We start from the raw sequence: 57,399 nt of genomic DNA on the forward strand, positions 1-57,399 counted from the left end.
ACAGGAGTCTGCGCGCCTTCTGTTCCAATCAACGGAGTGCATCAAAAGGGGACTGCCTTATAGTCATTTCTGTTCGAAAATGGGATAATCAAGCCGTTATCAAGCGGTGGAAGGAAACATCAGCCGGCCTTTTTATTGTGCTGATGGATGGAACGGTTGCTTTCCACTCCAGGCGCTTCGCTTTCCATGGGGCGGGCGGTGAGCCTCCTCGGCGCCAAAGCGCCTGCGGGATCTCTCCTGTCCCGCTGATCCCGCAGGAGTCTGCGCGCCTTCTGTTCCAATCAACGGAGTGCATCAAAAGGGGACTGCTTTTGAAAAACAGTCCAGCATAGCTATTTAGCCGGTATCATTCCTTTTTATATTTTTTATAGCTTGGGGAAGAGAATCATCGACCAGAAGAGGTCTATCTTTCTCTCGAATGGCTCAGAAAAACAGCAAGGGTTCGGAATGAGACCATTCCGAACCCTTTTTGCGAATGAACCAGTGATTAATTATCAGGCAAGCAGCAAAAAACGAAGAAGCGGTCATCCTTTTTGCCGGCCGATTCTTACTTGGTAAGCCAGCCAAGTTAAAAGAGCTGGAAAAAGAAAAATCACTGGGAGCATGCGTATCCAGAAAACCACCTCATGATCTGCCGTGCTGTCTGGAAAAAACACGGCCGTTGCCGCATAAAGAATGATTGTGACAGCAAAAAGAAAGACGACGGCTTTGCCGATTAGCCCCTTTGCTTGCTTATACTTTTCAACCACTGTTGACCGATCGGTATAAATTGGTCGCGTTCCAGGGGCAGCCGAGAAGATGTGCATATTTCCTTCTGAGCAGACCGGCTGCCAGCCGCCAGCCCGGAAGACATCATAGTAATCTTCGAGCTCTTCCTTTGGCACATATTGATAATCCAGACTATAAATCAGATGGCGCGGATTGCTTTTGCGAAGCGTGTAGCCCATTGGAGCAAAGGAATGCAGAATCCAGCCCTTCTCTGCCATTTTGCTCAGCTTCTTCATATCTTTTTCTTCACTAAATGCCAATCCGCCCGACGACATATAACGCCTATTCTTCTGTTTCCCCATCGTTTTCCCTCTCCTTTAACAATTGAAATGCACGTTCTCCGTGCTGGACCATCCGACTTCTTCTTTCTACCTCGCTGCGCAGAATCAGCCTGCCTTTTTCTGTAGCCTTGTATATTTTTCTGCGGTCGCCCGGTGATTCCAGCAGCACGATCAGCCCGGACTTTTCAAGTTTTTTCACAAGCGTGTAAAGGGTAGCCGGCCCGACTATGAATTCTCCGCCAGAAATAGAATCAATGTATTGCATGATGGCATACCCGTGCCTTTCTTCCAACACAGATAGAAGAATATAGTAAGCCGGGTCCGTTAGTTGTTCCATATCTTCTTTTTTCAATCGCTCACCTTCTATATCCATTACTAATATATCCAAAATTGATATATCACTTATTGATATAATAATTTCTTCCAAACATTTTGTCAATAAAAAAACTGCCGATTTTTTCCGGCAGTCTGCTGTCTTTATTCTTTCACTTGATAGGTCCATCCATCTTCCTGATACACTTTCTTTTCCTTCATCAGCTTCCCAAGCGCCCGCTTGAAAGCCCCTTTGCTCATGGAAAAGCGCTTATCAACTTCTTCAGGAAAGCTTTTATCGCTGTATGGCATTGAGCCGCCTCTTTGCAGCAAGTACGCATATACTTTTTCAGCATCGTCTTGCTGGGCTTCCTGCCTGCGGCCAAGCAGAGAAACATTTACCGATCCATCTTCCTTCACATCGATGATGCGGCCGTCTACTTTTTGTCCAAGACGCGGCTCGACTTGCCGCTGGGATTCATGAATAAATCCGCGGTAACCTTCTGCCGTGATAATAAACGTGCCAACTTTGGCAGCGCGATAAACAATTCCGGTAATATCTTTATTGAAGTCTTTTTTTGTGGCTTTGGCAAATTGCTCTGCCATTACTTCTTCCGTCGCCGGCTTGGCGAACAGGCGGCCTTTTCGATCCAGCTTAAGCGTACAGTAAAGACGGTCACCAACAATAGGGCGCACTGAATATAGAAATGGCAAATCATCTTCTGATACGAGCATATCCTTCGTAATGCCGATGGAAACGAATACGCCAAGCTTTTCTTCAGCTCCGACCACTTCTACCCATCCATATGTCCCCTGGGTAATAAGCGGCATCGTCATTGTAGCAGCAAGGCGTCCTTGGTGATCCTGAAATAAAAAGACTTCTACCGGTTCGTCCGGATCAAACCCTTCCTGTATCTCTGAATGATGCAGCAACACCGTTTCTTCTCCATCCGTCAAAAACCAGCCAAAGGGAGCTTCATTTTTCACATCCAACGTGACAATCGTGCCAGCTTGTAAATTATCCATATTGGGTAAATCCTTCTTTCACTCATATTTATTAACAATCTTCCCGTTTCGGCTTTAATTATAACAGGCTTTTCAGCGGGCGCATCATTTCTGCAAAAAAACTTCATTCCAAAGAATAAAGTTTTTTGCAGAGATGAACATCGAGGAAACAACCAGCCAAATGATTGGATTCACAAGCTGGGAGAAGTTTGTCGTTCTCTCCACTTTCTTCCCCTCAACAAAAAGGAAAAGGGCTTCGGCAGAAACCTCTTCCGAACCCCTTTTGTCGATCAACTGAATCTTCATCCCAAAGAATGAAGGTGCAGCAATTAATTTATTTTTTTAAGCTCAAACACTCGTTTTGGATTTTTACCGTTATCATCTACTTTAAGAATCAGCCCTACATTTGGCGCAAAATAGTAATAGAGTTTCTCGGAGTCTTTAATTTCGATTACATGGCGGAAGGTGCCAGCCGGTGTTTTAACTGTTTTGTTTACTGACAGAACCCGGTAATGAGTTCCATTCACGTCATCCTTCCAATAGCTTCCTTTTTTTAACGGCAGCTTAATATTTAAAAAGATCGAATCGGAATTAGCTACGCCTAGACGCATCCAATATTTTCCTTCTCGATAAGCATACCCTCTTTTTCCATTTATGTTCCAAACTTCCCAGCCATATGCAGCCCCTCTATACGTCCATTCTTGAGCACCTTTTTGGGTATCATAATATGTATAGTCATGCTTCTTGTTGAGCTTCAGCCCATAGTACACAGTGCGGTATTCCTTGTTCAGTTCATACTGAACCTCTTCTGGAACAGGCGTAAATTTAGCATAGGAATTTTTCTTAATAAACGTTTTTTTGTACAGGTGATAATAGCCTTTCGTTACCGCAAATACACTAGCTGTTTGTCCTTTTTTCAGTGTCCGGACTTTAACAATTTTCCCTTTGGACCGTTGAAACAAAGGAGTATCCTTTAGAATCGTTACTTTTCCGATCGTGCCTTCCTTCAACTCAACTCCGTCCCAAACCACAGTGGCTTCCGCTTTTGAAGGCGGAAATAAGAGTGCAGAGGAACAGATCATGACAACAGCCATAAACAGATACACTATTTTTTTCATCATTTTCCCCTTTTCTAGTAAAATATCCCTTTTATTATATCATTCAAAAGAGAAGCATGGTACTTTGTTTAATAATTTTTAAAAAGGGAAACTTATCTTTAAGATGAACGCTCTCAAAAAGGTGGTAAATAGAATGAGCAAAAAAAGAGGCTTAGCTTCACTGGTTAAATTAGCGCTTAAATACGGTCCCCTTCTTTATCCTATCGTCAAAAAAATGCTTGATAAGCGAAAAACAGCCCGAGTGATGTCTGTACAAAAATAAAATCTCCGAGCAGTTGCCCGGAGATTTTTTTGTTTAATTTTCCTTCTTGGCACAGTCTAATTTAAGGTGATGGCCACCTTTGCTGTTGCCTGCTGGTTCTCTAAGTCTGTGCCCGTCATGACTAGCTGATAAGAGCCTTCAGGCATTTTTTTCAAGTTGCCATTTGTGCCGTCCCAAAAAACATAATGGCTGCGGGCAGGCAATGCTTTTTTTGTCATCAGCGATTTAACGAGCTTTCCTTTCTCATTGTAAACGGCGGCTGTAACAAACAAGCTTTTATTGATGGTAAATTTCACATTCAACCCTTTGTCAGCAGAGGCAGAAGACGTTATATGATCCGTCTCCGCTTGAATGGCTGGCGACAAGTTGCGAACCACTTTAAACGGCGCCTTTTTCGTTAAAAACTGACGGTTATCAGCTGTTCGAAAAACAATTGAATATTGTCCCGCCGGTGCTAAGGAGCCGTTATCAAGCTTTCCATTCCAGTAAGCAACAAAGCCGCCTTTTTGCGGTGCAGCTCCTTTTACAAGCGTTCGGATATTTTTTCCGCTTGCATTTTCTACATAGACCGTACCTCTCATGTTGCCGCTAACGGCCATCCCTGCTCTTAAATTGCTGCTGCCTGTCACTTTCATCTCTTTCATATTAAGCGAAATTTCTCCCATCGGCTCAGGGGTTGCTGCCAGCGCTTTATGCACATCCACCCGGCCATTGCCGTAAAAAGCATCCCACGACCGATCTCCTAAATCAATCGATGAATTGTATAAAATTCGTGTCACCTGCTGCGGAGAAAGAAAAGGGTTCTTTGATAAAACCAGTCCTGCCGCTCCTGAAACGACCGGTGTTGCCATAGAAGTGCCATCCATATAACGATATGAATTTTTCGGCGCTGTCGAGAAAATCGATTCTCCCGGCGCTGATAGATTAATATAACGGCCAAAATTAGAAAAATCGGTAATTTCATCGGCTGAATTAGTCGCGCTCACCGCAATAACATTCGACAACGCGGCGGGGTAAAACGGCAAGCTTACGTTTTCATTTCCCGCAGCCGCAATTACAACTGACCCTTTTTTTACTGCATAATCAGCGGCATACTCAAGAATATCGCTGTACGAGTAGCTTCCAAAACTGAGATTCAGAATGTCAGCGCCTTTATCTGCCGCATAAATGATTGCTTCTGCAATAGTATAGCTGTCGGCATATTCACCTTCAAATACATTGACGGGCATGAGCTTTACCCCTGGAGCAACACCGGTTACCCCCGCCCCGTCCATGGCGGCACCGATAATGCCGGCTACGTGCGTGCCATGACTGTCAGCAGGCAAAACCGTGCTTCCGGTCACCGCATTATAAGACTGGACAATGCGATTTTTAAATTCGCTGTGACGTGTGTCCACACCGCCGTCAATCACTGCAACCGTAATTTGTGAACTGCCGCGCGTCCGATCCCATGCTTTCGGAGCATTAATTTTCGTATGAAACCATTGCTTGTTATAGTAGGAATCACTCGGCTTAAATTGGCTTGTCAGCTGGTAATTCGGCTCTGCCTGCTTTACAGCCGTTTCTTTCATTAAGTCCGCAGCTGTTTGAGCGAGCTCCTGTTTATTTTTAATGGAAACGTTGGCAAAAAGCCCATTCGCCAGTACACCTTCTTCAGACAATCCGTGCTTCGCATAAATGGCTTGGCGCTCCCTTTCAGCCAGCGGATGGCTAAAACGAATCACGAGCTCTCCTTTTTCATACTCTCCTTGAAACTTTTGTCCTATTGATAACTGCGGCTGTTCCGCAGCTTTCACTAATTCTTCTCCTGTTCCGAGCCAAGCACATGAGACTGCGAAAGCCATCGTCCCCGCTGCTGCTGCCTTTCGCAGCCTTGAACTGATCCCCATCCTTCTTCCTCCCATTGTATTTATAAAGTGCTAGAATCTCTTATTGCTAATGGAAACATTATAGTGTCTTTAGAACCAGACGTCTATCTATTTTTATAGCGATCTCGGCAAACAGACCAAAAAAGGAGAAGACAGGAAGATTTTATTGTTACTCGCTTCAACCATGGATGAAATGCCATAATTTTCATATAAGGGGGTGTTTTCGTTTAATTTCACCCAGTTTATGTTATAATAAGAAAGAGTATAGTTTCACTGGCTTCAACCCGCTTTTTTAAAGCATTTTGCCCCTTAGCTACATAACAGCAAAAGAAGGATCACGTTTCTACTTGATGATTGTCGGGTAAATAGGATCAGACGAACTTTTAAGAACGGAGATGAAGAAAGATGAACGCCAAAAAATTATTAGCTTATGGATTAGTTGCGGCCATTATGCTGCCGAAAATTAAAGAAAGACTGGAAACACAGCAGCTGCGCAAGTCTTATCAAAATGCACATCGCGTGCGCATGAACCATCATAGTATTCTGGAGAAAATATCCAGCTAATCATTAAAAATAGGCAAGTGATTGACGAGCCCGGAACATGCTTTTGCATCTTCCGGGTTTTTTTATATCCGCCAAAAAATAGCTGTTAATCTTTTTTGCTGAAAATGTTATAATCAGGAAAGAATGGGGGCGTAAATATGGCGGTGTATAATGTAATGGAGGATATTGTAAAGGGAATCATTGCTGACCAGCTTGATTATTTGCACCTTTCCTGTACATGTCCAAGATGTCAGGAAGATATTCTGGCTCTTTCGCTGAACAAAGTCCCTCCAACGTATATTGTTAATAACAGCAGACAACCATTAGTGAAGGCTAAGTACATGGTCAATACACAGGACTACGCCAACACAGTTGCAGCTGTTGCACAGGCGGCGGCTGTTGTATCAGCTAATAAACGGTGTGTAACTATAGAAAAATAAACAAAAAATCCGTCCAGGCAGACGGATTTTTTGTTTATATGACCCAATTACACGCCAAGGACGGCCGTTGTGCTAAAAAACTCTTTATATAACGCCTTTAATACATTATTTGTATCCTCTTCCTTAATACCGAAGACTAGGCTGACCTCAGATGAACCTTGGTTAATCATCTCGATATTCGCTCCGGCTTGTGAAATCGCCGTAGTCGCTCTGGCAGTCAAGCCTTTGGTGTTGTTCATTCCTTCACCGACCAGAACAATCATGGCAAAGTGATGATCAATATGAACATCATCTACCTTTAATTCTTCACGGCATTTTCTAATGATCCGTTCTTCCTTTTCCGGCGATAGCTGGTGACTGCGCACAATCACAGACAAATCATCAATACCAGATGGTGTATGCTCATAGGAGATGTCTTCTTCCTCAAGGATTTGCAGCAGGCGGCGGCCAAATCCAAGCTCGCGGTTCATTAAATATTTGCTGACATAAATCGTTGAGAAACCGCCATCTGCAGCAATGCCGATGACCGGGCTTTTAGAATATTCGCGTTCTGCTACAATCATCGTGCCTTCTGCGGAAGGATTGTTTGTATTTTTAATGCAGACCGGTACAGAATGCTGGAAGGCCGGCATAAGCGCTTCGTCATGGAAAACGGAAAATCCGGCGTAAGATAATTCACGCATTTCCCGGTAAGTCATTCGTTTAATTTCAACCGGCTGATCGACCACTTTCGGATTCGCTGCAAAAACAGAGTCTACATCAGTAAAGTTTTCATAAAGCTCAGCACCGATGGCAGCCGCTAAAATGGAGCCAGTAATATCGGACCCTCCACGGGCAAACGTCATCATAACGCCAGCTTGGGAATAGCCGAAAAATCCTGGAAAGACAACGATGCCTTTACGGTCGCGCAAATGGCGCAAATTCTCATAAGCTTCCGGCAGTGCGCGGGCTCGTCCAGGCTCATCACTGACAATTAAGCCGGCTTCTTTCGGGTTGACATATTCTGCTTCAAGGCCAATGCTTGAAAAATAGGCAGCAATCAACTTCGCGTTATTATCTTCTCCGCTCGCCTTTAACTGATCCACAAACAAGTCGCGGTTATCTTTCTGTTGCTGCACACGGTCGCGCAGGTCCTGCTCAATTACCCGGACAATTTCATCACTGAGCCCAAGCTCAGCTGCTATATCGGCATATCGCTCTACAACCGCCTGCAGTTCTTGTTCCGCATTTTCTCCTGAAAGAGCGGCTTCTGCCAGGCTGATCAGCAGATCGGTGACTTTGATATCCTCATCAAAGCGTTTACCTGGGGCGGAAACGACAACAATCTTGCGCGTAGCATCTTCTTTAATGATGGCAGCAACCTTCTTGATCTGTGCTGCACTCGCTACGGACGTCCCCCCAAATTTACATACCTTCATTCCCAGTTCACTCCTTAAGCATAGTTAGATTTTCTTGATGGAAAAAGTTTTATTTGAAAGATTATAACACTGTCTGCATAAAAAAAGAAGAAATAATCTGATATTTGTCTAGGTAAGTATCTATGTGCTGGCCCCAGATTTCGTTTATTTCATACATTTTAGGGAATATCTATGATATGTACATGATTTATTACAGTAAAAACAGCTGATTAAAGGAGCGTGCAACTAGTTATGAAAAAGAACAAATCACGAGGCAACAAAACGGCCATGGCCGCGTTAGCTCTTGGAGCAGCCTACCTGCTCAGAAATGAAAAATCCCGCGGCAAGCTGATGAATCAATTTAAGTCAATGGGCAAATAAATGATGGTTGCTATTAGTATGGCAAAAGGCAAATGGGACTATGAATAAAAAATCATATCCTTTCCCTATAGGAAAGCGCCGGGCAAACAGCTAGCTCCCGGCGCTTTCAATTTATTGATTTATTGGTGAACATCAGTAATTCGCTGCTCTGCCTGCGGGGCCACATCCGGATTTGCCTGGAGATATTCTCTAAACATTTCCCAATCCACAAAGCCTGGCTCACTGACTCTGCCTTCTTGATAAGCTTTGCCGAACATGCTGTAGCCATCTCCGCCTTTTGCTGTAAATGTATTGGTCGCGACTACATAAGATTCCTGATCGGAAAGCGGCTCATACCCAGATGGCTTTTTCACTTCCACTGTCTGTACCCGCTCGCCGGCCGGCTTGCTGCTGTCATACGTAAATGTCAGTCCTGACACCTGCAAAAAGCCGCCCGATTGCCCTGGTGCTTCTTTGACGCTATGCTCAAGCGCTGCCCGGATTTCCGCTCCTGTTATATTCATAATCGCCAATGAATTGCCAAACGGCATCACTGTCAGCACTTCATCAAGGGTAATGTCGCCTTCGTTAATGGAGGCGCGGATACCGCCGCCATTTTGCAGGGCAATAACAGCATTTTTGTTGATCGTTTTTGCCTTTTCGAGCATGCTATCTGTGATCAAATTACCAAGGTTCGTCTCTTTCGTCCGTACATCCGCCCGCTCTCCATTTAAAGCAACCGCTGACTTTCCGACTATCGTCTTTTTCTTTTCATCGACTGCCGGCTTGTACTTCTCGGCTAAAATGTTTGCCGCTTCCGGATCATCCTTTAATACGTAAGTGCCATCTGCATTTTTAGCGTCAATTTCTATTAATTTTCCAGCCTGTCCAATGACTTTTCCGTGCTTATCAAAGTTGACATCCAGCGTACCGAGAAACTTATTGTATTCATTTGCCTGTACAATGACGGTCGGTTCTTTTCCCGTCGTTTCCAGTACCGGCTCCTTCAACTGGTCATGAGAATGCCCGCCGACAATTACATCGATGCCCTCCACTTCCTTTGCGAGCGTCCTATCATTGTCGCCGCCGCCATCTTGAAAGCCGATGTGCGTTAAAGCAATAATTTTATTGACCCCCTGTTTCTCAAAGGCAGCGACGGTTTCTTTCGATTTCTCCAAATAGTCGTCAAAGGCGACCTTTCCAGGGCTTGAAATCTCCTTCGTCTCCGCCGTTGTCAAACCAAAGATACCAACTTTTTCTCCGTTGACCTCTTTAATCATGCCGCCGTACACGGTTCCATCCTTTGGAAGAGCTGAAATTCCATTTATTTGATACCCTTTAATGTTTTCATCGCTTGTAAAGTTTACATTCGAGCTAACGAATGGAAATTTAGCTTTTGCGATAAAGTCAGCAAGCGGCTTCGTCCCTAAATCAAACTCATGATTGCCAAACGTCATGGCATCATAGCCGACCAGGTTCATAAATTCTAAGTCAGCTTGTCCCAGATACTCATTAAAATACAACGTGCCCGAAAATACATCTCCCGCATCTAGCAGCAAAGCATCTGGCTTGGCTCCCCTCACCTCTTTAATAGCCGTTACTTTTCTGGCTGCGTTTTCAATATGGGCATGGGTATCATTCGTATGCATGATCGTCAAGTCAAATGATTTCCCGGACATCTTATGCAAATTGTAAAGCAGCAGCGCCCATTCACCGCGCTTTACTGGATCAGCAGAGCCGAAGTGGCTGCTTGTTTTTCCTTGAACAATGCCGTTCTCGACAAGAGTGGCGACATACTTGGCCCATTTAAGGCTCACATCAGTGAATGCTGTTTTTGTGACGGCTTCATCCACTTTCAGTTCGTAGGCAAGAGTGGCTAACCGTGCCATCTCATTGCGTGTGATCGGCTCATGCGAAGCGAAGGTGCCCGGTTTTTTGCCAGACAGAATTCCCTTCTCTGCCAATGCATTGACCGCCCATTGACCGCGTGCGGGTACGTCCGTAAAACCGGCACTTTTGTATGCGCCTTGCGGGTCGAGACCTAAAGCTGTTGCCAGCTGTATGGCCGCATCTACACGTGAAATAGAGACATCCGTGCCAAAGCGGCTGGCCGTTAATCCATTGGTAATCTGTTTACTCGTTAGATAGGATACAGCTTCCGCATAGCGCGCGGACACATCCGTAAACGAGGCCCCTTTCGCTGAAGCCCCCTCCACCGGGCTTAGTGCCGGTGCCACAATAGCAGCTCCTGCTGTTAAAACAAGCAATTTTCGAGACAATGCCTTCTTTTTCCGCAAACTCAACTCCTCCTTCTTATAGAAAGAAACCTATAGTTAAAGATTATTAGTTTTCAGAAAAAAAGCAATATAGTTACAGAAAAAATGAACAGCAATAGCTTTCATAGGATTTAATACCTAGTATTAAAGATGTTTATTTTATCCAAAAGCGAACAATAAGCTAGAAATGAAACTTTATCACTAGGTATTTAACTTTTTATTCAATTCTAAATTTGCAGACTTAGTTTTAATGGCTCATTTTACGAAAGAAGATACTCAAAAAATGGGGTCTCTGCTAAAATATGTATGGAATCAATCAGATTATAAGACAAATGGGGTGTAAGGATTGAAAAAAGCAGTGAAATTTCTAACAGCCTCTTTGTTATCACTAGCACTTCTAATGCCGGCTGCCAATATGGCATCAGCAGCAGACGCAGAAGGAAGCTCCACAGGCAAAACTTCCATTGCCAGTGAAACAAAGGCGGCAAATGCAACAAAAGCAGCAACATTCAGCGATGTACCAAAAACGTTCTGGGCAAAAGATGAAATTGATTATCTTGTACAAAACGGCATTATCTCCGGCTATAAAAATGGAAAATTTGGTGTAAATGATCCGATTAAGCGTGACCATGCGGCTATTATCTTAGCGAGAGCGCTAGGGATTGAAAACGAATCCGCTCCAAATCCAGGCTTCAGAGATATTCCAATGACTCATCCTGCTTATGATGAAATCGCGGTCTTAACAAAATACGGTGTTTTCAGCAAAGCAAAATACTTTAATCCAAGCGGCAAACTAAAGCGTTCTCACATGGCGAAGATCATTACTGAAGGCTTTGATTTCGATTATTCTTACCTTGTGACTTTTAAAGACGTAAAAAGCAGTGACCCATTCTATAAATATGTCACTACTCTTGGCAGTGCCGGAATTGCTGGCGGCAGCAACGGCTATTTCATGCCAAATAAAACGATCAACCGCACAGAGTTCTCTGTCTTTATCGCCCGCGCTCTTGAACCGCGCTACCGCACAGGTGTCCAAGTAGAAATTCAAAAAGTTCAGTATCTGTCAGATGGACGTTTAAAAATGGATTTAATGCTGTATAACAACACACGCAATAAAGTATTCAACATCCAAGGCAAGTACGATCTTTACGCAGGCAATACGCTTGTTGCAAAAACAAGCGTACCGAGAGAATTTAAAAATGTGACAGTCAATCCTAATCAGAAAAAAGCTGTTGCCTTCTATTTCTCAGCTAGCGAAATCAAAAATAAAGTAAACTTAAACAACATTTCCCTCGGCTACGAGCATAAGTGGAAATACTATCAATAATGAATAAAAAGGTGACCCGAAAGGCCGTTTTCCAACGACTTTTCGGTGTCACCTTTTTTCTTTGTCCCGCTTGCCTCCACGAGCCGTTCTATCTGGCGAAAGCTCAGCATTAATGAGCCCTCCAAGCAGAAGAACAATGGCTGTTAAGTAAAACCACAAAGTAAGAATCACAATTCCGGCAAGCTGCCCATAGATGCGTGTATAGTTGACAGCGGCTGCATATTCGCCGAAAACGACTGACATCACCTGCCAGCTGACGGCAGCAAAAATGGCACCCGCTATCACAGAGCTTGTCTTTTGCTTTCCGCTGGGAAGAATTTTATAAAACAAAATAAAGAAGCCAAACAAAAATAACGTTCCCAATCCCCATTTGACCGCTGTCCAGGTAGTCAAAAACGGCGTTGCCGCTTCAATGGAGCTGATAACCTCTGCGGAAATCAGCAAACGCAAAAGCCGCTCAGCCAGCGGAACAATTAAAGAAAGGGGAACAAGAAACATAAAAATCAGCGTGACCCCTAAGTCCCTGACCATCCCCTTAAAAAAGGAAAGCGGGCGCTTAATCCGGTAAGCTTCATTTAATGAACGGACCAGCGACTGGATCGCCATAGAAGATAACCAAAAGGTCGAGAAAAAACTGATAGAAATGAGATGCCCCTTTCCTTTTTCTAAAACGGACTCCACATTTTCATGAATAATTTCATATGTATTGGCCGGAGCATATGGCCGGATAACACTCAACACATCCTTTTCCTCTATAGGAAAGAAACTGACTAAGGAAAGCATAAAAATGAGAAAAGGAACGACAGACAAAAGTAAATAATAGGCTGTCTGGGCTGCACGGTCAAAAAACTGTTCAGCAAAAAAGCGCGCCAGCACCCGCTGGATGAATCCCACAACATGCATACATCCACCTCCTGGTTGTCTCCACATCATAAACAATCCGGACACTCTTTTTCAAGCATGGAAAATGGAGAGACGGCACAACTGAAAGAGAGCGGGGAACTGCCCCCGCTCTCTTTCAGTTGTGCCTTGATTCACTTGTTTAATTGTCATCAACAGTTCGGCTGTCCACCATCAGCACAGACATAATAGCGGCAACATAAATAGAAACTGCCGGCGCCGTAAAGACATGCCCTGCTGTTGCTCCAATCCCTGCAGCTAAGATGAAGCCTACACCGTACATGATATATGGAATATTGAAGGTTTCTTTTATTTGAGTGACAAAATAGATAATAAAACGGACAGCGTAATAAAGCATTGGCGCTATCAAGTATAAGAAGCCAATAATGCCGAGCGAGAAAAATAGATCATAGAAATCCATCTCGATCATCTTCGGCTCTTTCCCAGGTTCAGGCATATCATAGTTCCCTGCGAAGCCCATACCAAACATTTTTTGCAGAACAGGTGCGTCCGCAAAGTCCTGTTTGAAATCAGCTAAATACTTTTCGCGGCTGCTGAAAACTAAGTTTTGGAATTGTTCTTCCGTAATTTTCGGTTCTTCTTTCACTTCTTCAGGCTCTTCCTCCGAATCTTCCGGCACTTCCTTGCTCGGCTTTTCTTTGCTTAAATCAATGTTTAAAAGCCCCAAATGAGCGTACATATTATTGAAAACCGGCGTAAATGGAGTAGAAACCGCCAAAGCTGCAAGCAGAAGCAGAGCAATCAGCATATTCGCCCTTGTTTTTTTCGTCCGTTCCTTTGTTAAGTAAATAATCAAAAGGGAGATGCAAGCAGCTGCCAAAACGATAACGATTCCTCCATAACCTACCTTCGTACCAAGGAATAGCATGGAAATGGACAATAAGATGAAGGGAATCCAATAATGGCTTGTTTTAAGAGACTCTGTTTTCTCAATCGCATAAACGGCAGTAATAGGCAAAATGATCGCCATAATTGCGCCAATTTCATTCCCGGCAAAGAACCAGCCCGTAAAACCGATTTTTGTATGAGAGTAGTTGGATAAGCTTGTGCCAGTTAAAAATGATACGATAAACACGGCGCTAATAATGAGTGAAGAATATAAGAAGTATGTTGTTGTTTTCTCCATGAATGGCACGCGGTTTTTCTTCAATTGCAAATACAATAGATTGAAACCTAAAAATAGGATTGGAAAGTAAATGACTTTATTATAGAACTTTAATTCTTTAAATAAAAAGTACGGATCTTTCAAATTCATATTGACTGCAATATTAATTCCTATCACAACAGCTAGCCCAACTAAATAGAAAATGTATTTTTTTGCTAGCCGGCTAGAGAACGCCAATTTCAGCATTAACAGTAAGATGATCGCCATATACAGTACGCGAACGATAACTCCTACTGTAAGATTCAGGTTAAAAATCATAAGCGATGCCGTGGTCATTACGTCAATAACCGGCTGCAAAACCAAGAATATAAGCAGCAGCAAAAAAGTCTTCCAATTCAGCATGTTGATCTGTTCCTCTTCCCTTTCAATTTCCTCTTCTATAAGCGGTTAAAATAGCATAAAAACTGGTTGCAGCGCGCTATCCTATTTCCAATCGTTCACACCACATAATAAACCCTTGAAAACCAAGCCTATGTACAAAACGCACCTTTTCCATTATATCACAAAAACAAGCTAATCTTTTACAAATATTGACCTCATATTTAATAGGCCGCCTTTGTATTCTACCATCTTTTTCTCTCGCATACTATCTATTTCCCATAACAACTTTTACGTTTTGAAAACAGCCTTGTTAGGATCTTTTCATGAAAGAAAGACGAGGCTTTTTGACTGATCATCCAGCAGTATTTCTTTCAATTTTTCTCCATTGCTGTTTAAGTTTCCAAAAAAAGTTTACCCCCGTAGCCTGCTGTACTATACTGAAACAAATAAATGAATAGAAAGAGTGTATGCAGTGAGCAACGTACCACGATTATCAAAAGAACAAAGCATTGTCTTAACCGGCTTTATGGGGGCCGGCAAAACAACGATCGGCTCCCTTGTTGCTGAAAAACTGAACCGGGCATTCATTGATATTGATGAGGTCATCGAAAAAGAATACGGCCTGTCTATTAATGAAATATTTGCCGAGCATGGCGAAAACAAGTTTCGGGAAATTGAAAAACAAACCATCCGCTCTTTTTGCGAGCAGCCAATGACAGTTATTTCTCTGGGCGGAGGCGCCTTTACACAGCCGGAAGTACGGGAAATCTGCCTGGCGAATTGTATGGTTGTTTATGTAGATATTTCCTGGGAGCGTTGGAAGGAAAGATTAGATCTGTTAATTGATACCCGTCCGGTTCTGCGCGAAAAAGACTTAAAAGAAGTAGAAGAACTGTTCCTCCAAAGAAAATCAGCCTATCAAGAAAATCACTGGACTTTGACCGTCGATGGAAAAACGGCGGAGGAAGCAGCAGATTGCCTGATAGACTCATTAGAATCCATGTGGACTTCATACTGAACAGCGCAGTAAAGACTTGCAGGCAAGACGGGCTGTCTTTCCCGTCCTGCCTTTACTCTCCGCGAGCAGCTATAACGCTGAGCACAGCCATATAACCAAGCATCCAGAAAACCTTGCCTTTCGGAAAGACGTTGCTTTTCGTTTTCAAGGCTCTCTCCTCCTTTGCTGTTTCCTGATTCCCTGTTACGCATAGCATGCAAACAATCCTCTCTCTTTATACACTCACCGCTCGTATTCCCGTCCGCAGAGATCTTCTTATCATTTAGCTTTTAACCTATTAACCTCTGTTTTTTTTTGTAAAAATGGGCTAACATTACTATCGTTAGCCGAATATGGAAAGGAGAATTATATCATTGAAAAAAGTTTGGATCTCAGTTTGCGCCTTTGTTTTAGGCTTTAGCTTATTTATCCCTTTCGCTAAGGCAGCTCAATTTACCGATGTGACGGCGAACAATCGCTTCTATGACGAAATTCTTTTCTTAGCAGATGAAGGCATAATCAGCGGCTTTCCGGACGGGAAGTTTAAACCGGGGCAGGAAGTCACCCGGGGGGCGGCTGCCATTATTATCGGGAAAGCCCTTGATCTTGATGGCACCAAACGCAAAACAAAATTTAAAGACGTGAGCTCTACAAATACCGCCTCTGGCTACATTGCCTCGGCCGTAGACAGAGGAATTATCTCGGGCTTTCCGGACGGAACCTTCCGTCCATCTCAATTTGTCACACGCGGCGAAATGGCGATATTGTTATCAAGAGCCTTTGAATTGAAGGATGAGGAAACGATTAACTTTTCTGATGTTCATTCTAAAATGGCCGCCTATCCTTATATTAAGAAAATGGTGGCTGCCGGGATTGCCGCGGGTTACGAGGACAACACTTACAAGCCTGGTCTCGTATTAAAAAGAGAGCAGTTTGCTGCCTTCATGGCGCGGGCAGTCAATCCATTTTTCATTCCCGGCCATGAGACTCCCGATTTTTCTGTCAGCTTTTTAAATGTCGGACAAGGAGATGCTACGTTAGTTGAGTTCCCTAACGGCCAGACGATGCTCATTGATGCCGGGGCGTCTGAAGAAGCCATCCAGAGGGAACTGGCTGCGCTTGAGATTGAAAAAATCCATACTCTTGTTATCACCCATCCCGGAGACGGTCATACGGGCGGTGCGGATTATGTCATTAATCATCTACATGTCGAAAAATTATTCGACTCCGGCCTGCCGGGAACAAGCGCACAATATAAAGAATACGTTCAAGCAGCCGAAGCGAAAAAAATCACGCGCCAAGCAGTCAAAACCGGCCAGCACCTTTCCCCTGATCATCAAGTCAGCGTAGATGTGCTTCATGCTGACAGCCTTGCAGCCAATATGGACGATGGCTCAGTTGTTATTCGCATCACGTACGGAGATATCCGTTACTTGCTGACCTCTGAAATTGGAGCAGCGGCAGAGACGCAATTAATGTCCAAGCAAGATGTCCAGGCGGATATTTTAAAAACAGCTAAAAATGGAGCGGGAGAAGCGACTTCTCCTTCATTTATAAAAGCCGTTGACCCTATTATGGCTATTTTCTCAACCGATGGACGGGCAGGCTTCCCTGATGAAACGGTGAAAGCTAATCTGAAGGCACATGGAGCAGAAGTCTTCTCGACGACAGACGGAATGATTGTCACGATGAGCTCTCGAAAAAGCTTTTATATCTTTCAGGATAATGGAGCAGAAGCAAAGAGTGCACAGGCTCATCCTGTATCCGCAGCCAGCTTAAAGAAATATGTGCCGCTCACTCAATAAAAGAACAAACACTTCAGCCGAGCGATTTATCAAGACCTAATTTTAAAAAAGACAAATAACTTAAAGGACATAACATATTTGATATGACTAATATGTTATGTCCTTTCTTGTTCAACTAACGCACCTGTTAGTGGAATAATAAAAAGTTCTTCTAATTTAATTACTATTTAACTAACGTAATTTTTCGTACTAAACTTTTGAAGAGCGATAATAAATTTTTCTTTTTCTTCAATAAATGGGAAATGATTGCTATGTTCGAAGATGACAAGACGTGAGTTTGGTAAAAGGTTATGAAGCTCCTCGGAAAATTCAACAGGACATTGTACATCATATTTTCCGCATAAAATTAAAGCAGGAATAGATTTGTTCTTAATTTGTTCACTAACATCATACTGACGAAATTCAGAGCTATAGGCTCTCATCCTCGATTTATTAATTCCAATACTTTCAATTTCTTTATAATACTCTTCTATTTTTTCTTTATTGTAGAGGCATAATTGAAAAAAATTTTTATTTGCTTCCTCTTTCGTCTTTTTACTCATTAATGGAAATGACATTTTAAAGAAAATCTTAGCTGCATCTTTTCTATATTTTCTATTTTCCACATTGAATAAATTATTTTTTGAATGATTAATCTTGTTAGAAGCTGCCGTTCCGCATAAGATGATCTCAGATAATTTTTCTTCGTACATATTTAAATAAGTTAATCCTAAAAAACCACCCGTTGAATGACCAGCAAATGCCCAAGTATTATATCCTAATTTTTCTCGAATACTCTCTAAATCTTCTACTGTTTCTTCCATTGTTAATTCCTTTTTAGAGTTTGCTTTACAAGTGTGACCAGCATTTTTTAAGTTCACCAATATTACTTTATAATGTTGACCTATTAAGTTCGAGAATGGTTCATCACCTGACAAAAATTCCTGATATAAATGTGAAATACAAATTGGGATTGTTCCTTTCCCTCCAACAAATATTTCAAATTCTCCTCTATTTGTTTTAATAATCTCCTTTTTCAATGCTAAGCCCCCCCCTTTATAAATTATTAAAAACATAGACCATCTCCTTTAACAATTGTAACATTTTGTGAAAAAGTTCTTGTTCTTAATTTTGAACATCAGATTAATTTTCCAAGATCTACTAAGCGAATCCGATGTCTATTTCCATGATCAAAAACAAAATCCTCCATAAAAAGAGCGGGAGCTTATCCAATACGCAATCCCGTTTCGAATAACCATTGAATTAAGAACCCATCTCGAATATTAATTGAACATAATATCCTCTTATTAGTTTAGTCGATTTAAATTTTATGGCTGAAGTGTTTTTGGGTAAGAACGGCAGTTATTTAAAGCTGATTTCTCATCTGTTCATGCCAGGATGCAGCCGATGCTTGAGCAAGCATACTCTTTCATCCGGCCTTTGAATAAGGAGCGGCTGCCTTTATTTTAGTTATCTCTTCTTTAGACTAGAACTAAAGAAAAGCTAAAAAAAGAACATATAAATTTAGTTTATTCTATAGAAACTCGCCAAATATCAACAAGAAACGACTCGGTTATCAAATAAAAAAAATAAAATGTTTTTTAATATTTAGACTTTTGTTCCTAGTAACAAAGAACTGTTGTTGTTACAATGTAAATGTATGAAGAAAAGGGGGACATAAATAAGCATGAAATTTGTAGAAAATTATCGGATTACCACTGATACGATGGCGCTTATGGAAGAATATCACCAAGATTATAACACCATCATTTACGACAAAAACGGAATATACTGCACGAAGCAGACTGTCCGCTTGCTTCTGAATGAAGCTTGCATCGAAAGGATTTCCACCTATGAAGGCCGCATTAAAGCGATACGCCAGCGCTTTCCGTATCGTAAAAAAACACCGCTGATCATTTGCCTCCAAGAACGCCTCTGCGCTTTTCCAACCACATCACCAGATAATTATGGCTGCATATGGATTCTTCCACACCAGATTCATACATGCTTTGTAAGAAACGGACAATTGATTGTTGCTTTTAAAAATGGAATGGAGCTCCCGCTATCCTGTTCACTTTACATCTTTAACCGGCAAAGAGAACGGACCGCCAACTGTCTCAGTTACTTTGAACACAGCCTGTCCAATTAAAAAAGAGCCATCCCTTGCTGCTGCAGCAAGGGACGGCTGTTATATTTTAAACTGATTGACAGATTGCTGCAGTTGCTGACCCAAATCAGCCAGTTGCTCAGCAGACTGGGCAACGGATTGAATCGCACGCAGCTGCTCTGTTGTGGAAGCGTCGACCTCTTCGCAAGCTGCTGCTGTTTCTTCTGATGTAGCCGCCATCGTCTGAATCGTTTGGCTGACCTCCTTCTTGTAGGCAGTCGCTTCTTGCACTTCCGTATAGACGGATTCAATCGATTGCTGCAGTTCATTCATTAGCTTTGACAGCTCAGCAAACGTCACATCCGTATGATGCACGACTTCCTCCTGAGACTGGAAGGTGTCTTTCGTTTCCAGCATTTGCTTAGCTACTTGCTGAGAACCCATCTGCAGTTCTCCTACCGTTGTTTTTACTTGTTCTGTTGCCCGAGCCGACTGCTCCGCCAGCTTCCGGACCTCTTCTGCAACCACTGCAAATCCTTTGCCATGCTCCCCGGCCCTCGCTGCCTCAATACTGGCATTTAGAGCCAATAGATTGGTCTGGGCCGATACTTCGGTAATCGTCTCCATTACCTGGCCGATTGCCCCCACCTTTCCATCTAACTGTGAAATAGTTTCTGCCATTGATTGCAAGCTCTGTTTCCAGCTATCAAATGAATACTTCAGCTTCTCCATCTGTTCACGTCCGCTCGCATTCATTTGATCGGCTCGAACAGCGGTCTGGGCCATCATGCTTGATTTTTCATAAATAAGCTGCATTTGGCTCCCTAAGCGCTCTGAGTTTTCATTCACATCTTCTGCATCCTCGGCAGATTTTGCCGCACCGGCCGCAATTTCATTCACCGCTGTTGCCACCTGCTCGCTCACCGCATTCGTCTCCTCGGCCACCGCACTTAAGCTCTCGGCTGAACGACGAACGTCTGATACAGAAGAGCGCATAACGAAAAGAAGATCTGCCATGTTATTAACCATTAAATTAAAGTTATTTGACAGCTGGCCGATTTCATCCCGGGAGTCCACCTCTGAACGAACAGTCAGATCTCCTTCAGCCACCTGGTCCATCGCTTGCTTCAATGTTTGGATCGGGTCAATGATGCGCTTTAGGAGAAAGTAAAGAAGAACAAAAGCCGCTGTCATTGTCAGTAATGCTATCCATATAAACATCCGCTGAAGCTCTTGGGCCGTGCTGCCCAGCTCTTTTTCTGAATAAGCGGCTCCTATTTTCCATCCAACGCCAGGGAGGGTGCGGTACACATTCACCTTCTTCTCTCCCTTTTGTTCATAATGGATGACACCCTCGCTCTCTCCCGAATTGTACATCTCCTTCACGAAAGGCTCGTCTATCAGTTTTTTTCCTTGTTCACTCGGATGGACAAGCGCCACCCCATCAGCATCTAATATAAAAGGAAAGCCTTTATAGCCCAGCTGGCTTTGGGAAATTTTTTCTGAAATGACCGTCAGTTTAATATCCGCACCCAGCACCCCGGCTACTTTCCCGTCTTTCACAATAGCTTTAGAGACAGAAATCACCTGCTCACCAGAAATAACATCTACAAACGGCTTAGACCAGTGAACCTTTGCGGGATCTTTTGCAGCCATTTGATACCAGACTCTGGTTGTCGGATCAAACCCTTCTTCAAACTCCGCAAACGGCACCATCTTCATTTGCTTGGTCGGAAAAGCCAAGTAAATAAAAGAAGCTTCTTTGTACTGCTTCGTAAAAGAAGTGAAGGTGCCTTCTATCTCGTTTGAAAGCAGCTGGGCTTTTTTAGGATCTTTTTCAGAATAATAATTTGTATATTCCTTTACCACCTTTGAATCTGCCATCGTATACATATTTCTTTCATACTGCCCAAGAAAATAGCTGATGCTGCTTTCCATTTCCGAAATGAGCGCCCTGCTTTGCCCTGTTACACTGCTCTCTGTTTTCTTCGTAATTTGTCCGCTTGAAACAGAGATCATAGCGATAATCGCCGCAATAAAAATGACCATTACGGTACCAATGACCTTTACCCGAATGGATTGAAACAACTCCATCACCTGCTCCTTATTAATTGCTTACCTTTCTATATTTCGACATAATTCTCTTTTTATTTAGTATTTTCATATAAATTTTCTTTATTATACTAAAGCGAAACAAACCGGCAATCGCTGCGTGAAAAAATGACAGAAACAAGCTGTTTTGCTACTATTTATGTATGATAACGGAAAGGGTTGTTCGATATGATCAATGTATTGTTTGTTTGCCTCGGGAACATTTGCCGTTCTCCCATGGCGGAAGCCCTCTTTAGAAACCTTGTCCAGAAAGAGGGACTCGACAGCCAGATTAGGGTTGATTCTGCCGGGACAAGCGGCTGGCATGTCGGCTCGCCGCCCCACAAAGGAACAATGGACATATTAAAGAAATATCAAGTAAACGCCGAAGGACTTTCCGGCCGACAGCTTATGAAAGAAGACGCCGAAAACTTCGATTACATCATCGGCATGGATGCAAGCAACATTCAAAACATCCAGAAACTTTTCGGCCAGCCGAAGCATCCGCAAATTCTTCGTTTGCTCGATTTAACCAGCCAGCCAAAGGATGTGCCTGATCCCTACTATACGGGCGATTTCCAGGAAACATACGACCTGCTTCAGGAAGGCTGCCAAAGACTATTAGAGAAAATCAAAAAAGAGAAGCTGTAAACGCAACGAAATAGAACAGTCCCTCCGCTGTTTGCAAACAGCAGAGGGACTGTTCCTGTTTTTATCTTCTCGTATGAAGGTTCGCAAGTATATTGATCACAAAGAGCAAGATACCGAGTACAGTCAAGGTAGACCCGATCGTAACGCCCGTCGTATAGGAAGTGGTGTTTGTGACAACAAGCAAGAATGAGGAGATCATCATAACAGGCAGGCCGATGTTATGGAGCCAAAAGTGTGCTTTCGCTAATCCGGTTTGTGCTAGAGCTGGGAAAAGATGATATAAGATACCCGCAAGCATAAGAACAGTCCAGCCAAGAAGACTCACATGTACGTGCACATCCGCTAAGTCATCAGAACCGACGATCGACATGTAATACCCTAATAAAACGCCCGCCGCCAAGTACACAACAGAAATCTTGATTAACCGAGTAGCCATTGTTATTCCTCCCTTCTTACTCTAATTTATGTATCAGTTTTATATACATGACTGCTGTCGATAAATTTTTTTATGAGCCTGACGGGAGGAGATGAACAAAACTCTTCAATGTCCTTTTTCTTTCCATCACAGGGCTCAACATGTGCTAGACTATGTAAGTGAATAAGTGGATTTTACTGAAAGGAAGCGGAAGCAGTGAAAAAATTAACATTTGTTATTCCGATTATGATTCTCGTCGGATCTATTTCCTTATGGATGCTCAATAAAGATTATTCAGAAATCGATCTGCAAACGAGGCTTCTTATTACCGGCGGAGCAGTCCTCTTCTCAGGAGTGATTTCTTACTTTTTACTGGGCAGTGACGGTGAAAGGCTCTCCTCGGCCGCAGCCAAAGAGAAAGAAAAAAGAAAGAGATAACCAGATGGCAGGCCCAAAAGCGGATGTAGCCTTTTCCCGTCCGCTCCATTCATCTTAAAGGGGTTCGGAATAAGATCATTCCGAACCCCTTTTACAGCATTTTATGATGAAAAACGCCTTCTATAAGCCAGAATAAAAGAAAAATCAAGTGCTGCCTGCAGACTGAATGGTGCTGCGGAAAGCGCAGCGCCTGGAATGGAAATCACCCTCCCCGTCCGCCTTCTTGTGCAGCCAGCGGTATCTTCAGGCTTATATTAACGAATGAATAAGCAGCTTGGATGCAGCCTCATATATTTCGTCGAACTGTGACAGCGGCAGAGGATTTTGTCCCTCCCCCAGTTCAATGGTGAAGCCTGGCTTCCGGAACTCCTGAATAAACCAGTCTTTATAACCAGAATGACTGTCTACATAACGGACAGCTTTATAGCCGCTGACTCTGGAAAACTGTTGGGCCAGCTTTTCAGAGTCAGGCGGCTCCAACCCTTCATATCCCCAATAAAATTCTTTGCCTTGTGTGTGCAAGGCCAGCAGCCTCTCAAAACGTTCCTTCCGTACTAAATCCGCCATGGCCCTCGTTTCCGGTTCTGATAATGGCGCGTAACCCGGAAAGTCTCGCGAAGAAGGAAGGGTCGGCTTCCTGGTTGATTCAAACTCCCAATTGGCCGGAAACTGCTTATTCAAATCTACTCCGCGAATATTCGCCTTCCATCCGGAGAAATCATAGCTCCCCTTATTGATCGCCACCACTTCCTTCTCCCTCTCAGGGGGCGGACCGTTAAGAACAAGATTGACTCCATCCGGATCGACCATCGGCACAGCTGATAGCTGGGTATTCATATATAAAGGAAGAGTCTGCACGCCTCTCATGACAGGATAATTCGTCAGCGAAAGCAAATATTCATTTAAAAACTTCATAAGCACAGGTGTCGTAATCCACTCATTGGCATGAAAAGCGGCATTTATCTGTACTTTTCGCTCCCCTCTGCCAATCCGTATATCATAAAGCGGCAAGCCCAGCACACTTCGGCCAGCCTCCCGCCGCCTCATAAATGGATAAATGGCGAGTAGCTGGTGCATATCCTTTCTCATCTGCTGAAAATCATAGCGTTTTTTACCGCTCACTATACATGTTGTTACTCTGGACGGAATAAGCAGCGTCTGCCCAACCGGCAGCTGGTGGGGATCGATGTGCGGATTTAAAAGCAATAAAGTACCAGCATTGACACCCCAGGACGCAGCGAGCTGCCACACGGTGTCTCCCCTTTGCACAGTATGCCGATCCACTGTAAAGCCGGGAATATGAATGGCCTGTCCGGGCTTTAGCTGCTTCTCGTCAACGTGCGGATTTGAATCCATAATAAGAACCAGCGGAATATGAAACAGCTGGCTATATCCCCAAAGCGTGTCTCCTTTTCTTACCTGAACCTTCATACTGCTTCACAGCCTCCCGCAAAAATCGTTTTCTTCATCCTATGTGAAAAAAATAGAAGCTATGACTAAAGGGCGGACCCTCCCGCTTTTAAACGCTGGAGAGTCCGCCCTTCTTATTAATACGTACCTTCAATTTTATTAATAAAGTCATCTAATGTATGATTCGGGCTGATGCCTTGTCTTTTTAAAGTGTACAGATCGTCTCCGAACTTTACATTGCCTGTCTCTGTTGTGAACGCCATGCGGATGCCCGCTGCTTTGGCCCCTTCAATGGTGTGGGGAGCATATTGTCCCCATGGATAAGCGAGATACTGAATAGAAGACGGGTCCTTCATAGCTCGGCCAATATATTCGCGTCCCTTCACTAAATCGGCTTCAATTTCGGCTGCTGTTTTCGAGACTAGGTATGGAATTTGTGTATCCCTTTCTCTTAAATGCATGCCATGTGTATGGTGCTGGAAGTTCAACACACCCTCGGTTTCGCTGATTTCTTTATGCCCCATATACTGTAATGTCATTGGGTCCCACGGCTGGGAATAAGCTTTGACCTTGCCGCCAATAACGAAAACAACCGCCTTTTGGTTATTTCTCTTTAAAATAGGATACGCATATTTTTGTGTGGATAAATAATTATCGTCAAATGTCACAACTGCTACTTTTCCAGGCAAGTTTTGATTATGGTTTAAATAGTTTTCCAGCTCTTCTAATAGAATAGTCCGCCAGCCATTTTGTTTCAGGTAATCCATTTGCTTCTCGAACTCCTCCACTTTAATCACCATGGAATTGTTCACAAATGGCGTTTCCTCAGGCTTTTCCACCATATGATGATACATTAATACCGGAATGCCCAAGTCCTCTTTCACTTTATTCTTATGCACATAGCCCATTTGGCCGGCGAAGTTAATCATATACCAATCCCCCGATTTCCTGACGACCGGGTAACGGATATTGCCTTTAATGATAGCGATGCCTTTTTTCTTTTTATCTATTCTGTCATACACAACAGCTTCTGAATTGGTAATGACAGTTACATTCGTATTGCTTGCTGCCTTAGCCGGCGGCTGCTTTTGTACTTTGCTTGCCAGCAAAACGGCCGGGCTTTTCTTAACAAAAGCCGTTCCGTTTCCAAACGAAATATAATAATAAGAGCTGTCCTCTTTTAGCACTTCATAAAACTGCTTGGGCAGGAGCGTGCCTACCGCCAGCGGATTCCCATCTACTAAGTCATAAGCGGTCACTTGCTTCTTAGCTGTTACCCACTTGGAAGAGTAAGCCGCTTCTGCTTTTTCCATGAAAAGACTGCTCATCAACACCAAAGACAAACTAATGATTAGCATGAATTTAGTCTGCAAGATCCTCAAAAAAACCCCACTCTTTTCTCTAGTATAGTTACATTTTATTAAATTCATAACCATACTATGGTAACACATTAAAATACTAATAAAAAGAATAACATGAAAATCTTTCCTGTAAATCATTAAAATAGTCAGCTACTGCATGTAAATATTAATCAGTTCATAGCATCTTTCTCTGGTCAGATCAGCCTGCGTGCGGACATACTGGACGGTTTCAAATGACCCGCCTGCGTAGGCTTCCGATTCAGCTTTAGCCGTCCGGTCTCTATACTTGATCCATTGGCGCTGCTTCTCCCGTAATTGGCTCATTTCACCCGATGAAAGCTGCACCTTCAAGACGCCGTAAATTTCATTTAAAGCATCATCCCACTTTTTGTACATAGCAGCAGCGGCTTCCTTCATTTCCGCTGTTGTGCCATTCTCTGACGCATAGTACAAATCAGTCACTTCTGTTTCGATGGTATAAAGCTTTTGGAGATATTTATCCTTCTTACTGACAGAGGACGCCGCAAGCTCTCTCTCTTTTTCTGCCACAGTCTCTGCTGCTTTTTGCTGCTGTATCCGCTCATTGATGGACGTCTCAATCTTATTGACCTCTTCAGAAAAACGGGCCAAAACTGCCTCCATCTCTTGATCCTGCTTTAATTCGTTAATCGACTTTTGGGCATCACCGTAATCGCCAGCCCCAATTGTCTGCTGTATTTCCTCCAGCTTTTTCGCTACAGCATCCGACTGCTTCTCATTGTCACTTGCGGTTTTCACATACTCCTCCAGCGCTTCCTTCATATTGGCTGCCAAGTCCTCTTCTTTCAGCAGACTTTTAGCTTTCGTGAGAGCATCTTCCCAGTCGGCTTCCTCGATATCTTTTTTCACCTCATTGTAATCACTGACATTCTCGTATAGCCGTTTTGCCTCCCCATCCTTTGGCTTTTCATCCAAGGCCAGCTCAAAGGACGCCTGGGCCTTATCAAATTCTCCATCGGCCAATGCCAGCTTTCCTTGTTCCATCGCCTTGTCATATGTACCGCTGTTGCACCCGGATAACACCATTACCGCCAACACAGCTGCTGCCTTTTTCATAAATTCCTCCTAAAATAATGTAATAGTTAAGTATAAAGTACCACGCTCCGCCATTACCGTACAGAGCATCACGGGAAATTTAACATATTTTATCTGTGGAGGATGTTCTTTACTAGGTCATTTAGAAAAGAATGGCTGTTTGTGAATAAACAGCCCGGCTGCGAGGATAACAGTGCGGGTTGCACGCATAAAGTCTGCGGTTGCGTGCATAAAACCTGGAATTGCGTGCATAAAAGCAGACGTTGCGTGCATAAACCTTTCCGCAAAAAGAAAAACTGTCCGGCTGTTCACGGCCGGACAGTTTTTTTGACGAATTTACTTGTCAGTTGCCTCCACTGCAGGAGACGGCTTTTGAATGGTTAAGCAATGTATTCATCCGTTGTAATGTCGTCAGCAGTTTTTTTGCTGTAGTACTTGCCCTTCGTCGCAACAGCCAGCACAATAGTCAGAACGAATGCGATAATAGCCGCAAAGAAGGCAGCGACATTTTGCAGGAAGATGCCCATATACCCGAAGGCAGCAAGAGAACCGATCACACACGAGACAATCAGCGAAACCACACCGACCGGATTCCAGGCGTACAAGTATTCTTGCCGGTGTTCAAAATAATTAGGGCCAATTTTCAATATCCGCTTCACAACGAACGCATCGCATAGCAGCACCGCTGCCCAAGCCAGCAGGAAGACTCCCTGGAAAGTCAGCAAGCTCCCTAAGTGATCCAGCACGCCCCCAAGCATTAACACGATAGCAGCCACCGCTGTAAAGACGACCCAGAAATTTCGGCCCGGCTTGAATTTAAAAACGTTTTCAAAAAAGTTCGCGAGCGACAGTGAACTGCTGTATAAATTCGTAATATTAATCCGAAGCTGCGTTAAAATGGTAAATAGAGCACCGCCGATCCCAAGAATCTGCACAAAGTAAACGCCTGGATTCTCTTCACCCAATTGAACGCCAAACCAAATTCCGATGACACCCATAACAAAAAAACAAATGAGCTGCGGCAAAAAGCCAACGGCAAACACGCCGATCTTAAATTCTTCTTTTTTGATGAAGCGCGCATAGTCGGAAACAAGCAAAGCCATAATTCCAACAAGCCCGTTCATGATACCAATACAAGCCAGCAGGGATGCTCCCCCGACCTCTCCTCCTTCAGGAAGATACGTCCAAATGTTTCCTTCGAACGAAGAATTTTTCCAGACGATAAAAAATCCCGAGCCCAGCAACAGAACAAACAACGGCAGCGACCATTTCTGCAATTTGTCGAGCTGGCGAATACCGAACCAGTTGAGCGGAATAACAATTAAGCCAAAGAACACCATTAAACCCCAAATCGGCACAAAGGAAATGTATTCATGAACGGCAGCGGCCATAATCGATCCTTCGATTGCGCAATACATAATAAAATTCAGGGCATAAATCAACGAAGTAATCGAAGCGCCAAAATAACCGAATCCGCCGCCCCGGGCCATTAAGTTAACATTCAAGCCGGACTTAGCGGCATAAAAGCAAATGCCCATTCCTACTACGCCTGCAACAATAGTGGCATAAATTTCAGCCAGCAACGCATTTACAGCACCGAAAGAGATAGCCATCAAGCTGCCCATTTGGATAAAGAGCATGGCTGTTGCCACTCCCAGTGTGACATTGGTAATGCTCATCCAGCCCATCGTCCGTCCTTCCATCGGCACTTTCTCCAGTGAAAAATCATCCTTTTTTTCTTCTCTGCTAAGTTCTTCCTGATCTGCCATTGGCAATCTTTCTACCATCTAACACTCCTCCTCATTCTCTTAATGGGAAATAAATTAATCCCCTTCCCTCTTCGTTTTAAGAGTTGCTTTTATATAAGCAAGTATCAGACCAATTCCTCAAATTTTCTAAATAAATAAAAAATATTTTCGACAGTTTTTTCATTCCTAGCGATTATAGGGTCTATCGTCCTTTTCTCCTGCTTTTCTGGTGAGTTCCAGCAGGTGTTTTCTCCCTCTTTTCTTGCAAAATTGCAATCTATCTTTCATTTTTGATATTTTTCATCTTTGCAAGCGACGGCTCCCTTGGAAAAGCCCGGAAAAGCATAGACATCAAGAAACGGATTGTATAAGATGGGCGGTAGAAACGAAAAGTTATAAGGGGGTATTACCATGAATGAGGAAAAAGTAAGCCAATACATAAAAAATATTGATGGAGAACTGTGGCTCGTGGAGGATGATCGCGATAACTTGAAAGTAAGTTATCGGATCAAAGAAATCATTTTCACAGCCCAGTCTCCTTTCCAGCACATTATGGTTCTCGACACTTATGATTTCGGCAGAATGCTCGTGCTGGACGGGGTTGTGCAGTCGACTGAGAAAGACGGCTATATTTACAATGAAATGATTGCACACGTTCCTTTGCATATCCATCCGCACCCGAAAAAAGTATTAATTATCGGGGGCGGCGATTGCGGCGCAGCAAGAGAAGTGATCAAGTACAAACACGTGGAAGAGCTTTATTTCTGTGAAATTGATGAGCTCGTTGTCCGGGCAAGCAAAGAGCATTTAACAGGCGTCTCAGCCGGACTCGATGACCAGCGCGTTCATTATCTGTTCGCCGACGGCATTCAGTATATGAAAGAGCATAAGAATGAATTTGACATCATTATCGTGGACTCGTCAGACCCGGTCGGACCTGCCACTGAACTATTTGAATTTGATTTTTATAAAAACGTGTTTGAGGCGTTAAAAGACGACGGCCTGATGGTTTGCCAAAGTGAATCGCCGTTTTTCTATAGAGAAACCATGGACAACACCTACCATTCTCTCAACAGGCTGTTCGGGCATGTGAAGCAATATACAGCCGTGGTTCCAACCTATCCGGGCGGGCTGTGGAGCTTTACCCTCGCTTCTAAAAAATATCAAGCCTTTATTCAGCCGGACTATGAAAAAACGACGAAATATTTCAACGAAGAGATATTGCACGCCAGTTTTGCTTTGCCCGAATTTATGGCAACCGATAAGAAATAAAAAGACCGGATGCCGCCAGCTAAGCTGACGGCATCCGGTCTTTTTAAGGAGAAACTTATAAAATATCAAGCCAAATTTTAATCGCTGTGGCAGCAATTAAAATAGCAAGCAGCCATTGCAAAACTTTTGTATTCATCTTCTGTCCAACTTTAGCGCCAAGAGGAGAGGCAATTATGCTGGCAATAATCATAATAACCGCCGGCACAAACAGCACCTGGCCCGTCATCAGCTTCCCGGCCGTTGAACCGATCGAAGAAATGAAGGTGATGGCTAAAGAACTGGCAATCGTCATCCGTGTCGGAATTTTCAAGACGACCAGCATAATCGGCACGAGCAGAAAAGCGCCGGCCGCCCCAACAATACCGGCCCCAACTCCGACGATGAAAGCAAGTACGGCTGCCAGCCAGCCATTAAATGTAACTTCACTCATCGGTCGGTCATCAAGGTTCTTCTTTGGCACAAACATCATGATGGCGGCTAAAGCGGCCAATACGCCGTACACCACGTTAATTACTTCTTCTGACAGCCCTTCGGAACCAAAACCGCCGACGAAGCTGCCGAGCAAAACAGCGCCGCCCATGTAAATAATTAACTTTTTATTCAAATACTCACTTTTTCGGTACGCCCACACGCCGGCGATCGTGGCAAAAAACACCTGCACCGCGCTGATTCCGGATACTTCGTGGGCGCTGAAAGCCGCAAATCCAAGGAGCGGCGGAATGTAAAGCAGCATCGGATATTTAATAATCGAGCCGCCGATACCGACCATGCCCGAAATAAAAGATCCGATAAAGCCAATTAAAAAAATGACGAGCCAATAAAGAAAATCCATCTATACCACTCCAGTATTCAGTCCATTTTTTTCTGCTTCGCCCCCCAGGCGAAAACGCACGCCAGTGAAGCAGCGACAACGAGAACAGGGGCATACATAATAAGAAAGTGATGCATGTGCCAGTCCCTCCTATTCCATTCCTTTCACGTATTTACGATTAAATAAAAACAATTTAAGCAGCAGATACAGCGCCGGAATCAGCAGCAGCAGCCCGGCAATGAAAGCAACGACCAAGTAAATAGCCATCGTTTTATTGGTAAATCCATCGTAAATGGTCAGCACCGGATAAAGCAAGTACGGGTAATGGGAAATCCCATAGGCTAGAAAGGCCGTGAAATACTGCATAACAACGGCGAAGAAAGCCACTCCATAAGCCCGCTGCTTGTAAAACAAGGTGATGGCCGCGATGAAAAACACGAGTGATGCGACAAACATCCAAGAAACATCAGCCATACGGGCAAAATGCTCCGGATTATGCGAGCGTAGCGCATAAAAGACGAGAACCCCCGCTGCCACCGAAGGAATGCTCCAGCCAAGCGTGTAACGGCGAACGAGTTGCTCCGCCTTGTTGTCCTCAGCCTGGCGCGCATAATAGGTTAAAAAAGCTGCCGATATAAAGAGGACGCTTACGAGCGAAACGAGAACCACACTCCAAGAGTAAGGACTCGTCAGCAGCTCTTTCAGCTTCAAATGAACACCGCTCTTATCAATGGCAAGAAAACCGCCTTCGGAAATCGTTAATACAGTCGTTAAGGAAGCCGGGATTAACACGCCGGTGATTCCGTATATAAAGCTGTACACCTTATTTTCCTTTGAGCCGTAAGTGCCAAACGCGTAGTAGGAGCCGCGGATCGCCAGCAGGATAATCGAAATACTGGCTGGCACTAATAAGGCAGAACCGAAGTAATAGGCGGTCTTCGGAAAAAAGCCGACAATGCCGACAAAGAAAAATACAAGAAACACATTGGTAACTTCCCACACCGGGGACAAATAGCGCTGAATCATTTTGTGCAGGATGTGCTTTTGCCCTGTCCAATCGCTGTAAAGGCTGAAAAATCCGGCACCGAAGTCGATCGAACCGACGATCAAATAGCCAAACAAAAAGATCCATAATACACTAATGCCCAGCAACTCAAGCGACATATGAATCCCCCCTTGCCGCTAATTCATCTTCTGCCCGGTTGTTTTTAAACATATTGCGGAGCACAATGACCGCTCCGACGCCGAGAAGCACATACAAGGCGCCAAAGGCAACAAGCATGGTACCGACGTGCGGTGAAGCAGTAGCTGCTTCAGCTGTTTTCAGATAGCCGCGCAAAATCCATGGCTGACGGCCGACTTCCGCGAAAATCCAGCCGATTTCAATCGCAATCAAGGACATCGGTGCAGACAGCACCACCGCCCGCAGCAGCCATTTATTGTACATTTTCTTTGGCTTCCATTTAGATAAGACGGCATAAATCAAGGCGATGACAATTAACAGCATGCCTAGAGTGACCATCACATCAAATAGATAGTGAACATAAAGCGGCGGACGTTCATCCGCTGGAAATTCGTTCAATCCGATTACCTCAGTGCTTGGCAAATTCCCTGCCAAAATACTTAAAGCGAACGGAATTTTGATCGCTCCGCTGACATTTTGTTCTTCATCCAGTTTTCCAAATAACAGCAGGGGAGCTTCTCCCTCTGTCTCAAAATGCCATTCAGCGGCAGCCAGCTTTTCCGGCTGGTATTCTGCCAGGAACTTTCCGGATAAATCACCGACAAGCGCTGTAGCGATAGAAAAAACCAACGCCGGAATCAATGTAATCCGCAGCGCTTTTTTATAATACACATGCTGTCTGCCGCGAAGCAGATGATACGCAGCGAGCGCCGCTAAGATAAAGGCCGACGTCATATAAGCGGACACGAGCACGTGGCCCACTTTTGTTGGAACGGCTGGATTAAACATCGCTTTCAGCGGCTCAATGTTCATAATCGTTCCGTTCACAATCTCAAATCCTTGCGGCGTATTCATGAATGCGTTCACTGCCGTAATGAAGAAGGCGGACAACGAAGAGCCAATCACGACAGGAATAAGCAGCAGCAAGTGCGTTTTCGGATTTTTAAAACGGTCCCACGTATATAAATAGATGCCGAGGAAAATCGCTTCAAAGAAAAAAGCGAACGTTTCCATAAAGAGCGGCAAAGCGATCAGCTGTCCGGCCTGCTCCATAAAAGAAGGCCAAAGCAAGCTTAACTGCAGCCCGATGGCTGTTCCTGTCACAACCCCGACTGCAACAGTAATCGTAAATCCCCGCGTCCAGCGACGGGCCAAAAGCAGGTAATGAGGATCATTATGCTTCAGCCCCATCCATTGGGCAAGAGCAATAAATACTGGCACGCCCACTCCAATCGTAGCAAATAAGATATGGAATGCGAGTGTCATCTCGGTTAAGATTCTGCTATATAAAACGGCATCGTATTGCATGCTTTCTCCCTCCTAGATCATTACCAAGCTGAGTGCACTGCCAAGAGCCACAATCATGGCTGTCCAGAAATAAGCCGTTTCTTTCTTCTTCATGGTATCTCTTCCTTTCTGCTGTGATCTCACCTTTCTTTTTAAGTATAGAAAGAAAGCCTATGCCAATACATAGGGGCATCCCCCTATCCGTATTTTGTTTTTGACTACTTTATGAAGGTTGTCAGACAAAATAAAAAGATGCCCCAAGAAAAAACGTTGGGACACCCGCTAACGCATATCTGAAAAATAGTTTTTAATGCCATATTGGATCATTTCATGCTTCTGCTTGAGATCCAGCTTGTTCATAATATTGGATTTATGATTTTCCACTGTTTTCGCACTAATATGCAGCTTCTCGGCAATTTCCTTGTTCGTGTAACCGAGCACCGTGAGCCGCAGCACCTCTTGCTCCCTCAATGTTAAGGGGGAAACCGGCTTTTCTTTCTCCTTCATCATCTTCTCAATTTGCTCTTCGCTCAAATCCGTCCGATAATAGCGCTGGCCATGATAGACGTGATAAATTGCTTCATATAAATCGCTTCCCTGGCTTTTCTTCAAAATATAACCGTGCGCTCCCGATTGGATCGCTTGACGAATATAAGCCTCTTCATCATGCATCGTCAACAGCACGACTTTAATGTTCGGCTGCTGCTGGATCAGCTGCTTTGTAGTGGTAAAGCCGTCCAGCCCGTTAGGCATAGAGATATCCATTAAGACGACATCCGGCTCTGTCTGCATGGCCAGGACGAGCGCTTCATTCCCATCGCCGGCATCCGCAGCCACTTCAATATCAGCATAGCTTTCCAAAAGCAAAATAATCCCTTTTCGTATTAAATCGTGATCATCTACTACCATGACTTTCATCGATTTCTGCCCCGCTCTCATCTATAATCATCTTCGCTATAATGGTGGTGCCTTCGCCCGGTGCCGATTCAATGTAAAAGTGGCCGTTAAGCTGCTCAATCCTCTCGCGCATATGCTCTAATCCAAGCCCGCCCTTCGCTTTTTCCAACTCAAATCCTTTGCCGTCATCATGAACTTCAATAAGGAGCCGTTCTCCTTTTTTCATAATCAGCAAATAAACGTTTTGAGCCTCGGCATACTTGACCACATTATGGAGGGCTTCCTGAATGACGCGGTACACGTTAATTTCAACGGCGGAAGGCAGCCGCCCGCTAACATTCGTTTTTAAATCAATCGCTAAACCAGAAGTTGCCTGAACGGTTTGTCTCAATGTTTCCAAAGCAGGAATAAGTCCCAATCCGTCAAGGCTCGTCGGCCGAAGCTGATGCGAATACGCTTTAATGTCAGACATGGCGCGCTGAAGCTCCGCCCGTACTTCATTGACATAGTCATGAAGCCGCTGATCCTCCGTAATCGTTGATTCGATGGCCTGCAGCGCCACAGAAATGGTGTACAGCGATTGGCTCACCCCGTCATGGAGTTCATGGGCCAAGCGTTTATGCTCTTTTTCCTGCGCTTCAATTAAGCGCTTAATCATCATTTTGGAGATCCGCACCTCTTCTTCTTTTTGCCTGAGCGTCTGATCGCGCAGCACGAGCAAATACTCTTTGTCCTGGCGCTCCTGATCCTGGTAAATCAAGGCGGTGCTCATCTCAACATCAAGCTTCTTGCCGTGATAGACCGGCATTTGCGATAGAAAATAAGGCACTTCATTGCGCGCGATTAAATAGCAGCGGTTCTCTCCTTCCGCCGTTTTCCGCTCTTTGCAATAGGAACAAAACGGCACATGCTCACCGACCATCCAGCCTGTCAAACGGCCGGCAGCAGGATTCATCAGCAAAATTTCACGGTTTTGATCCATCACGATAATCCCATCTTGAATATGCTCAAAGATTTGATGCAAATATTTTTGGTCTACCGGATACTGTTCCATTGATCTGATCCTTTCCGTTTTCTCTCCCCTATTGTAAGCGAAAAACCGCCGATGATTCACGTCCTCACCGGCGGTTTCTTTTTATTTTCTTATTTTACTAGCTGCGGTACATCTTGTTTCCAGCGTGAAAAACCGCCTGACAGGTTTTTAACATTTTTAAATCCGTTTGCCTGCAAAATGCTGGCAGCGATAGCTGAGCGCACACCTGATCCGCATTGAGCAAGAAGCGGCTTGTCTTGCGGCACTTCTTCGAGGCGGCCCGGAAGCGTTCCAAGCATGATATGAACGGCCCCCGGAATATGGCCGGCATCCCATTCGGTTTGGCTGCGGACATCCAGCACGGCGATGTCGCCTTTTTCTACAGCGTCCTGTATGTCAGCCGGGTCGACGTTTTCATAGGCCTCCCATGCAGCGGACTGTTCTACAGCAGCTTGGACACTCATGTAACCGGCTGTGCGATCAATACCGATGGAGCGAAGGGCTGTCAGCACGTCTGGAAGCTGGCCGTCCTCTACCAGCAAATAAAGCGGAGCTTCATAGTTAACGAGCCATCCTGCCCAGTTCGTAAACGATTGGTTAAACGGAATATTGATCGTTCCGGCAATATGCTTCTCGGCAAATTGAGCGGCCGGACGTGTGTCAATCACCATTCCTTGTGAAAGCCAGTCATGCAGAGCAGAGGCATCCGTTGCTTTCACAGGCACTTGGGTATCCTTCAGCAGCGCAGGACCGACCTTATTGACATGCTTCATCACGGCGAAATACTTTGGCGGCTCAGGCTGGCCGTCAAGCAGCGCTTCCACAAAAGCAGCTTCATCATCAAATTCCATCGCCCAGTTGAACATCTTTTCATAGCCAACCGTTGAGGAAGGGACCGCTCCTAACGCTTTTCCGCAGGCACTTCCCGCTCCATGAGCCGGCCATACTTGCAAATAGTCTGGAAGCTCTTTAAAGCGTTGAATAGAAGCAAACATTTGCTTCGCTCCCTCATGAGCCGTTCCGCTATATCCGGCTGCTTTTTCCAATAAGTCCGGACGGCCGACGTCGCCGACAAACACAAAGTCACCAGTGAAAATGCCCATCGGACGGTCGGCACCGCCGCCGTTATCAGTCAGAATAAACGAAATGCTCTCCGGCGTATGTCCCGGTGTGTGCATGACTTCGAGTGTTAAATTCCCAATCTTAAACGTGTCGCCGTCTTTTAAAAGCTGATGGTCGATGCTGTCAAGATTTTGGTACTTCCAGTTCTCGTCTCCTTCATCAGATACATACATTTTGGCTCCGAAACGGTCCGCCATCTCCCGGGACCCTGCGACAAAGTCCGCATGGATATGGGTTTCTGCGGCAGCAGTCAGCTGCAAGCCTTCTTTCTTCGCTGTCTCCACGTATTGTTCAATGTTGCGGGAGGCGTCAATGACGAGCGCTTCCCCTGTTTTTTGGCAGCCGATTAAATATGAAGCATGAGCCAGCTTTTCATCATAAAAATAACGCAATAACATCTTGGTCACTCTCCCTGTTCATGGTCTAGATTTTCAGTTTTTTATTATGAAGATTTTTTAGGCAGGGTTTCGATCAGTGCCTGCACATAAGACAATATCCGCTGGACGGATGGGTCCTTCATCCACTTCAAGACAGTAAAAATGGAGATATGCTGGGAATTCGCTTCTGCCTTCGCTTGCACTTCTTCCCATAATGACCGGCCTTTTTCCGCCTTTTCACGAAGCGGTTCTGTATACTCTTCGACACTGTTTTGTAAATAAGCGATCGATTTTTCATCAGCCAGCACATTTTCCGCGAAACGAACAACGGTTTCCAGCTTTTCCATCAGTTCCAATAGTAAAGGCAATTTCTCCAGCAGACGAAGAGCGGCTTCCAGTGTATTTATGTCGATATTGATGCTGTCAACCTTCATTTTCACCTTTTCCATCGTGCGCTCATCTTCCAGAACTGATTGGCCAAAGGTGAGCAGATGGTCTGCCTGCTCGATTTTCGTCGTTAAATCCGGCAGCTTCTCAATGAGCTTTTGCAGAGAAGCCTGTACTTCCGGTTTGTTTAATTCATCGACCCAGTCTTGTTTTGAAATTGAGACTGCCATTGCTCTCCACTCCTTTCTGCTGTTACATAATTCCTTTCAGCATGCCGTCCCAGTACATTATTGGCAGCAAATCCTTTTTCATGATATACATGCTGCGCCGTTCTTTCGCCTGATTAAGCGGGAAGGATTCACTCGGAATTTTTCCATACTTAAACTCGGCCAGCACTAAGCTGTTGTAGCCGGTGACGAGCGGGCAGGAGCTATAGCCGTCATAGGTTGCCTTCATCGGTTCTTCCTTCAAGAGAGCGAGTACATTTTCCGCTACAACAGGTGCCTGCTTGCGGATAGCGGCGCCGGTTTTCGATGTTGGCAAGTCCGCGCAATCACCCAGGGCAAACACATTTTCATATGTTTGGTGCTGAAGTGTGTACGGATGAACATCTACCCAGCCGTTTTCCCCGGCCAGCGGGCTGTTGCGGATAAACGAAGGCGCCCGCATTGGCGGCGTTACATGAATCATGTCATATTTGACAGTTGATTGCTCTTTCGTATCCAGATTCTCGAATACCGCTTCTTTCTTATCCGCCCGGATTTCAATCAGGTTTTGACGGAAGCGGGCATCGATTTTTTTGCGTGCCACTACTTTTTCCAGCGTATCGCGGTATTTCTGTACATCGAAAATAGCCGGATTGGCAGAGCCAAAAATAACATTGGTTTGATCTCTTATGCCTGTGCGGCTAAAATGGTCTTCCGCCAGGTACATAATCTTCTGCGGAGCACCGCCGCATTTAACCGGTGTAGCCGGATGAGTGAACACCGCATTGCCGCCTTTGAATGAGCGGATCGCTTCCCATGTATAGTCGGTATAGTCATAGGAATAATTGCTGCAGACGCCTCCTTTGCCAAGAGCCTCTTTCAAGCCTTTGACGCCGTCCCAATGAATTTCAATTCCTGCTGCGGCTACTAAATAGTCATAAGAAAGTGTCTCCCCGTTTTCCAGCTTCACTTCATTCTTCTTAGGATCAAAGGAAGCAACCGCCTGCTGGACCCATACCGCTCCTTCAGGGATTACCTCTTTCATGCTCCGTTCCGTATCTTCTTTCTTCGCTGCTCCTCCGCCCACGAGAGTCCATAGCGGCTGATAATAATGATGATCAGCCGGATCTATAATCGCGATATCGCCCGCAAGCGATTTCATGCCATTCAACAATCTGGCAGCGGTGCTGATTCCTGCTGAACCTCCGCCTACGATGATGATTCGATAATGTTTCCCCATCTTTATCTTCCTCCCAGATATGATAATGACAAGGACAAGCCTTGTCCCTGTGAGTAACTCTGTGCTTATATATTCATGATAGTTGATCGTTATGCTTCATACTATAGGGGGTTACCCCTATATTTAACCGCGCGCCCGCACGAAAAAACCCCTTTGCAGAAGCTGTCTGTTCGAACAAACAGACCTTCTGCAAAGGGGTTTTCATTTGAGTTAGTTAGTTTTCCAAAATGGCCATCACTTGCTTGACAGAGTGGACAGATCGATCGAGGGCTGCTTTTTCTGCGGCTGTCAGCGGCAGTTCTATAATACTTTCAATTCCTTCTCCGCCAAGAATGGTCGGCACCCCTAAGTATAAGTCGTGATAGCCGTACTCTCCCTCCAGGTAAGCGATCGATGGGAGAATCCTTTTTTTGTCGCGAATGATCGCCTCCGCCATCTCCACAAGAGAAGCTGCCGGTGCGTAGTAAGCACTGCCGTTTCCGAGCAGGTTGACGATTTCTCCGCCTCCCTTTCTCGTTCTTTCCACAATGGCCTCCAGCCGGTCTGCCGGAATAATTTTCTCGAGCGGGATTCCGCCAGCATAGGAATAACGGACAAGAGGAACCATGTCATCCCCATGTCCCCCAAGAACAAATCCTGAGATGTCCTCGACTGAGATGTTTAATTCTTCTGCGACAAACGTATTGAATCTTGCTGTATCAAGCACGCCTGATTGGCCAATGACCCGGTGCTTTGGAAATTGGGTTGTTTGGTAGCAAACATAAGTCATTGCATCCACCGGATTGCTTAGCACGAGGATAAAGCTGTCCGGAGCATGCTCCTTCACTTTAAGAGAAATCGAGCGCATGATTTTCGCATTGGTTGACACGAGGTCATCGCGGCTCATCCCCGGCTTTCTGGCAATGCCGGCCGTAATGATGACCATATCCGCTCCTTCAATGTCCCGATAGTCAGCTGTTCCCCTCACCCGGGCATTAAACCTTTGCACAGGTCCCGCTTCCAGCAAGTCCAGCGCTTTTCCTTTGGTCGGATTGCTTTGCTCCGGCGTATCCACTAAAATGACATCCCCTAAATCCTTTTGGGCGATCATCAGAGCCGTTGTGGCCCCGGTAAAACCAGCGCCAATTACGGCAATCTTCGGGCGCTTAAATGCCATGGATGTTGCTCCTTTCTACCTTATTCTTCTGTTTTTGGCTCCGGATCCGTTTTCTTCCGGTTCGTGCGGGCAGGAGATGGAGCCGGCTTAGAAGCAGGTTTCTTTTCTGTTTCAGAAGCTTGGCTTAATTGCTTTCGCTTGCGTACCATTTCATACGTTTCTTCATCCATGCGGGGAATCACGCGCGCGGACACCAGCTCTCCAACCCGGGCAGCTGCCTCTTTTCCGGCGTCAACCGCTGCTTGGACCGCGCCGACATCTCCTTCCACAAGGACGGTGACGAGAGCGCCATCAATTTTTTCCTGATTCATCAGCTGCACACTTGCCGCCTTCAACATCGCATCCGCTGCTTCAATGGACCCGACTAATCCGCGTGTTTCAATCATTCCGATTGCTCTTGGCATTCACCCCACTCCTTTCTATGTGTCTACAATCTCGGTGGAATCGACAATTCCAATGACGACCGCATCAATCGGCAAAGGATTGTCCGGCATAATGAACCGGGCGGACCCTCCTTCTGTTATGATCACTTGATCCCCGATGCCCGCTCCGATTCTATCGGCCGCAATAATTGGCGTATGGATAGATGAACCGTCAGGATGAATAGGCTGGACAAACAGCAGCTTTAATCCGGTAAGCCCATCTTCTTTTCTTGTCGCCCACACATTCCCAATCACAGTTCCCATTCTCATCTCTTCACCGCCTTACTTGTCGATTACTTCGATTTTTTTTCCTAGCTCACGTGCTGTATCTTTGGCTAACGGGGTGATGATCGTGGCTTTTCCGACACGGATCACCGTTTCCTCCATTTGCCTCACTTCATGCTGAGACAGCAGCTTGCCATCAAAAATGGCACTGTGACGGACGCTTTCCTGCGGCTGTACAGGCGCTGCAGGCAGGGATGGCCTCTGTCCCTCTGACACGATTTCACCTATTTGACCGGCCCGGATGAAGGCGGCATTTGCTTCATCCGTATCGATGTGCATTTCCAGCCGGTAGGAAGCAGATACACGGACAAGCACTTTTTCAAAGGTGACCGGCCGTGCCGTTTCCGCCCTCACTTGGACATACTGGCCATCCTGGACCTGAAGGCGGTCGGCGTCAGCCGGCGTCATATGAATATGCGCCTGCGCGATAATTAATCCTTCCGTTAAATAAATGCTGCCTTTCGGGCCGATAATGGTAATCGGTGCAGAGCCTTTAATATCACCCGACTGCCGAATCGGCGGCTTGACCCCCAGCTTAAAGGCATCTGTTTGGCTCACTTCCACTTGGGTGAGGCTGCGGGAAGGCCCAAGGACGCGAACACGATCGATCGTGCCTTTCGGGCCTGACAAAATAACCGTTTCCTCCGCAGCAAATTGATTCGGCTGTGATAAATCGCTTTTCTTCTTCAGCTGATAAGAGGAGCCAAACAAAGCATCCACGTGCTGTTCAGACAGATGAACATGACGGGCTGATACGGCAATCGGAATCTCCTTCGTCCCTGCTGCCGGCTCTTTCCTGCCCAACTGCTGGATTACTTCTTCCACGATCGATTGAATCCAGTCTGAATCCATAAGCATTCACCTCTTCTCATGCGCTTCTTTGCTTACTCAACGATTTCCGGCGCTTTTGGCAAAATGGATTCCAGTTCGTTATGCGGGCGCGGAATGACATGAACAGAGTTCAGTTCCCCCACACGCTGAGCTGCCGCTGCTCCTGCATCTGTTGCTGCCTTAACAGCGCCGACATCACCGCGGACGAGCACTGTCACAATTCCGCCGCCGACATGCACTTTTCCAACTAAATGCACGCTTGCTGCTTTAACCATTGCGTCCGCTGCTTCGATAGATGCTACTAATCCTTTTGTCTCGATCATTCCTAATGCTGTCATTTCTCTTGCCATTTTATATTCCTCCTAAAAGTTTATTTGTTGTATTGTTCAATGACTTTATTGACAAGCTGGGCTACTTCTTCCACGTTGACTTGTCCGCTTTTTCCCATGGAAGCAATGACACTTTTCACAATTTTGTCTGTCTGCTTGGCGGCCGCCGGAGAAGGAGAAGAGGCTCCTTTTCTCGGAATATCGACCTCTTTAATTCCGTAAGCCATCCGTTTAATGTTAAGCAAATGGCGGGCTGTAATGTTATCTGATGTAATATTGCCGCCAAATGATCCGCAGCCGAGCGTCATAGATGGCGCAAGCCCTGTTGTGCCTCCTACGGCGCCGACAGAAGATAAAGTATTCACTAAAATTCTGGAAACCGGCATATCGACCGCAAACTCCCGGGCAACAGCATCATCTTGCGTGTGAATCGACAAGCTGTGCCCGCGGCCTCCCAAATCAAGAAGCCGTCCGCATAACTCCTTTGCCTCCGTTTTGTTTTTCGCTGTATACAAGGCAAAGATCGGGGAGAGCTTTTCCAAAGAAAACGGCACCTCCTTGCCGACTTTTGTCTCTTCGGCAACGAATAAGCGCACAGAATCGTCGATTTCAATCCCTGCCAATCCGGCAATGTATTGCGGACTTCTGCCGACAATTTTCGGATTGACCTTTCCAGGCACAGGAGAAATGACTTTTTCCATACGCCGCTTTTCTTCTTCATTCAGTAAATAGGCACCATTGGCTTTCAATTCGCGCAGCGTGGCTTCAAAGATGCTTTCATCCACGATGATTGCCTGCTCTGTGGCACAAATCGTTCCATAATCAAATGATTTGCTGTCGACAATCATGGACACGGCCTTCGCAACGTTGGCTGTTTTTTCAAGATAAACAGGCACGTTTCCAGGACCGACGCCATAAGCAGGCTTCCCGGAGCTGTAAGCGGCTCTGACCAGGCCGCCTCCGCCCGTTGCCAAAATCAAATGGACGTCCGGATGGGTCATTAAAGACTGCGTTGCTTCCATGGAGGCGTAAGACAGCCAGCCGATCAACCCTTCAGGCGCTCCCGCTCCGACTGCCGCCTGCTCGCAAACCTTCAACGCCTCAATCGTGCATTTCACCGCGTAAGGATGCGGGCTGACAATGATGGCATTTCGTGTTTTTAAAGCAATCAATGTTTTGAAAAAGGCGGTGGATGTCGGATTGGTCGTCGGAATAATCGCTGCTACTACACCAAAGGGCGCAGCCACTTCAACCATTTGCTTTTCCTTGTCTTCCCTGATAATGCCGACTGTCTTTTCATCCTTGATTGATTCATATACCGCTTTGGAGCCTACTTCATTTTTAATCTGTTTATGCTCAGCGACCCCCATGCCCGTCTCTTCTACTGCCATGACCGCCAATTCACGGGACATGGCATAGGCAGCATCGGCGACAGCTTTGACAATTTGATCTACCTGCTCTTGAGAATAAGATAGATAACGCTGCTGAGCTGCTTTTGCTTTTCTAACCGCTTCCCGCATCTCTTGGATGGCAAGCAGATCGCGGTCTATTGCTACAGACATACTTTCACACTCCTTCTCATCCGGCTTTATTTCATTAGTAGTGAAGCGGATGCTTCGCTACTTCGATAATCGTTTCCCGAAAGGCATCGGCGGCCGCCCGGCAAGCTGACTGGCTTCCCGTTAACAGGGCGCCTCCATAATTTGTTTCCGATGGAGGCTCAAACAGCTCACAAATCGTCACGTCCGCCGCTTTTAAAGCCGCATCCAGCCCATATATTGCTTCAAGGGGAGGAGCGATCAAATAAGCAAGCGCCTCTCCTTCCTCAATCCCGGCCAATGAAGATAAATAACTGCCGGTTCTTGAAACCACATGAGCATATAAAAGGTGGCTCTTCTCTTCATCCAGCGCCTCAAAGAATGCGCCAGATTCCACCGTTGTTTCAACCGCCTCCAGGCCGCTTCTTACCTGCTCAGGCGTCGGTCCGGCAATGACGCCGATCATTTCTCCTGACAAAGGGCCGGAGGAATAGTTCGCGCCCGCGTAGAAGGATTTGGCATAAACCACATCCACATCCGCATATTTCGTGGCCTCGTCCAGTGCCGTATAGCCAATATCATCGCTTGTGATGGTGAACATCCCGAGACTGCGGTGATGGCTTTGCAATTTCAGCTTGCCTGCCAAGCCCTGATCCACATTAGCAATGACCCGCACGGCGAGAATGTCAGCTTTTACATGAGGTAAATGCATCGGTTGTTCCGCCTCCTAGCTTTCTTTTTTCACGAGCGACACGCCGCTGGCTTGGTGCTTTAAAATCTTTTGGACGACCGTTCCCAGATAGGCGCCTGCTTCTACTGGCGGAATGCCGCCTTTATGAATGTTCGATACGACCATCCGGTCCGCCTCGATCACTCCTTTTCTCGGCTTGTAGCACATGTACGCACTTAATGATTCCGCGCTCACAAGGCCGGGACGCTCACCAATCAGCATCACGACGACATCTGGGGTTAGAATCTCGCCGATTTCATCCATTAACGCCACCCGCCCTTTGTCTACATAAAAGGTGGTGCCCATGCTGATGTTTAAATTGTTCAGCGATTGCTGCAATGACAAGTAAACGTCTTCGATATTGGTTTCAACCGCTTTGGCGCTTAAGCCGTTTGAAATCACGATTTGTACGGTAGGCGAAGACTGGCATCTCTCTTTAATCATCTTCCTTGCTTCATCTGACAGCTGGCGCCCGTAATCCGGACGGCGAATATATTCTTCCTTGTCCTTCACACGCGTCTGAACGGTAAATACTCCCAGATTCTTCAAAACCTCTGGCGCCACTTCCCCGTAAACGGCATCAACGGCAGCCGCATGGTCAAAGCGGAACTGGAGCCACGTATTGGTCTTCGGGCGGTTGCCCGCTCGGCCGACAGCAATCCGCGACGGCGTTTTCTTGCGAAGCTCTTCCAGCTGTTTCTCTTTCTTTTCTGCTTCCGCCGTATCAGCGGACTTCTGCTTAGAAGCTGATGAAAGCGGTGCTGCCTGCCTGTGCTGCTTCGGCTGCAGCGGCTTCCATTCGATTTGTCCTGCACTTTGTTCCTTCAATTCAACCGGCGGCAGATCTTTCGGCCCTTTGCTCCATAAGTTCACTTCAGGCTCTTGCGGCTGCTGTTCCTGACTGAGCTTTTCCACAACCAGCTTTGTAATTGAAGCAACTAATTCTTCCTTCATGCTATCGCCTCCTATCTTGAAAACATCGTTGGGTCACCTGCGTACTTGCTCAATCTTCCATTCTCGAAAATCCCCATTTTCTCAAGCCATGCGGCGAACTCAGGGGAAGGGGCTTTTCCAAGTGTTTGGCGCAACGTAGCAATGTCGTGATAGCTCATAGACTGATAGTTCAGCATGCAATCATCCCCCATCGGTGTCGCAATAATGAAATTCACTCCCGCGGCGGCTAAAAGCACGCCAAGATCCTCGATATCATTTTGATCGGCGCGAATATGGTTGGTATAGCAAATATCGACACCCATTGGCAGGCCATGCATTTTGCCCATAAAATGATCTTCAAGCCCCGCCCGGATCACCTGCTTGCTGTTATACAAGTATTCCGGGCCGATAAAGCCAACGACCGTGTTCACAATATACGGATTGTAATGCCGGGCAAAGCCGTAATTCCTTGATTCCAATGTCATTTGATCCATTCCGTAATGGGCTTCCGCCGACAATTCCGAGCCTTGTCCTGTTTCAAAATACAGCCGTTCCGGACCGGCGCTCGTTCCAAATTTTTTCGCCATGTCCGCCGCCTCATGCAAAAGCTCAGCGGAAATACCGAAGGAACGGTTGGCTTTTTCCGTGCCGGCGATGCTCTGGAAAATCATATCGGCAGGTGCCCCTTTTTCAATCGCTTTCATTTGGGTAGTAACATGGGCAAGCACACAGTTCTGGGTTGGAATGTTCCATTCTTCAATAAACTCATGGCTTGCCTGCAGCAGCCGTTTGACGCTTTCGACAGAATCATCAACCGGATTGATGCCTACTACCGCATCTCCTACCCCGTAGGACAAGCCGTCCTTCAGCGAGGCAATCATGCCCTCGATGTTATCTGTCGGGTGATTCGGCTGCAGCCTTGAGGCGAGCGTGCCTCTCTGGCCAATCGTTATGTTGCAGGTTGTTAAAATCTCTATTTTGCCGGCGGCGTGCACTAGGTCTAAGTTAGACATGAGCTTCGCGACCGCCGCGATCATTTCGCTCGTTAGCCCCTGGCTCATGCGCTTTAACTCCCGGTCCCCGGTTTCATTGTCTAAAATGTACTCGCGCAATTCAGCCACCGACCAGTTTTTGATTTGCTTGTAAATCGGCTCGTTAATATCGTGTTCGATGATGGCGGATACTTCGTCTTTCTCAGCCTCAATCATCGGATGATTGCGGATATCGGCTAGCGTAATGCCGCTTAAGACGGATTTGGCTGCGATTCGTTCCTGCACCGTTTCGGCCGCGATCCCTGCAAGCCGGTCTCCCGATTTTTCTTCATTGGCTTTTGCGAAAAGCTCTTTCAAATCCTTGAATTGAAAGGTCTTTCCCCCAATCGTTGTTTTCAGCTTCACTTTGCCTGCCTCCTTGCTTTATGAATGAAAAGTGAGTGTTTTAATAACTACAGGCACTACTCCTGAGTCAAGAACCTGGCCGATATCCATGTAATCGCCTTGTTCTACCTCAATTTGATCGATACACAGTACACTTTCTTCCGGCTTTAGCGCCTGAAATGTCTGACCAAGCACCTTGGCGTGGTCGCTTTGCAGGGCAATCACTAAAGGCTGTGACGGCTTCGGCTTTAATTGCCGGCACTGAATCAGCTCCTTCGCAACAGACTGGATATCCCTAAAGGACAAATGCGGCAAATGAGTGAAGTAAAGAACAAAGTTTTGTCCTTCCCGTCCCGGGTCATACACGGCAATCGCTTCTTCCATGCTGCTGCGTAATTTCTCCAGTCCGGCGGAGGCTTCGTATTCAAATGACACTTCAAATACAGGCAGGTTTTTCTGGGGCAGCTGGCTGCTCTCCACTTGGATCGTTGCTCCGCTAATGTTTGTTGTCTGGGTCCCGGCTCCGAGAACCGTTGCCCGAACGGTTTCATCCGGCTCTCTCCACTCGTACCGCTGCAGGCTGTGCTCCTCCTGAATCGCCCTGGCGATGGCGGTGCCGATATCGTTATATCCTTCTGCTGCCGCCTGCCGATCTTCTGCTTGATATATACACTCCGACACGCCGCCTGAAAAGACAATAGCATCCACAGCGCCGCTCCACTGCGGAGGATGTCCCAATAAAAGCACTTCATCCTCGGCTGTGAGCGATTTGTCCAGCATCCTTCCAATGACAGCGGCCATATACCTCGCCACCTTCTCAATATCGGGATGGTCTTTTGCCGCTCCTTTTGCCAGCGTCCAGCCTTTTTGCTGAACAAGTCTTTCAACAGGAACAGAAAGGCGGCTGACTTTTCCTTCTTTAAATTCAATCAAGCGTCCGCCGATATGGAGCGTACATGTGCCTGACAGCTTGCCATTTTCATAGACAGCGGCATTGGCAGTGCCGCCCCCGATATCGATATTCGCTACCGCCTTCCCTGTTTTTTTAGAATAATCATAGGCGCCAGACCCCTTAGCCGCGATCATGCCTTCTAGATCCGGACCAGCCGTTGCGACTAAAAACTCGCCGGCAACAGCCGATAGATGATGGACCATTTCCTCTGCATTTTGCTTTGTTGCTGTTTCACCGGTAATGATCACCGCGCCTGTCTGAATTTGCTCCGGCTTGACGCCCGCCTTTTCATATTCTTGTTTGACCAGACGGTCGACCGCCTCCATATCAATGACCGTTGCCGATAACAACGGAGTTCTGAAAATCGGGCTCCGGTATAAAATCTCTTTATCGATAATTTCAATTCTCGGTACATGCGATCCGCCGGCCATGTTCATGAGCGAAAACCGGCTAATCACCAATTTTGTTGTGCTTGTGCCGATATCAATGCCGGCACTCAGTAACGTTTCCTCGCGGGAGGCCAGGCTTTTCACGCTTTTGCACCACCTTAAAAAGCAAAAAGCGCCCCTGCAAATTCATGAATCATGAATTCGTCAGAGGCGCCTTTGCCTGTTTCTATGCTTTTTTATTTATTGTTCTAAATATACCTAAAAAACTGACTATTGTAAAGGCTTTCACCTAAAAATGAAATCCATTTGCCCGCAAGCAGCGGCATACTCCTTCATTTCCTGCAAGGAACGGCAAGCGGCAAGGTCCCGCAACACTTGAAGGTTTTTCCCTGCAAGCGCCGATGTGACCACAATCGGTCCTTCGACAACAGCCTGCTTCAGCTTTTGCACGGTATGTTCAATATTAGCAGCAGGATGATCTGCTTTCGTTACCACCCCGACCGGCAATTTGGGAATGCCTGAACTGAATCCCGGCGGAAAAACCATCTTATCCCCCGTCGCATCCTGAATATAAAAAACATGGGTCACTTCTAAAGCAGTTGCCATAATATTTTTGTAGAATAAAGGATTTTCTGTGTATTCCCCAGGTGTATCCACGATCCAGTCGTGATAGACGAGCGCCTGCGTCTTCACCGCTTCCGCCGGCTTATCTAGCAGAGCGTTTGTTAACGTAGATTTCCCTGCTCCGATCGAGCCGATCAGCATTACTCTGTTATTCATTCGCCTTCTCTCCTTATGACTTTGTTATCGCTGAAGGCGTATAGCCAAGCTGCTCGGAAAGAAAACGGTTAATTTCAGCCATCGCCATCTCTACTTCTGACACGCTGCCGACAATGACTAAGCTGCCTGTAAAGCGGTCAAGAAAGCCGATCGTGACACTAGCCGCCTTCGTTGCCAGATCACCGGCAATAATGACTGTCTCGCTCGGCGTTAATGTCAGTATTCCCAGCGCTCCCGCCTCCTGAATACCAAGCTTCACAAACATATCCGGGTCAGGATTGGCAATTAAATGGCTAAGCGTAATTTGCTTGCCCGGAACAAACTCCTGGATAAATCGCTGTTTTTCTTCACTCATGCTTCTTCCTCCTACTGTGCTGTTTCTTGTGCTGATGCGCTTTCTTCCATCACCGCGCCTTCCTCCTCTAAATATTCACCTGGACGGATCGTTCCGTTGGCACGGTCTTCCTCTTCTAAACGCAGGGCAGTCGGGACGGACAACCAATAAGCAAGCCCGATAGCAATCACACCGGCTGAGATTTTGCCAATCAAAACAGGCAGGATCAAATTAGGCTGGAAATTAGCGGTGAAAGATAAATGGTCGCCTAACAGAAATGCCGCGCAGACAGCAAAGGAAATGTTGATGACCTTATCCTTCGGCCGCATGTAGCGAACGAGCTGGAACATAGCTAATATATTGGCAATTGTGGCAAGCAGACCGGCGCTGCCTGTTGAGCTTAAGCCGATTTTTCTTCCGGCTGCTTCCAATGGTGTCGAGGCGTATTTACGAAGCAAGTAGACCATCGGAAACGCCCCGGCCAGCATAATTCCGATATATCCCGCCGTTTCCAGCGCCCGGAATTGGTCTTCTTTATCAGCCATAATCGGATCAAAGCCCCATACGCCAAATAGCGTTGAGAACAATCCGGTGAAAATTTCCACAATGGAAAAGACAAGCACTAGCTTAATAGCGGCATCCATTACTTTTCCAAAAATCATAAAGCCGCTGATCATCGCTTTCGGGAAGAACTTAAGCCCGGCGGCAATCGCTACCACAAAAATAAGCAAAGGCAGCAGGTTGACTAATATTTTAGCGTAAGACAAAGCAAATTCATAAGTGGAACTGCTCGTCGTATCAATGACGGCACGCACCTTTGTATTAAACAAAAGCGTCAAGCAGCTGGCAATAAACGCCCCGATCGGGATCGTTAAGACACCAGACATCACTCCAAGCGCCATATATTTGTGATCCCTCTTATCAAGCATAGCCAGTCCCATCGGAATCGAGAAAACGATCGTTGCTCCGGCCATATAGCCGACGATCATAGCCATAATCCAGCCCTCATACGTTTCCTTTAACACATTCGCTAATTGGTAGCCCCCCATATCTGTCGCCAGAATGGCGGTAGCGGCAATTGCCGGGTCAGCTCCGAGCGAGTTGAACAATGGACCAATAACGGAATCGATAAATTGTGATAAAAATGGAATAGAGGCCATAATCCCGGCAGCCGGAACGAAAATGTGGCCGACGGTATGAAGGCCATTCATAAACTCTTTCCCGAGCCCTTCCTCAGGATTGCGGATAGCCGCAAAAGCTCCCAATACGGCACACGTCATAATGATATAGACAACAACATTCCCAATCATGCTCATATTACTCTCTCCTTTTCTCGTTTTTTCAAGTAAAATGCAATAAAAAACAGACCCCTCCCGCTGGTTTTATCCCATCGTTAAGCGCCTGTGCTTACTTAATTATTCACTTGTCTTTTGAAACTATTTATATTTAGCAATAACCTTTTCGGCTGTTTCATTCATAGACAGCCGGTGCTTCATGCTGAATTTCCGCATTCTCTGATAGGCTTCCTCTTCGGAGACGGAGAGATGCTTCATAAGCAGGCCCTTGGCCCGTTCAATGAGCTTCCGCTTTTCCACCTGCTCATTTGCCGCCGCAACGGCGTCCTGCATCGTCCTCATTTTCGCCGCTTGATTAAGCGCCACTTCCACAGCCGGCAGCAAATTCGCCTCGGATACCGGCTTGACAAGATAGCCGACCACATTCGCCTGTTTGGACTTTTCAACAAACTCCTTCTGACTGTAGGCGGTGACTAGAATAATTGGTATATCCAGCTTGTCCGAAATGATTTTCCCCGCCTTCAATCCATTCAGCTTCGGCATCTTAATGTCCATAATAATCAAATCCGGCTTGAGGGCAAAAGCAAGTTCGACCGCTTTCTCCCCATCGCCTGCTTCTCCAACGACCTCATAGCCGTTATCCTGCAAAATAGAGGAAATATCTAAACGGATAAGCGACTCATCTTCTACCAGCAGAATCCGTTGACCCATATTCTTTGACTCCCTCCTGCTCCAGTGTAAATGAAACGATGACAGTCGTTCCTTGTGAGGAAGATCCGATGTAATATTCTCCCGATAAATCGTGTTCGATGAGGTTTTTGACGATATCCAGCCCCAGTGACCGCTTCGCTTCCTTTTTCATCCCGGTGCCATTATCAGCGACGGTCAAGGTCACCTTGCTCTTCTCCCGCTTAAACGTTACATCTACGGCTCCGGCAGGACGATTGTGAAACGCATGCTTAATTGAATTTTGCACCAATTCATTGACTACAAGCGCAATCGAGACAGCCTTTTTGGAATCAGCCAAAATCGGCTCGCCGCGGCAGCTAAACTGCAGGTCAAGCTGCTCGCTATGGCTGTTCTGGATGATCATTTGGGCAATTTTGTTCGACAAGCTGACAATATCGACCTCATCATCATCGATATTGTCATTGGCCAGAATGATTTCATAGACAGAAGCGATGCTCAGCACCCGGTTCAAGCTGTCTGTCAGGTAGCCGCGGCTTTCTTCCGACACGCCTTTTCTGATCTGCAGCCGCAAAAGGCTCGCCACCGCCTGCAAATTATTTTTGACCCGGTGATGAATTTCACGGATCACGACCGATTTAACGACGAGCTCTCTTTCTTTCATGCGCAAATCAGTCACATCACGGATGAGGATGAGCATGCCGGTCACCTGATCCTGTTTGTAGATATCCACTTTTTTCACTTCCAAAAAGAATCTCGACACTTGAATTTCTTCAATGACAAGATCCTTCCTCGAATGAATGACCGGTTTGATAAAGGGCATCACTTCCTCCGCCGGCTTTCCCTCGCAAGGTCCGAGATTATACACCTCGGCAATGAAGGTTTTTGCTGAGGGGTTTGCATATACAATTTCCATCGAGGAATCAATCAGGATAAAGTGCTCTTTCATGATATCCGATAAGGCTGGACGCTCCTGGTCGGTGGAAAAAAACAGCTCCCACAGCATTTCCGTAGCCGGAGAAAGCGATTTCATTTTTTGTATCTCCCGCGGATCATGCTCTTCCTTAATAAGCGTTCCAATCACCTGATCCTTGTCATTCTTAATGGGCGTGACGCTTTGCTTAACGAAAATCCCCCGCTGTGTCACGGCCTTATTAAAGAGAACGCTTTTTCCTGCCCGCAAGGAGAGAAATACGCTAGGTTCAAATTGCTCGTAAACAACCGTTCCAACATACGGCTCGTAATAAAGCGTTTCACCGCTAGAAGGAGAGGCTTCCGCTACGACGATGGCATTTGTAGGCTCTCTCATCGGACAATCAATAAATACGTTCGCCCCGGTTAAATCAGCAATTAACTGCAGCTGCCGTGATACTTGCTCAATCTTTTCGATCTCCCGCTCACTTAGCGACGTATGTTCCCGGCACAGCCGGCTCACTTGAGAACAGTTTAACAATAGAACACAACCCTCTATCCCTTTGAATATTTATAAAATTCAAAAATTATTATCCACAGTATAGTGGAAAAACAACTTATATGTCAATCATCCGTTTCAAAAACTGTCGAATCATCACTTATTTTTTTTAATGGCTTTCCCGTTTGCGGACAAGCTTCTGCCTTTTGTCTCCATACAGATAGTTTTGTCGAAACATTCACTATCCCTTTTGTTCTTTTATCTTTTCGACAATAGCGGCAACTGATCATTTTATATTATTTTAAGGGAAATAAAGTAAATTATTCCTTCTTATTCAGATTGGATGATAACAGCAAAAAAGAGCCGACCCCAAAAGCCCTGAAAATGACTTGTGGGGTCGGCCTTAAAACCGTCTGCTCAGAAACAAGGGGCGCGTTCAGTCGCCGTCTCTTATTTCCCCGACTGATCCGACGATTCGAATGGCTTGCAGCGGCTTGCCTGATGCATATTGAACGGCGCCAGCGCCGCCGATATAAAAGTCGATGTGCCGGTTGTCGTCAGCAAACTGATCCAGCCTTTCCAGAAGGTAAGGATCTTTTTCAAAAGGAATCGTTGTTGTGGCCGAAAGCAGCACCTTTGCCGGACGCAGCTTTTGAACGAGCTGCTCGATCGAACCCGGTGCAGGCGAAGCGCCTATCAAGGTCGTTTTCCAGCCTTTGATCATGAAGTGGAGCAGCAAAAGATGCACCGGCACTTCATGCTGTTCATGAGGAAGACAGGCTCCGACAACAAGCGGGGCTTCCTCCCGGCATTTGTAGTTGCGCCGGATTTGCACGAGAAAATCGCGTACAGCCAGGCTGGAGAGAGATTCCTGGTACTCATCCCATTCTCCCCTTTCCCAGCGGCTGCCGACCTCTTTTAAAAAGGGGGCAACGACCGATTGAACAAATGCCTCCAATCCTAATGAATGATACGCTTGCTGCAAAAGAAGGGTGATTTCCAGCTCATCACAGCGGGCGGCCTGCTGCAGAAGCTTTAACACATATTCATTCATCTCCTCCTGGCGGCGGACCGGCTCCTGGACAGGAGTGATTTTCCTCTCAGGCTGTTCTGCCTTCTCCTTCACCATCATAACTGCCTGTTTAACAGAATGCCCTTGTGCAGACAATTCTTTAACTGTTAACAGTGTATTAATATCTTTCTCGCTGTAAATACGATATCCGTTATCCAGACGCTGCGGCTGCACCAATGCATATCGCTCTTCCCATTTTCGTATTAATTGCTTAGAGATGCCCGTAATCTCAGCGACTTGCTGAATATAGTACATTCCGTTGGCATGAGACTGATCCATAGTTTTCCTCCTTCTAAGCAAAGGATCACTATTGCCCGAATATTTTTACGCACTTAGTATATCGTATCCTTATTTTTTGTACAATGTTTCACCAATAAGTTTAGACAATTGCTTGACGTTCTGAACGGAGTTTGCTATGAATATTGAAAAATAGCAGAGAACAGGAGGACCTATGTTGATTGCTGATAAAAGAAAGGTAGCAAAAGCAGGCTGGTACGGATTGATCGCCGGCATTATTCTATCCATCGTCTTTAAGCTCATTGAACAAATCACTCAAGTAAAAGTGTATACGCTGCTGCTGAATGTCGATTACATCCCGATCATTAACCGGTACTACTTTCCGGAAATAATAGAAGTGTCCTTTCACTTGGTGGTGTCTATCTTATTAAGTATGGTTCTGTTAGCTGTCCTTCAGCATGAGCGGGTGACAACAGGGGGGCACATTCTCGCCTGGTGCACGGCGATTTGCACATTGATCGGCCTGCTTCTTTTCCCGACAACGGCTTTATCTGACCGCACACCTGCTGTCACCAGCATTCCGGCTTTATCTTATTGGCTGGCCGGACATGCGCTCTACGGGCTTGTATTGGGCTTCTTATTTAAACGGGACCGTCAACTTTGACAAATGCACGGCTAGAACGGAGCGGGCTTTCCGAATAAATATCCTTGAAAGAGCTGATAGCCGCTGTTTCTTAACCAGGTGAAATCTTCCCGCTCCTCCACTCCCTCGGCAAGGGGCACGGCCCCAACATTCAGCGCAGCCTGCAAAATGGCTTCAGCAGCCCGCTGTTTGCCGGGGTCTTCGGCTATGCCGTGCGCATACTTCCTATCCAGCTTCATATAGTGCGGGGCGATTTCTTCCAGCATGTCCACGGTGCTAAACCCTTCTCCAACATCATCAAGCGCGTAATGAAACCCCTTCTCCTTGTAATACATTAATATTTTTTTCAAATGCTCAACGTCGTCCACTTCTTCTGTTTCCACTACCTCGAATACAAATTGCGACGGGGCGATTCCAAGCTCATTGGCCAGGCGAACCGTCGATTTCAAGCAATGCTCCGGCGAGTAAATGGATGTGGGAATAAAGTTAATAAAGACCTTTCCCTCCAGTTGTGCCGCACTGCGGACAGCTGCCATTCGGCACATGCGGTCAAGCGCATACAGGTGGTTCCTGCGTTTAGCTGCAGCGAACGCCTGCGCCGGGGAAATGATTTCGCCGGATTTTCCATGAAACCGGGCGAGGATTTCATGAGCAACTATTTGTTCCTCCTTGTCCACAATCGGCTGCTTATAACAAATAACAGCCTGATCGGCAATCACCTCATCAATCCATTGCGACTCGATCACCTGCGGCAAATCATGAATAGGACGCCAGCCGGAAGAATCGGTGCGAAAGGAAAGCTGCTCAGCCTCCAGGTGATCGATCAGAAAGTCGTACAATCCGGCCGCCCCGGCTTCTTTGACCACCGCCATTTCCTTTCGGGAATAAACAAGCCTCCCGCTTTTCTCCAAATCGGCCACCACTTGCGGAAAATGCGTAAGATTCTTTTCTCCTGAAAAACGGATATAATAACGCAGATCTGATAGCTGACATGCCTGACAATGAACCATAAGTATCCCTCCTGCTTTTAGGTCTTATGTATTAGGATAAAGGATCATCAATCTTTGTACAATGTTTTATAAAAAAAGTTGTACATATATTTGACAAAGCCATCAATTCTTGCTATTAATGAATCAAGAAGAAGACTCTAAAACGGGAGAGATGAACATTGAATACACTCTTTAAGTGGAAGCAAACTAGGAAAGAAGAACCATCTGTCTCAGAATTATCAATCACTAAAATACCAACGGTTGATTTACATACATACCCGGAATTAAAAACACAAATGGAATTAATTCATTTAACAAAACAGGATTTGGCCTTCGCGCACGCTCTTCAGTCTGTCGTCAGCCGCCATCGCGATGAAATTGTCTCTGTTTTTTATGATAGAGTGCTAGCCGTCCCCTCTCTTCGCCGCATTATTGAGGAACGCAGCGAAGTAGGCCGGCTCAAACAAACATTAGCCACTTACCTGATCAGCATGTTTGACGGAAACATCGACGAACCCTCTATCCAAAAACGCATGCAAGTAGCACGAATGCACTTTAAAATCGGCCTGCAGCCTAAATGGTATATGGGTACCTTTCAACAAATACAGGAAGTCATTATTCAGCTGGCGATCAAAGAAAAACCGTTTAACAGCATGCCGGAGCGGACCATGACAACAGTGGCCAAGCTGATCAATTTTGAAATGCAAATTGTGCTGGAGGAGTATGAGAAAGCCCATCTGCGTTTAAGGGAAGAGCAATATGAGAAAGTCAAAGCGGAGCTGAAAAGTAAAATTTCTTCGATTAGTGAGGATCTAACCGGACTGGCGGAAGAAACGAGCCTTTCTGTCGAACAGGTGGACCGGCATGCGGGTGAGATCAGCGCAAGCATCCACTCTAACGTGAAAAATGTCAGACAAATCCAGCTAGATGCAGCCGATGGATTTGATATGGTACAGCATATGCAATCCCATATGCAGTTTATTGCCGGGAGCACTGACCAGCTCGGCAACATTATAGGCGAACTCAAAAAATCCTCTGACCAGATCACCAGCATTGTCGCGATGGTCAACCAAATAGCTGAACAAACCAATCTGCTGGCGCTCAATGCCTCCATTGAAGCGGCACGGGCGGGCGTACACGGCAATGGCTTTGCTGTTGTTGCCCAGGAGGTTCGCAAGCTGGCCCAGCAGGCAAAGCAGTCTGTTGAACAAATTACCTCGCTTGTTCATAATTCAGCTTCATTAACGGACGAGGCCGTCAGCACGACCGCTGATGTCAAACAAAAAGTCGCACTCGGCTTGGAAAACTCGGCCGACACACAAAACAAGTTTCACCAGATTCTTTCAGCGATTAACCAAAATGACCAGCACATCAACCGTGTGGAAGGCGATGTCAATGAGCTCGTCCAAGTCATCCAGGCCATTAGCGGAGACACCCGTCAAGTGGCTGAAACAGCAGACAGCCTTTATCAAACGGCTAGTATGCTATAAAATAATCCCATCCTTCGCATGAAGGATGGGATTGGGCAGATTGTGGTGTGGTGTGTGCATATTTGATCGGGTTGCGCGCATATTTTGGTCTGTTGCGCGCATATTCGACAACTTTGCGTGCATATTTGAAGCGATTGCGCGCATATTCCACAAAGTCAACGATATTTCCCGGGAAACCGCGCGCTGATTCAACAATTTCCCTTACATGATTGCCGGAGCATCCATAGCGGTGCGTAATTCTTTTTCCTTCCTGCCATAGAGGAAATAATAAAGAATCGAGAACGCGAATACGGCAATACCGAGTGCCATGTAGAGTGTGCTGTATCCGGTTCGCGGAATAATAAGCCCGAGCACATAAGGACCAAAGCCAAGACCGGCATCAAGGAAAATAAAGAAGGTGGAAGTCGCCAGTCCCATCCGATGAGGCGGGGTTAATTTTACGGCAATGGCTTGTGTGCTCGACTGCATATTTCCGAAGCCAAGGCCAATCAGAAAGCCTGCCAGCAACAATCCGAAGCCGTGGCTTGCCGCACTGAGAAGCAGCATGCCGGCTCCAAACACCATAAAAGCGGGGTACATTACGAAATTGGCTCCCTTTATATCCATGAGGCGGCCGGTAAATGGACGAGACGCCAAAACAGCGGCTGCATAGACAATAAAGAAAAAGCTGGCGGCGTCTACCAAATCAATTTCCATCGCATAAAAGTTAATAAAGGAAAGCACGCTTGAATAACAGAAAGCAACGGCAAGGGTCACAAAGGCGATCGGCAGCGCTCTCGGTTCTACAAAGCTGGAAAGCTTCAGCCCCTTGACGGCTGCTTTATTCGCCCCTGCCTCCACTGGCGGCACACTCACTAAAAAGGCAATAGCTATACTCACCATTCCCAGCACCAGACAAAAACCGAAAATAATAGGAAAGCTCGTGTGCTGGCTCATAAACAAACCGATAAACGGACCGATGGCCGTTGCCAGTGTTGCGCTCATCGTATAATAGCCAATCCCCTCTCCTTTTCGTGTCGCCGGGATAATTTGGGCGACAATTGTACCGGTCGCCGTGCTCGCTATTCCCAATGTCAGCCCATGAATGAAACGGTTGAAAAATAAAAACGCCAAGCCTAAATCAGCAAAATATAAAGCTGTCGCTAAAGTAAATAGCACGAGTCCGATAAATAACGTTTTTTTGCGGCCAATCGAATCAATCATCCGGCCGATCAACAGCCGGCCAATGAGTGTGCCAATGATGAAAATACCTGTCACCAGACCTG

At 45.9% G+C, this 57,399-nt stretch carries 57 protein-coding genes and 1 pseudogene (1 of these 58 only partly in view); 14 read left to right on the forward strand and 44 right to left on the reverse strand.

What is annotated here, in order from left to right; genetic code table 11:
• A partial coding sequence (locus BBA02S_RS21165; RefSeq protein WP_218011588.1) for a hypothetical protein occupies nt 1–332 on the forward strand: 332 nt, incomplete at its 5' end.
• Nucleotides 333–524: 192 nt separating this feature from the next.
• Here BBA02S_RS21165 and BBA02S_RS07050 read toward each other — a convergent pair.
• The 4 genes from BBA02S_RS07050 to BBA02S_RS07070 all read right to left on the reverse strand — a co-directional run bounded on the left by BBA02S_RS07050 (nt 525) and on the right by BBA02S_RS07070 (nt 3,487).
• Complete coding sequence (locus BBA02S_RS07050) at nt 525–1,070, reverse strand: DUF2812 domain-containing protein (RefSeq protein WP_041095186.1); 546 nt, start codon at nt 1,068–1,070, stop codon at nt 525–527.
• Complete coding sequence (locus BBA02S_RS07055; protein ID WP_231557180.1) at nt 1,051–1,401, reverse strand: PadR family transcriptional regulator; 351 nt, start codon at nt 1,399–1,401, stop codon at nt 1,051–1,053. Before BBA02S_RS07055 ends, BBA02S_RS07050 begins: the two co-directional genes overlap by 20 nt.
• A gap of 125 nt (nt 1,402–1,526) precedes the next feature.
• A complete protein-coding gene (locus BBA02S_RS07060) occupies nt 1,527–2,387 on the reverse strand; it encodes a CvfB family protein (RefSeq protein WP_041113763.1) in 861 nt (286 codons plus the stop codon).
• Between the two features lie 308 nt (nt 2,388–2,695).
• Entirely contained in the window at nt 2,696–3,487 is a 792-nt protein-coding gene (locus BBA02S_RS07070) for a hypothetical protein (protein ID WP_156141465.1), read from the reverse strand.
• A gap of 130 nt (nt 3,488–3,617) precedes the next feature.
• Between BBA02S_RS07070 and BBA02S_RS21275 the strand changes: the two genes are divergently transcribed.
• Nucleotides 3,618–3,746, forward strand: a complete 129-nt coding sequence (locus tag BBA02S_RS21275) for a hypothetical protein (RefSeq protein ID WP_255211747.1) — start codon at nt 3,618–3,620, stop codon at nt 3,744–3,746.
• 56 nt (nt 3,747–3,802) lie between these two features.
• Here the strand turns inward: BBA02S_RS21275 and BBA02S_RS07075 are convergent, their stop codons facing one another.
• On the reverse strand, nt 3,803–5,635 hold the full coding sequence (locus tag BBA02S_RS07075; protein WP_052477308.1) for a S8 family serine peptidase: 1,833 nt from the start codon (nt 5,633–5,635) through the stop codon (nt 3,803–3,805).
• 384 nt (nt 5,636–6,019) lie between these two features.
• Between BBA02S_RS07075 and BBA02S_RS20585 the strand changes: the two genes are divergently transcribed.
• Together BBA02S_RS20585 and BBA02S_RS07080 are read left to right on the forward strand one after the other, a co-directional pair.
• The gene (locus BBA02S_RS20585; protein WP_156136537.1) at nt 6,020–6,178 is read left to right on the forward strand and encodes a hypothetical protein; all 159 of its coding nucleotides are present in this window, start codon (nt 6,020–6,022) and stop codon (nt 6,176–6,178) included.
• Between the two features lie 137 nt (nt 6,179–6,315).
• Nucleotides 6,316–6,597 (forward strand): late competence development ComFB family protein, encoded by a 282-nt coding sequence (locus BBA02S_RS07080; protein WP_041095193.1) that lies wholly within the window; start codon nt 6,316–6,318, stop codon nt 6,595–6,597.
• A gap of 47 nt (nt 6,598–6,644) precedes the next feature.
• On the opposite strand, the gene BBA02S_RS07085 is transcribed toward BBA02S_RS07080, so the two are convergent.
• Nucleotides 6,645–8,015 carry an aspartate kinase gene (locus BBA02S_RS07085; protein ID WP_041113764.1) on the reverse strand — a complete coding sequence of 457 codons (1,371 nt, stop codon included), beginning with the start codon at nt 8,013–8,015 and terminating at the stop codon, nt 6,645–6,647.
• Between the two features lie 231 nt (nt 8,016–8,246).
• Here BBA02S_RS07085 and BBA02S_RS21280 point away from each other — a divergent pair, with 231 nt between their 5' ends.
• Entirely contained in the window at nt 8,247–8,375 is a 129-nt protein-coding gene (locus BBA02S_RS21280; protein ID WP_255211748.1) for a hypothetical protein, read from the forward strand.
• 119 nt (nt 8,376–8,494) lie between these two features.
• Here BBA02S_RS21280 and BBA02S_RS07090 read toward each other — a convergent pair whose 3' ends face one another.
• On the reverse strand, nt 8,495–10,651 hold the full coding sequence (locus BBA02S_RS07090) for a 5'-nucleotidase C-terminal domain-containing protein (RefSeq protein ID WP_041113765.1): 2,157 nt from the start codon (nt 10,649–10,651) through the stop codon (nt 8,495–8,497).
• 325 nt (nt 10,652–10,976) lie between these two features.
• Here BBA02S_RS07090 and BBA02S_RS07095 point away from each other — a divergent pair, with 325 nt between their 5' ends.
• A complete protein-coding gene (locus tag BBA02S_RS07095; protein WP_052477309.1) occupies nt 10,977–11,957 on the forward strand; it encodes an S-layer homology domain-containing protein in 981 nt (326 codons plus the stop codon).
• A 48-nt stretch (nt 11,958–12,005) separates the two neighbouring features.
• On the opposite strand, the gene BBA02S_RS07100 is transcribed toward BBA02S_RS07095, so the two are convergent.
• Nucleotides 12,006–12,860: a YihY/virulence factor BrkB family protein gene (locus tag BBA02S_RS07100; protein WP_041095197.1), complete on the reverse strand. Its 855-nt coding sequence runs from the start codon at nt 12,858–12,860 to the stop codon at nt 12,006–12,008.
• Nucleotides 12,861–12,999: 139 nt separating this feature from the next.
• Nucleotides 13,000–14,385 carry an O-antigen ligase family protein gene (locus BBA02S_RS07105; protein WP_041095199.1) on the reverse strand — a complete coding sequence of 462 codons (1,386 nt, stop codon included), beginning with the start codon at nt 14,383–14,385 and terminating at the stop codon, nt 13,000–13,002.
• A 505-nt stretch (nt 14,386–14,890) separates the two neighbouring features.
• Between BBA02S_RS07105 and BBA02S_RS07110 the strand changes: the two genes are divergently transcribed.
• A complete protein-coding gene (locus BBA02S_RS07110; protein ID WP_052475028.1) occupies nt 14,891–15,382 on the forward strand; it encodes a shikimate kinase in 492 nt (163 codons plus the stop codon).
• A gap of 353 nt (nt 15,383–15,735) precedes the next feature.
• Nucleotides 15,736–17,166: an S-layer homology domain-containing protein gene (locus BBA02S_RS07115; RefSeq protein ID WP_041113766.1), complete on the forward strand. Its 1,431-nt coding sequence runs from the start codon at nt 15,736–15,738 to the stop codon at nt 17,164–17,166.
• A gap of 167 nt (nt 17,167–17,333) precedes the next feature.
• On the opposite strand, the gene BBA02S_RS07120 is transcribed toward BBA02S_RS07115, so the two are convergent.
• Nucleotides 17,334–18,221, reverse strand: a complete 888-nt coding sequence (locus BBA02S_RS07120; RefSeq protein WP_052477310.1) for an alpha/beta fold hydrolase — start codon at nt 18,219–18,221, stop codon at nt 17,334–17,336.
• A gap of 68 nt (nt 18,222–18,289) precedes the next feature.
• Nucleotides 18,290–18,430: pseudogene (locus tag BBA02S_RS21285) on the reverse strand (tyrosine-type recombinase/integrase); the annotation flags it as partial.
• A gap of 402 nt (nt 18,431–18,832) precedes the next feature.
• On the opposite strand from BBA02S_RS21285, the gene BBA02S_RS07125 reads away from it, so the two are divergent.
• Complete coding sequence (locus BBA02S_RS07125) at nt 18,833–19,294, forward strand: competence protein ComK (RefSeq protein ID WP_052474978.1); 462 nt, start codon at nt 18,833–18,835, stop codon at nt 19,292–19,294.
• Nucleotides 19,295–19,333: 39 nt separating this feature from the next.
• Here BBA02S_RS07125 and BBA02S_RS21740 read toward each other — a convergent pair whose 3' ends face one another.
• Nucleotides 19,334–21,346 carry a methyl-accepting chemotaxis protein gene (locus tag BBA02S_RS21740; RefSeq protein WP_041113767.1) on the reverse strand — a complete coding sequence of 671 codons (2,013 nt, stop codon included), beginning with the start codon at nt 21,344–21,346 and terminating at the stop codon, nt 19,334–19,336.
• 186 nt (nt 21,347–21,532) lie between these two features.
• Here BBA02S_RS21740 and BBA02S_RS07135 point away from each other — a divergent pair, with 186 nt between their 5' ends.
• Nucleotides 21,533–21,994 carry a low molecular weight protein-tyrosine-phosphatase gene (locus BBA02S_RS07135; protein ID WP_041095211.1) on the forward strand — a complete coding sequence of 154 codons (462 nt, stop codon included), beginning with the start codon at nt 21,533–21,535 and terminating at the stop codon, nt 21,992–21,994.
• 61 nt (nt 21,995–22,055) lie between these two features.
• Here the strand turns inward: BBA02S_RS07135 and BBA02S_RS07140 are convergent, their stop codons facing one another.
• The gene (locus BBA02S_RS07140; RefSeq protein ID WP_041095213.1) at nt 22,056–22,430 is read right to left on the reverse strand and encodes a DUF2871 family protein; all 375 of its coding nucleotides are present in this window, start codon (nt 22,428–22,430) and stop codon (nt 22,056–22,058) included.
• Between the two features lie 195 nt (nt 22,431–22,625).
• On the opposite strand from BBA02S_RS07140, the gene BBA02S_RS07145 reads away from it, so the two are divergent.
• Nucleotides 22,626–22,847: a hypothetical protein gene (locus tag BBA02S_RS07145; RefSeq protein ID WP_223662172.1), complete on the forward strand. Its 222-nt coding sequence runs from the start codon at nt 22,626–22,628 to the stop codon at nt 22,845–22,847.
• A gap of 249 nt (nt 22,848–23,096) precedes the next feature.
• On the opposite strand, the gene BBA02S_RS07150 is transcribed toward BBA02S_RS07145, so the two are convergent.
• The 4 genes from BBA02S_RS07150 to BBA02S_RS07165 all read right to left on the reverse strand — a co-directional run bounded on the left by BBA02S_RS07150 (nt 23,097) and on the right by BBA02S_RS07165 (nt 28,479).
• Nucleotides 23,097–24,278, reverse strand: a complete 1,182-nt coding sequence (locus BBA02S_RS07150) for a M14 family zinc carboxypeptidase (RefSeq protein WP_041095215.1) — start codon at nt 24,276–24,278, stop codon at nt 23,097–23,099.
• A 116-nt stretch (nt 24,279–24,394) separates the two neighbouring features.
• Complete coding sequence (locus tag BBA02S_RS07155) at nt 24,395–25,570, reverse strand: polysaccharide deacetylase family protein (protein WP_041095217.1); 1,176 nt, start codon at nt 25,568–25,570, stop codon at nt 24,395–24,397.
• Nucleotides 25,571–25,768: 198 nt separating this feature from the next.
• Nucleotides 25,769–26,713, reverse strand: coding sequence for a lysozyme inhibitor LprI family protein (locus BBA02S_RS07160; protein WP_052477311.1), 945 nt, complete (start codon nt 26,711–26,713; stop codon nt 25,769–25,771).
• A 359-nt stretch (nt 26,714–27,072) separates the two neighbouring features.
• Nucleotides 27,073–28,479, reverse strand: coding sequence for a purine-cytosine permease family protein (locus BBA02S_RS07165; protein WP_041095219.1), 1,407 nt, complete (start codon nt 28,477–28,479; stop codon nt 27,073–27,075).
• A 372-nt stretch (nt 28,480–28,851) separates the two neighbouring features.
• Here BBA02S_RS07165 and speE point away from each other — a divergent pair, with 372 nt between their 5' ends.
• Nucleotides 28,852–29,712: a polyamine aminopropyltransferase gene (gene speE / locus BBA02S_RS07170; protein WP_041113768.1), complete on the forward strand. Its 861-nt coding sequence runs from the start codon at nt 28,852–28,854 to the stop codon at nt 29,710–29,712.
• A 55-nt stretch (nt 29,713–29,767) separates the two neighbouring features.
• On the opposite strand, the gene BBA02S_RS07175 is transcribed toward speE, so the two are convergent.
• The 25 genes from BBA02S_RS07175 to BBA02S_RS07290 all read right to left on the reverse strand — a co-directional run bounded on the left by BBA02S_RS07175 (nt 29,768) and on the right by BBA02S_RS07290 (nt 53,054).
• The gene (locus BBA02S_RS07175) at nt 29,768–30,544 is read right to left on the reverse strand and encodes a sulfite exporter TauE/SafE family protein (protein WP_041095223.1); all 777 of its coding nucleotides are present in this window, start codon (nt 30,542–30,544) and stop codon (nt 29,768–29,770) included.
• 17 nt (nt 30,545–30,561) lie between these two features.
• A complete protein-coding gene (gene cydS / locus BBA02S_RS21695; protein ID WP_412674649.1) occupies nt 30,562–30,660 on the reverse strand; it encodes a cytochrome bd oxidase small subunit CydS family protein in 99 nt (32 codons plus the stop codon).
• A gap of 13 nt (nt 30,661–30,673) precedes the next feature.
• Nucleotides 30,674–31,687 carry a cytochrome d ubiquinol oxidase subunit II gene (locus BBA02S_RS07180; protein ID WP_041095225.1) on the reverse strand — a complete coding sequence of 338 codons (1,014 nt, stop codon included), beginning with the start codon at nt 31,685–31,687 and terminating at the stop codon, nt 30,674–30,676.
• Nucleotides 31,677–33,014 (reverse strand): cytochrome ubiquinol oxidase subunit I, encoded by a 1,338-nt coding sequence (locus BBA02S_RS07185; RefSeq protein WP_041095227.1) that lies wholly within the window; start codon nt 33,012–33,014, stop codon nt 31,677–31,679. The genes BBA02S_RS07180 and BBA02S_RS07185 overlap by 11 nt, the downstream gene beginning before the upstream one ends.
• 261 nt (nt 33,015–33,275) lie before the next feature.
• A complete protein-coding gene (locus tag BBA02S_RS07190; RefSeq protein ID WP_041095229.1) occupies nt 33,276–33,911 on the reverse strand; it encodes a response regulator in 636 nt (211 codons plus the stop codon).
• Nucleotides 33,889–34,944, reverse strand: coding sequence for a PAS domain-containing sensor histidine kinase (locus BBA02S_RS07195; protein WP_041095231.1), 1,056 nt, complete (start codon nt 34,942–34,944; stop codon nt 33,889–33,891). The genes BBA02S_RS07190 and BBA02S_RS07195 overlap by 23 nt, the downstream gene beginning before the upstream one ends.
• 89 nt (nt 34,945–35,033) lie before the next feature.
• On the reverse strand, nt 35,034–36,443 hold the full coding sequence (locus BBA02S_RS07200) for an MBL fold metallo-hydrolase (RefSeq protein WP_041113769.1): 1,410 nt from the start codon (nt 36,441–36,443) through the stop codon (nt 35,034–35,036).
• A gap of 44 nt (nt 36,444–36,487) precedes the next feature.
• Nucleotides 36,488–37,039: a hypothetical protein gene (locus tag BBA02S_RS07205; RefSeq protein WP_041113770.1), complete on the reverse strand. Its 552-nt coding sequence runs from the start codon at nt 37,037–37,039 to the stop codon at nt 36,488–36,490.
• Nucleotides 37,040–37,061: 22 nt separating this feature from the next.
• Entirely contained in the window at nt 37,062–38,255 is a 1,194-nt protein-coding gene (locus tag BBA02S_RS07210; RefSeq protein WP_041095237.1) for an NAD(P)/FAD-dependent oxidoreductase, read from the reverse strand.
• A 214-nt stretch (nt 38,256–38,469) separates the two neighbouring features.
• Nucleotides 38,470–39,411 (reverse strand): malate dehydrogenase, encoded by a 942-nt coding sequence (gene mdh, locus BBA02S_RS07215; RefSeq protein ID WP_041095239.1) that lies wholly within the window; start codon nt 39,409–39,411, stop codon nt 38,470–38,472.
• Between the two features lie 20 nt (nt 39,412–39,431).
• A complete protein-coding gene (locus BBA02S_RS07220) occupies nt 39,432–39,815 on the reverse strand; it encodes a BMC domain-containing protein (protein ID WP_041113771.1) in 384 nt (127 codons plus the stop codon).
• Nucleotides 39,816–39,830: 15 nt separating this feature from the next.
• On the reverse strand, nt 39,831–40,103 hold the full coding sequence (locus BBA02S_RS07225) for a EutN/CcmL family microcompartment protein (protein ID WP_041095243.1): 273 nt from the start codon (nt 40,101–40,103) through the stop codon (nt 39,831–39,833).
• 12 nt (nt 40,104–40,115) lie between these two features.
• Nucleotides 40,116–40,970 carry a phosphate propanoyltransferase gene (gene pduL, locus BBA02S_RS07230; RefSeq protein ID WP_041113772.1) on the reverse strand — a complete coding sequence of 285 codons (855 nt, stop codon included), beginning with the start codon at nt 40,968–40,970 and terminating at the stop codon, nt 40,116–40,118.
• 32 nt (nt 40,971–41,002) lie between these two features.
• Nucleotides 41,003–41,299, reverse strand: a complete 297-nt coding sequence (gene eutM / locus BBA02S_RS07235; protein ID WP_041095247.1) for an ethanolamine utilization microcompartment protein EutM — start codon at nt 41,297–41,299, stop codon at nt 41,003–41,005.
• Nucleotides 41,300–41,319: 20 nt separating this feature from the next.
• Nucleotides 41,320–42,840, reverse strand: a complete 1,521-nt coding sequence (locus BBA02S_RS07240; protein ID WP_052477312.1) for an aldehyde dehydrogenase family protein — start codon at nt 42,838–42,840, stop codon at nt 41,320–41,322.
• A gap of 34 nt (nt 42,841–42,874) precedes the next feature.
• The gene (gene eutL / locus BBA02S_RS07245; RefSeq protein ID WP_041113773.1) at nt 42,875–43,528 is read right to left on the reverse strand and encodes an ethanolamine utilization microcompartment protein EutL; all 654 of its coding nucleotides are present in this window, start codon (nt 43,526–43,528) and stop codon (nt 42,875–42,877) included.
• 15 nt (nt 43,529–43,543) lie between these two features.
• Entirely contained in the window at nt 43,544–44,500 is a 957-nt protein-coding gene (gene eutC, locus BBA02S_RS07250) for an ethanolamine ammonia-lyase subunit EutC (RefSeq protein ID WP_041113774.1), read from the reverse strand.
• An 11-nt stretch (nt 44,501–44,511) separates the two neighbouring features.
• A complete protein-coding gene (locus BBA02S_RS07255) occupies nt 44,512–45,876 on the reverse strand; it encodes an ethanolamine ammonia-lyase subunit EutB (protein ID WP_041095253.1) in 1,365 nt (454 codons plus the stop codon).
• Nucleotides 45,877–45,894: 18 nt separating this feature from the next.
• Nucleotides 45,895–47,340, reverse strand: a complete 1,446-nt coding sequence (locus BBA02S_RS07260) for an ethanolamine ammonia-lyase reactivating factor EutA (RefSeq protein WP_041095255.1) — start codon at nt 47,338–47,340, stop codon at nt 45,895–45,897.
• Between the two features lie 141 nt (nt 47,341–47,481).
• Nucleotides 47,482–47,976: a EutP/PduV family microcompartment system protein gene (locus BBA02S_RS07265; RefSeq protein ID WP_041095257.1), complete on the reverse strand. Its 495-nt coding sequence runs from the start codon at nt 47,974–47,976 to the stop codon at nt 47,482–47,484.
• Between the two features lie 13 nt (nt 47,977–47,989).
• A complete protein-coding gene (gene eutS / locus BBA02S_RS07270; protein ID WP_041095259.1) occupies nt 47,990–48,331 on the reverse strand; it encodes an ethanolamine utilization microcompartment protein EutS in 342 nt (113 codons plus the stop codon).
• A gap of 11 nt (nt 48,332–48,342) precedes the next feature.
• Nucleotides 48,343–49,626, reverse strand: a complete 1,284-nt coding sequence (gene eutH, locus BBA02S_RS07275; protein ID WP_041095261.1) for an ethanolamine utilization protein EutH — start codon at nt 49,624–49,626, stop codon at nt 48,343–48,345.
• 120 nt (nt 49,627–49,746) lie between these two features.
• The gene (locus BBA02S_RS07280) at nt 49,747–50,316 is read right to left on the reverse strand and encodes an ANTAR domain-containing response regulator (protein ID WP_041095262.1); all 570 of its coding nucleotides are present in this window, start codon (nt 50,314–50,316) and stop codon (nt 49,747–49,749) included.
• Nucleotides 50,285–51,745, reverse strand: coding sequence for a sensor histidine kinase (locus tag BBA02S_RS07285; RefSeq protein ID WP_041113775.1), 1,461 nt, complete (start codon nt 51,743–51,745; stop codon nt 50,285–50,287). Before BBA02S_RS07285 ends, BBA02S_RS07280 begins: the two co-directional genes overlap by 32 nt.
• A 394-nt stretch (nt 51,746–52,139) precedes the next feature.
• Nucleotides 52,140–53,054, reverse strand: coding sequence for a MerR family transcriptional regulator (locus tag BBA02S_RS07290; RefSeq protein ID WP_052477313.1), 915 nt, complete (start codon nt 53,052–53,054; stop codon nt 52,140–52,142).
• A gap of 172 nt (nt 53,055–53,226) precedes the next feature.
• Between BBA02S_RS07290 and BBA02S_RS07295 the strand changes: the two genes are divergently transcribed.
• Entirely contained in the window at nt 53,227–53,676 is a 450-nt protein-coding gene (locus BBA02S_RS07295) for a hypothetical protein (protein WP_052477314.1), read from the forward strand.
• Between the two features lie 11 nt (nt 53,677–53,687).
• Here the strand turns inward: BBA02S_RS07295 and BBA02S_RS07300 are convergent, their stop codons facing one another.
• The gene (locus tag BBA02S_RS07300) at nt 53,688–54,665 is read right to left on the reverse strand and encodes an EAL domain-containing protein (RefSeq protein ID WP_041113776.1); all 978 of its coding nucleotides are present in this window, start codon (nt 54,663–54,665) and stop codon (nt 53,688–53,690) included.
• 158 nt (nt 54,666–54,823) lie between these two features.
• On the opposite strand from BBA02S_RS07300, the gene BBA02S_RS07305 reads away from it, so the two are divergent.
• A complete protein-coding gene (locus BBA02S_RS07305; RefSeq protein ID WP_052477315.1) occupies nt 54,824–56,134 on the forward strand; it encodes a globin-coupled sensor protein in 1,311 nt (436 codons plus the stop codon).
• 201 nt (nt 56,135–56,335) lie between these two features.
• On the opposite strand, the gene BBA02S_RS07310 is transcribed toward BBA02S_RS07305, so the two are convergent.
• Nucleotides 56,336–57,399, reverse strand: the 3' portion of a protein-coding gene (locus BBA02S_RS07310; RefSeq protein ID WP_041095770.1) for an MFS transporter. The gene runs 145 nt beyond the window's last position; the window shows 1,064 of its 1,209 coding nt (coding positions 146–1,209); its start codon lies off the right edge, out of view; the stop codon is at nt 56,336–56,338.

The sequence above is a fragment of the Bacillus badius NBRC 15713 genome (genome assembly GCF_001591605.1).
Classification (GTDB): Bacteria; Bacillota; Bacilli; order Bacillales; family Domibacillaceae; genus Pseudobacillus; species Pseudobacillus badius.

Coding starts and splice junctions, on each gene's coding strand:
- BBA02S_RS07050 (WP_041095186.1), bottom strand. CDS start 1,070: ATGGGGAAACAGAAGAATAGGCGTTATATGTCGTCGGGCGGATTGGCA.
- BBA02S_RS07060 (WP_041113763.1), bottom strand. CDS start 2,387: ATGGATAATTTACAAGCTGGCACGATTGTCACGTTGGATGTGAAAAAT.
- BBA02S_RS07070 (WP_156141465.1), bottom strand. CDS start 3,487: ATGATGAAAAAAATAGTGTATCTGTTTATGGCTGTTGTCATGATCTGT.
- BBA02S_RS21275 (WP_255211747.1), top strand. CDS start 3,618: ATGAGCAAAAAAAGAGGCTTAGCTTCACTGGTTAAATTAGCGCTTAAA.
- BBA02S_RS07075 (WP_052477308.1), bottom strand. CDS start 5,635: ATGGGGATCAGTTCAAGGCTGCGAAAGGCAGCAGCAGCGGGGACGATG.
- BBA02S_RS20585 (WP_156136537.1), top strand. CDS start 6,020: ATGAACGCCAAAAAATTATTAGCTTATGGATTAGTTGCGGCCATTATG.
- BBA02S_RS07080 (WP_041095193.1), top strand. CDS start 6,316: ATGGCGGTGTATAATGTAATGGAGGATATTGTAAAGGGAATCATTGCT.
- BBA02S_RS07085 (WP_041113764.1), bottom strand. CDS start 8,015: ATGAAGGTATGTAAATTTGGGGGGACGTCCGTAGCGAGTGCAGCACAG.
- BBA02S_RS21280 (WP_255211748.1), top strand. CDS start 8,247: ATGAAAAAGAACAAATCACGAGGCAACAAAACGGCCATGGCCGCGTTA.
- BBA02S_RS07100 (WP_041095197.1), bottom strand. CDS start 12,860: ATGCATGTTGTGGGATTCATCCAGCGGGTGCTGGCGCGCTTTTTTGCT.
- BBA02S_RS07105 (WP_041095199.1), bottom strand. CDS start 14,385: ATGCTGAATTGGAAGACTTTTTTGCTGCTGCTTATATTCTTGGTTTTG.
- BBA02S_RS07110 (WP_052475028.1), top strand. CDS start 14,891: ATGGGGGCCGGCAAAACAACGATCGGCTCCCTTGTTGCTGAAAAACTG.
- BBA02S_RS07120 (WP_052477310.1), bottom strand. CDS start 18,221: ATGTTTTTAATAATTTATAAAGGGGGGGGCTTAGCATTGAAAAAGGAG.
- BBA02S_RS07125 (WP_052474978.1), top strand. CDS start 18,833: ATGAAATTTGTAGAAAATTATCGGATTACCACTGATACGATGGCGCTT.
- BBA02S_RS21740 (WP_041113767.1), bottom strand. CDS start 21,346: ATGGAGTTGTTTCAATCCATTCGGGTAAAGGTCATTGGTACCGTAATG.
- BBA02S_RS07135 (WP_041095211.1), top strand. CDS start 21,533: ATGATCAATGTATTGTTTGTTTGCCTCGGGAACATTTGCCGTTCTCCC.
- BBA02S_RS07140 (WP_041095213.1), bottom strand. CDS start 22,430: ATGGCTACTCGGTTAATCAAGATTTCTGTTGTGTACTTGGCGGCGGGC.
- BBA02S_RS07150 (WP_041095215.1), bottom strand. CDS start 24,278: ATGAAGGTTCAGGTAAGAAAAGGAGACACGCTTTGGGGATATAGCCAG.
- BBA02S_RS07155 (WP_041095217.1), bottom strand. CDS start 25,570: ATGGAAAAAGCAGAAGCGGCTTACTCTTCCAAGTGGGTAACAGCTAAG.
- BBA02S_RS07160 (WP_052477311.1), bottom strand. CDS start 26,713: ATGAAAAAGGCAGCAGCTGTGTTGGCGGTAATGGTGTTATCCGGGTGC.
- BBA02S_RS07165 (WP_041095219.1), bottom strand. CDS start 28,479: ATGGTAGAAAGATTGCCAATGGCAGATCAGGAAGAACTTAGCAGAGAA.
- speE (WP_041113768.1), top strand. CDS start 28,852: ATGAATGAGGAAAAAGTAAGCCAATACATAAAAAATATTGATGGAGAA.
- BBA02S_RS07175 (WP_041095223.1), bottom strand. CDS start 30,544: ATGGATTTTCTTTATTGGCTCGTCATTTTTTTAATTGGCTTTATCGGA.
- cydS (WP_412674649.1), bottom strand. CDS start 30,660: ATGCATCACTTTCTTATTATGTATGCCCCTGTTCTCGTTGTCGCTGCT.
- BBA02S_RS07180 (WP_041095225.1), bottom strand. CDS start 31,687: ATGTCGCTTGAGTTGCTGGGCATTAGTGTATTATGGATCTTTTTGTTT.
- BBA02S_RS07185 (WP_041095227.1), bottom strand. CDS start 33,014: ATGCAATACGATGCCGTTTTATATAGCAGAATCTTAACCGAGATGACA.
- BBA02S_RS07190 (WP_041095229.1), bottom strand. CDS start 33,911: ATGAAAGTCATGGTAGTAGATGATCACGATTTAATACGAAAAGGGATT.
- BBA02S_RS07195 (WP_041095231.1), bottom strand. CDS start 34,944: ATGGAACAGTATCCGGTAGACCAAAAATATTTGCATCAAATCTTTGAG.
- BBA02S_RS07200 (WP_041113769.1), bottom strand. CDS start 36,443: ATGTTATTGCGTTATTTTTATGATGAAAAGCTGGCTCATGCTTCATAT.
- BBA02S_RS07205 (WP_041113770.1), bottom strand. CDS start 37,039: ATGGCAGTCTCAATTTCAAAACAAGACTGGGTCGATGAATTAAACAAA.
- BBA02S_RS07210 (WP_041095237.1), bottom strand. CDS start 38,255: ATGGGGAAACATTATCGAATCATCATCGTAGGCGGAGGTTCAGCAGGA.
- mdh (WP_041095239.1), bottom strand. CDS start 39,411: ATGGCATTTAAGCGCCCGAAGATTGCCGTAATTGGCGCTGGTTTTACC.
- BBA02S_RS07220 (WP_041113771.1), bottom strand. CDS start 39,815: ATGCCAAGAGCAATCGGAATGATTGAAACACGCGGATTAGTCGGGTCC.
- BBA02S_RS07225 (WP_041095243.1), bottom strand. CDS start 40,103: ATGAGAATGGGAACTGTGATTGGGAATGTGTGGGCGACAAGAAAAGAA.
- pduL (WP_041113772.1), bottom strand. CDS start 40,970: ATGGATTCAGACTGGATTCAATCGATCGTGGAAGAAGTAATCCAGCAG.
- eutM (WP_041095247.1), bottom strand. CDS start 41,299: ATGGCAAGAGAAATGACAGCATTAGGAATGATCGAGACAAAAGGATTA.
- BBA02S_RS07240 (WP_052477312.1), bottom strand. CDS start 42,840: ATGTCTGTAGCAATAGACCGCGATCTGCTTGCCATCCAAGAGATGCGG.
- eutL (WP_041113773.1), bottom strand. CDS start 43,528: ATGCATTTACCTCATGTAAAAGCTGACATTCTCGCCGTGCGGGTCATT.
- eutC (WP_041113774.1), bottom strand. CDS start 44,500: ATGAAGGAAGAATTAGTTGCTTCAATTACAAAGCTGGTTGTGGAAAAG.
- BBA02S_RS07265 (WP_041095257.1), bottom strand. CDS start 47,976: ATGAATAACAGAGTAATGCTGATCGGCTCGATCGGAGCAGGGAAATCT.
- eutS (WP_041095259.1), bottom strand. CDS start 48,331: ATGAGTGAAGAAAAACAGCGATTTATCCAGGAGTTTGTTCCGGGCAAG.
- eutH (WP_041095261.1), bottom strand. CDS start 49,626: ATGAGCATGATTGGGAATGTTGTTGTCTATATCATTATGACGTGTGCC.
- BBA02S_RS07280 (WP_041095262.1), bottom strand. CDS start 50,316: ATGGGTCAACGGATTCTGCTGGTAGAAGATGAGTCGCTTATCCGTTTA.
- BBA02S_RS07290 (WP_052477313.1), bottom strand. CDS start 53,054: ATGGATCAGTCTCATGCCAACGGAATGTACTATATTCAGCAAGTCGCT.
- BBA02S_RS07295 (WP_052477314.1), top strand. CDS start 53,227: ATGTTGATTGCTGATAAAAGAAAGGTAGCAAAAGCAGGCTGGTACGGA.
- BBA02S_RS07300 (WP_041113776.1), bottom strand. CDS start 54,665: ATGGTTCATTGTCAGGCATGTCAGCTATCAGATCTGCGTTATTATATC.